The 43,168-nt window shown below is 72.0% G+C and carries 39 protein-coding genes and 4 tRNA genes (1 of these 43 only partly in view); 33 read left to right on the top strand and 10 right to left on the bottom strand.

The window, feature by feature from the left end:
• The 3 genes from ACIBAI_RS03740 to ACIBAI_RS03750 all read right to left on the bottom strand — a co-directional run.
• On the bottom strand, window positions 1-516 hold the 5' portion of the coding sequence (locus ACIBAI_RS03740) for a LuxR C-terminal-related transcriptional regulator (RefSeq protein ID WP_399030815.1). The gene continues 156 nt to the left of window position 1, outside the view; 516 of the gene's 672 nt are visible here — the first part of the coding sequence; it begins with the start codon at window positions 514-516; the stop codon falls past the left edge of the window.
• Window positions 517-703: 187 nt separating this feature from the next.
• A complete protein-coding gene (locus ACIBAI_RS03745; protein WP_399030816.1) occupies window positions 704-2,059 on the bottom strand; it encodes a sensor histidine kinase in 1,356 nt (451 codons plus the stop codon).
• Between the two features lie 110 nt (window positions 2,060-2,169).
• The gene (locus ACIBAI_RS03750) at window positions 2,170-3,423 is read right to left on the bottom strand and encodes a sensor histidine kinase (protein WP_399030817.1); all 1,254 of its coding nucleotides are present in this window, start codon (window positions 3,421-3,423) and stop codon (window positions 2,170-2,172) included.
• A 288-nt stretch (window positions 3,424-3,711) separates the two neighbouring features.
• Between ACIBAI_RS03750 and ACIBAI_RS03755 the strand changes: the two genes are divergently transcribed.
• The 12 genes from ACIBAI_RS03755 (at window position 3,712) to ACIBAI_RS03810 (ending at window position 15,515) form a co-directional block, all read left to right on the top strand.
• Window positions 3,712-4,119 (top strand): NADH-quinone oxidoreductase subunit A, encoded by a 408-nt coding sequence (locus ACIBAI_RS03755; RefSeq protein ID WP_399030818.1) that lies wholly within the window; start codon window positions 3,712-3,714, stop codon window positions 4,117-4,119.
• On the top strand, window positions 4,110-4,724 hold the full coding sequence (locus ACIBAI_RS03760) for an NADH-quinone oxidoreductase subunit B (protein WP_399030819.1): 615 nt from the start codon (window positions 4,110-4,112) through the stop codon (window positions 4,722-4,724). Before ACIBAI_RS03755 ends, ACIBAI_RS03760 begins: the two co-directional genes overlap by 10 nt.
• Window positions 4,721-6,091 carry an NADH-quinone oxidoreductase subunit C gene (locus ACIBAI_RS03765; RefSeq protein ID WP_399030820.1) on the top strand — a complete coding sequence of 457 codons (1,371 nt, stop codon included), beginning with the start codon at window positions 4,721-4,723 and terminating at the stop codon, window positions 6,089-6,091. Before ACIBAI_RS03760 ends, ACIBAI_RS03765 begins: the two co-directional genes overlap by 4 nt.
• Window positions 6,088-7,056 (top strand): NADH-quinone oxidoreductase subunit H, encoded by a 969-nt coding sequence (locus ACIBAI_RS03770; RefSeq protein WP_399030821.1) that lies wholly within the window; start codon window positions 6,088-6,090, stop codon window positions 7,054-7,056. Before ACIBAI_RS03765 ends, ACIBAI_RS03770 begins: the two co-directional genes overlap by 4 nt.
• 2 nt (window positions 7,057-7,058) lie before the next feature.
• Window positions 7,059-7,799, top strand: coding sequence for a 4Fe-4S binding protein (locus tag ACIBAI_RS03775; protein ID WP_399030822.1), 741 nt, complete (start codon window positions 7,059-7,061; stop codon window positions 7,797-7,799).
• The gene (locus ACIBAI_RS03780) at window positions 7,796-8,464 is read left to right on the top strand and encodes an NADH-quinone oxidoreductase subunit J (protein WP_399030823.1); all 669 of its coding nucleotides are present in this window, start codon (window positions 7,796-7,798) and stop codon (window positions 8,462-8,464) included. Before ACIBAI_RS03775 ends, ACIBAI_RS03780 begins: the two co-directional genes overlap by 4 nt.
• Window positions 8,464-8,853, top strand: a complete 390-nt coding sequence (gene nuoK, locus ACIBAI_RS03785) for an NADH-quinone oxidoreductase subunit NuoK (RefSeq protein WP_399030824.1) — start codon at window positions 8,464-8,466, stop codon at window positions 8,851-8,853. Before ACIBAI_RS03780 ends, nuoK begins: the two co-directional genes overlap by 1 nt.
• Window positions 8,850-10,844 carry an NADH-quinone oxidoreductase subunit L gene (locus tag ACIBAI_RS03790; RefSeq protein ID WP_399030825.1) on the top strand — a complete coding sequence of 665 codons (1,995 nt, stop codon included), beginning with the start codon at window positions 8,850-8,852 and terminating at the stop codon, window positions 10,842-10,844. The genes nuoK and ACIBAI_RS03790 overlap by 4 nt, the downstream gene beginning before the upstream one ends.
• 6 nt (window positions 10,845-10,850) lie before the next feature.
• Window positions 10,851-12,479, top strand: coding sequence for an NADH-quinone oxidoreductase subunit M (locus ACIBAI_RS03795; RefSeq protein WP_399030826.1), 1,629 nt, complete (start codon window positions 10,851-10,853; stop codon window positions 12,477-12,479).
• Window positions 12,476-13,987 carry an NADH-quinone oxidoreductase subunit N gene (locus ACIBAI_RS03800; RefSeq protein WP_399030827.1) on the top strand — a complete coding sequence of 504 codons (1,512 nt, stop codon included), beginning with the start codon at window positions 12,476-12,478 and terminating at the stop codon, window positions 13,985-13,987. The genes ACIBAI_RS03795 and ACIBAI_RS03800 overlap by 4 nt, the downstream gene beginning before the upstream one ends.
• Before the next feature lie 275 nt (window positions 13,988-14,262).
• Window positions 14,263-15,126 carry a zinc metalloprotease HtpX gene (gene htpX / locus ACIBAI_RS03805; protein WP_399030828.1) on the top strand — a complete coding sequence of 288 codons (864 nt, stop codon included), beginning with the start codon at window positions 14,263-14,265 and terminating at the stop codon, window positions 15,124-15,126.
• Window positions 15,123-15,515 (top strand): YccF domain-containing protein, encoded by a 393-nt coding sequence (locus ACIBAI_RS03810; RefSeq protein ID WP_399030829.1) that lies wholly within the window; start codon window positions 15,123-15,125, stop codon window positions 15,513-15,515. Before htpX ends, ACIBAI_RS03810 begins: the two co-directional genes overlap by 4 nt.
• A 304-nt stretch (window positions 15,516-15,819) precedes the next feature.
• On the opposite strand, the gene ACIBAI_RS03815 is transcribed toward ACIBAI_RS03810, so the two are convergent.
• The gene (locus ACIBAI_RS03815) at window positions 15,820-17,064 is read right to left on the bottom strand and encodes an APC family permease (protein ID WP_399030830.1); all 1,245 of its coding nucleotides are present in this window, start codon (window positions 17,062-17,064) and stop codon (window positions 15,820-15,822) included.
• A gap of 187 nt (window positions 17,065-17,251) precedes the next feature.
• Here ACIBAI_RS03815 and ACIBAI_RS03820 point away from each other — a divergent pair, with 187 nt between their 5' ends.
• On the top strand, window positions 17,252-17,518 hold the full coding sequence (locus ACIBAI_RS03820; RefSeq protein ID WP_344599574.1) for a GlsB/YeaQ/YmgE family stress response membrane protein: 267 nt from the start codon (window positions 17,252-17,254) through the stop codon (window positions 17,516-17,518).
• A gap of 117 nt (window positions 17,519-17,635) precedes the next feature.
• Here the strand turns inward: ACIBAI_RS03820 and ACIBAI_RS03825 are convergent, their stop codons facing one another.
• Entirely contained in the window at window positions 17,636-18,124 is a 489-nt protein-coding gene (locus tag ACIBAI_RS03825; protein WP_344599573.1) for a YajQ family cyclic di-GMP-binding protein, read from the bottom strand.
• A 235-nt stretch (window positions 18,125-18,359) separates the two neighbouring features.
• Between ACIBAI_RS03825 and ACIBAI_RS03830 the strand changes: the two genes are divergently transcribed.
• The 3 genes from ACIBAI_RS03830 to ACIBAI_RS03840 all read left to right on the top strand — a co-directional run bounded on the left by ACIBAI_RS03830 (window position 18,360) and on the right by ACIBAI_RS03840 (window position 20,517).
• A tRNA-Tyr gene (locus ACIBAI_RS03830) sits at window positions 18,360-18,441 on the top strand.
• Between the two features lie 686 nt (window positions 18,442-19,127).
• Complete coding sequence (locus ACIBAI_RS03835; RefSeq protein ID WP_399030831.1) at window positions 19,128-19,862, top strand: histone deacetylase; 735 nt, start codon at window positions 19,128-19,130, stop codon at window positions 19,860-19,862.
• Window positions 19,863-20,304: 442 nt separating this feature from the next.
• Entirely contained in the window at window positions 20,305-20,517 is a 213-nt protein-coding gene (locus ACIBAI_RS03840; RefSeq protein ID WP_399030832.1) for a hypothetical protein, read from the top strand.
• Between the two features lie 140 nt (window positions 20,518-20,657).
• Here ACIBAI_RS03840 and ACIBAI_RS03845 read toward each other — a convergent pair whose 3' ends face one another.
• Together ACIBAI_RS03845 and ACIBAI_RS03850 are read right to left on the bottom strand one after the other, a co-directional pair.
• Window positions 20,658-21,314: an NAD(P)H-binding protein gene (locus ACIBAI_RS03845; RefSeq protein ID WP_399030833.1), complete on the bottom strand. Its 657-nt coding sequence runs from the start codon at window positions 21,312-21,314 to the stop codon at window positions 20,658-20,660.
• Between the two features lie 118 nt (window positions 21,315-21,432).
• Window positions 21,433-22,680, bottom strand: coding sequence for an amidohydrolase family protein (locus ACIBAI_RS03850; protein ID WP_399030834.1), 1,248 nt, complete (start codon window positions 22,678-22,680; stop codon window positions 21,433-21,435).
• 245 nt (window positions 22,681-22,925) lie between these two features.
• Between ACIBAI_RS03850 and ACIBAI_RS03855 the strand changes: the two genes are divergently transcribed.
• From ACIBAI_RS03855 to ACIBAI_RS03880, 6 genes are all read left to right on the top strand, one after another.
• Window positions 22,926-22,998, top strand: a tRNA-Thr gene (locus tag ACIBAI_RS03855).
• Between the two features lie 46 nt (window positions 22,999-23,044).
• Window positions 23,045-23,117 (top strand) — tRNA-Met (locus ACIBAI_RS03860).
• A gap of 88 nt (window positions 23,118-23,205) precedes the next feature.
• Window positions 23,206-23,370, top strand: a complete 165-nt coding sequence (rpmG, locus tag ACIBAI_RS03865; RefSeq protein WP_003948671.1) for a 50S ribosomal protein L33 — start codon at window positions 23,206-23,208, stop codon at window positions 23,368-23,370.
• 269 nt (window positions 23,371-23,639) lie between these two features.
• Complete coding sequence (locus tag ACIBAI_RS03870) at window positions 23,640-24,092, top strand: MaoC family dehydratase N-terminal domain-containing protein (protein ID WP_399030835.1); 453 nt, start codon at window positions 23,640-23,642, stop codon at window positions 24,090-24,092.
• A 7-nt stretch (window positions 24,093-24,099) separates the two neighbouring features.
• Window positions 24,100-24,528, top strand: coding sequence for a MaoC family dehydratase (locus tag ACIBAI_RS03875; RefSeq protein ID WP_399030836.1), 429 nt, complete (start codon window positions 24,100-24,102; stop codon window positions 24,526-24,528).
• A 59-nt stretch (window positions 24,529-24,587) separates the two neighbouring features.
• Window positions 24,588-25,643, top strand: a complete 1,056-nt coding sequence (locus ACIBAI_RS03880) for a UDP-N-acetylmuramate dehydrogenase (protein WP_399030837.1) — start codon at window positions 24,588-24,590, stop codon at window positions 25,641-25,643.
• A 57-nt stretch (window positions 25,644-25,700) separates the two neighbouring features.
• On the opposite strand, the gene ACIBAI_RS03885 is transcribed toward ACIBAI_RS03880, so the two are convergent.
• A complete protein-coding gene (locus tag ACIBAI_RS03885) occupies window positions 25,701-26,333 on the bottom strand; it encodes an NAD(P)-dependent oxidoreductase (protein ID WP_399030838.1) in 633 nt (210 codons plus the stop codon).
• A gap of 105 nt (window positions 26,334-26,438) precedes the next feature.
• Here ACIBAI_RS03885 and ACIBAI_RS03890 point away from each other — a divergent pair, with 105 nt between their 5' ends.
• Window positions 26,439-27,056, top strand: a complete 618-nt coding sequence (locus ACIBAI_RS03890) for a TetR/AcrR family transcriptional regulator (protein ID WP_399030839.1) — start codon at window positions 26,439-26,441, stop codon at window positions 27,054-27,056.
• 73 nt (window positions 27,057-27,129) lie between these two features.
• On the opposite strand, the gene ACIBAI_RS03895 is transcribed toward ACIBAI_RS03890, so the two are convergent.
• Both ACIBAI_RS03895 and ACIBAI_RS03900 read right to left on the bottom strand, forming a co-directional pair.
• Window positions 27,130-28,170 (bottom strand): adenosine deaminase, encoded by a 1,041-nt coding sequence (locus ACIBAI_RS03895; RefSeq protein WP_399030840.1) that lies wholly within the window; start codon window positions 28,168-28,170, stop codon window positions 27,130-27,132.
• A gap of 123 nt (window positions 28,171-28,293) precedes the next feature.
• Entirely contained in the window at window positions 28,294-29,520 is a 1,227-nt protein-coding gene (locus ACIBAI_RS03900; RefSeq protein ID WP_344599562.1) for a pyridoxal phosphate-dependent aminotransferase, read from the bottom strand.
• A gap of 273 nt (window positions 29,521-29,793) precedes the next feature.
• On the opposite strand from ACIBAI_RS03900, the gene ACIBAI_RS03905 reads away from it, so the two are divergent.
• The 10 genes from ACIBAI_RS03905 (at window position 29,794) to ACIBAI_RS03950 (ending at window position 43,025) form a co-directional block, all read left to right on the top strand.
• Window positions 29,794-29,866: transfer RNA gene (locus ACIBAI_RS03905), tRNA-Trp, on the top strand.
• A gap of 105 nt (window positions 29,867-29,971) precedes the next feature.
• Window positions 29,972-30,259, top strand: a complete 288-nt coding sequence (gene secE, locus ACIBAI_RS03910) for a preprotein translocase subunit SecE (RefSeq protein WP_399030841.1) — start codon at window positions 29,972-29,974, stop codon at window positions 30,257-30,259.
• Between the two features lie 81 nt (window positions 30,260-30,340).
• Window positions 30,341-31,150: a transcription termination/antitermination protein NusG gene (nusG, locus tag ACIBAI_RS03915; RefSeq protein ID WP_399030842.1), complete on the top strand. Its 810-nt coding sequence runs from the start codon at window positions 30,341-30,343 to the stop codon at window positions 31,148-31,150.
• A gap of 169 nt (window positions 31,151-31,319) precedes the next feature.
• Window positions 31,320-31,754, top strand: a complete 435-nt coding sequence (gene rplK, locus ACIBAI_RS03920) for a 50S ribosomal protein L11 (protein WP_344599559.1) — start codon at window positions 31,320-31,322, stop codon at window positions 31,752-31,754.
• A gap of 82 nt (window positions 31,755-31,836) precedes the next feature.
• The gene (rplA, locus tag ACIBAI_RS03925) at window positions 31,837-32,562 is read left to right on the top strand and encodes a 50S ribosomal protein L1 (protein ID WP_344599558.1); all 726 of its coding nucleotides are present in this window, start codon (window positions 31,837-31,839) and stop codon (window positions 32,560-32,562) included.
• 139 nt (window positions 32,563-32,701) lie between these two features.
• On the top strand, window positions 32,702-33,613 hold the full coding sequence (locus ACIBAI_RS03930) for a hypothetical protein (protein WP_399031359.1): 912 nt from the start codon (window positions 32,702-32,704) through the stop codon (window positions 33,611-33,613).
• A gap of 324 nt (window positions 33,614-33,937) precedes the next feature.
• Window positions 33,938-34,468, top strand: a complete 531-nt coding sequence (rplJ, locus tag ACIBAI_RS03935; protein ID WP_210922683.1) for a 50S ribosomal protein L10 — start codon at window positions 33,938-33,940, stop codon at window positions 34,466-34,468.
• A gap of 118 nt (window positions 34,469-34,586) precedes the next feature.
• Window positions 34,587-34,976: a 50S ribosomal protein L7/L12 gene (gene rplL / locus ACIBAI_RS03940; RefSeq protein WP_399030843.1), complete on the top strand. Its 390-nt coding sequence runs from the start codon at window positions 34,587-34,589 to the stop codon at window positions 34,974-34,976.
• Window positions 34,977-35,545: 569 nt separating this feature from the next.
• On the top strand, window positions 35,546-39,031 hold the full coding sequence (gene rpoB / locus ACIBAI_RS03945) for a DNA-directed RNA polymerase subunit beta (RefSeq protein WP_344599555.1): 3,486 nt from the start codon (window positions 35,546-35,548) through the stop codon (window positions 39,029-39,031).
• A 94-nt stretch (window positions 39,032-39,125) separates the two neighbouring features.
• A complete protein-coding gene (locus ACIBAI_RS03950; RefSeq protein WP_399030844.1) occupies window positions 39,126-43,025 on the top strand; it encodes a DNA-directed RNA polymerase subunit beta' in 3,900 nt (1,299 codons plus the stop codon).
• The last annotated feature ends 143 nt before the right edge of the window (window positions 43,026-43,168 follow it).

The raw sequence follows: 43,168 nt of genomic DNA on the forward strand, positions 1-43,168 counted from the left end.
GGCCATCAGGCCCAGGACCTCCCGCTCCCGGGGGGTGAGCCCCGCGAGGACGTCCTGCTTGCGGCTGCGGCCGAGCAGCTGCGCGACGACCTCCGGGTCGAGGGCCGTACCGCCCGCGGCCACGCGCACCACCGCGTCCACGAACTCCCGCACCTCGGCCACCCGGTCCTTGAGCAGGTAGCCGACGCCGCGGCTGGAACCGGCCAGCAGCTCGGTGGCGTAGCGCTCCTCCACGTACTGCGACAGCACCAGCACGCCGAGCTCCGGATGCGCCCTGCGCAGCTGTACGGCGGCCCGCACGCCCTCGTCGGTGTGCGTCGGCGGCATCCGCACGTCCGCCACCACCACGTCCGGCAGCTCGCCCTGGTCGCCCAGCTCCGTGATCGTCTTGATCAGCGCCTCGCCGTCCCCGACACCGGCCACCACCTCGTGCCCGCGGTCGGTCAGCAACCGGGTCAGGCCCTCCCTGAGCAGCACCGAGTCCTCGGCGATGACCACCCGCACCCTGTCCTCCACGTTTTCCGCCCCCCTGGCCCATGCCGGCTCCGCGCCGCCGCTGCGAACACGTCCAGCATTCCAGCATCGGGGGGATCCGCGCGCACGGGCCGCGCGATTCGAGGGGCGCGCCCCGGACACGGCCGGGGCCCGGCCGCTCCGCGGACGGACCGCGGGACCGGCCGGGCCCCGGCGTCAGCCGGGCGGCTCAGCGCACCCGGTCCGTCCGCCACGGCAGCTCCGCGGTCACCCGGGTGGGCCCGCCGGGCGGCGAGTCCACGACCAGGATCCCGTCCACCGCGTCGAGCCGCTCCGCCAGCCCCGCGAGCCCCGAGCCGGCCGAGGCGTCGGCCCCGCCCACGCCGTCGTCCACGACCTGGAGCAGCAGCCGGTCCTCCACCCGCCACACCTCCACGGCCGCGGAGGCGGCCCGGGAGTGCTTGCCGACGTTCTGCAGCAGCTCCGACACCGTGAAGTAGGCGATGCCCTCGATCGCCGGCGCCGGCCGCTCCGCCAGGTCGACCTCCACCCGCACCGGCACCGGGCACCGCGACGCCACCGCCGACAGCGCCGCGTCCAGGCCGCGGTCGGTCAGCACGGCCGGGTGGATGCCGCGGGCCAGGTCGCGCAGCTCCTGCAGCGCCGTCTTCACCTCGCCGTGCGCCTCGTCCACCATGCGCGCCGCCGCCCGCGGGTCCTCCTTCAGCTTCTCCTTCGCCAGCCCGAGGTCCATGGCGAGGCCGACCAGGCGGGCCTGCGCCCCGTCGTGCAGGTCGCGCTCGATGCGCCGCAGGTCGGCGGCGGCCGCGTCGACGACGACACCCCGGTCCGACTCCAGCTCCACCACCCGCGCCGACAGCCGCGACGGCCCGAGCAGCCCGTGCACCAGCATCCGGTCCACCGTCGTCAGCGCCCGCACGATCCACGGCGCGGCCAGCGCGAACAGCAGGCCCACCAGCGCGGTCACGGTGATCTCGAAGGGGTTGTCCAGGTGGATCCGGTGGGTCCCGTCGCCGTACACCTGGAGCCCGTCCTGGCCGACGTACATCGGGAAGACCCAGAACCACAGCGGGTAGGTCAGCATCGCCCAGCCCCACGTCCAGACGGTCACGGCGACGCCGAAGGAGAGGACCGCCCACGGGAACCGCACCAGCGCGTACAGCAGCGCCCGCCACGACGCGCCGTCGCGCAGGACCGCCCCCGTCCAGGCCGCCACGCCCCGCTTCGCCGGCCGCAGCGGCTCCGGGTCGGCCACGTCCAGGCCCAGCAGCCCGCGCGCCCGCGCCCGCTCCATCGCCCCGAACCCCCGGCACCCGGCGAGCGCCGCCGCCAGCACCGGGATCCCGAGGAACGTCACCAGCAGGCCCGCGCCCAGCGACACCATCGTGACCGCGTAGCTGAACAGCAGGGTGCCGACCGGCAGACCCAGCAGCACGTAGCCGAGCTCGCGCCGGCTGCGCGCCTCGAACGGCGCCCGCAGCCCCGCCGGCAGCCGGGGGCGCCGCCCGCCGGCCCGGCCGGGAACGCTGTCGAGCCCGTAGGCCTGTCCGTACTCCGTGGTCATCGGCGTCGTCCTTCCCCTCGTCCTGCGGCTGTCCTGTCCTGCCTCCACCCTGCGCGGCCGCGGCCCGGCGGACCATGGAGTCCGTCGGCGTCCCGGACGGGGGGTTTTCCCTACCGCGGGCCGGCGGCGGCCGTGCGGTCCCGCCACGGCAGCTCCGCCGTGACGGTCGTCGGACCGCCCTGCGGCGAATCGACGACGAACAGGCCGTCGACCGCGCCCAGCCGGTCGGCGAGACCCCGCATGCCCGTACCGCCGTCCACGCGCGCGCCCCCGCGGCCGTCGTCCCGCACCTGGATGAGCAGCCGGTCGTCCTGGCGCCACACGTCGACCGACGCCGACCGGGCCGCGCTGTGCTTGCTGACGTTCTGCAGCAGCTCCGAGACGGTGAAGTAGGCGATGCCCTCGATCGCCGGCGCGGGCCGCTCCGCCAGGTCGACCGTCACCTTCACCGGCACGGTGCAGCGCGAGGCGACCGAGGACAGCGCCGCGTCCAGGCCGCGGTCGGTCAGCACGGCGGGATGGATGCCGCGGGCCAGGTCGCGCAGCTCCTGCAGCGCGAGCTTCACCTCGCCGTGCGCCTCCTCGACCATCGCCGCGACGTGCTCGTCGGCCTGCCCCTCCAGCAGCTTCTCCTTCGCCAGGCCCAGCCCCATGGCGAGGTTGACCAGGCGGGCCTGCGCCCCGTCGTGCAGGTCGCGCTCGATGCGCCGCAGGTCGGCGGCGGCCGTGTCGACGACGACACCCCGGTCCGACTCCAGCTCCGCGATGCGCCGCTCCAGCTCGTCCGAGGGCGACAGCAGGGCCCGCACCATCGCCCGGTCGGCGTTGGCCAGGCCCCGCGCGATGAACGGCAGCACCGGCCACAGCACGAACAGCGAGGTCAGCGCGATCGTGAAGGTGAGGACGCCCCAGGGCAGCCGGATGAACTCGTACAGGACCGTACGCCAGCCCACCGGGTCCTTCAGCGCCATCCACAGCCGCGGGAGGAACCCGCCGGCGCCGCGCAGGGAGAGCCGGCTCGGCTCGTCCACCCGCACCCCGAGCAGCGCCCGGGCCCGCGCCCGCTCCAGCCGGCCCAGCAGCCGCGCGCCCGTCAGCCCGGCCGCCAGCAACGGGAACCCGATCACCGTGATCGTCAGCCCGAGGCCGGTGGACAGCACCGTCATGACGTAGGTGAACCCGAGCAACGCCGCCGGGAGGTTCGCCAGCAGGTGGGCGATCTCCTTCCAGGTGTGCCGGTCGTAGGCGAGACGGGCCGGCGGCAGGCGGTCGCTGTCCGCTTCACCCGGATGTCCGGTCTCACCCGGATGTCCGGTCTCACCCGGGTGTTCGGCGCGCGGCGGTGGCATGAGGCGTTCGGTCATACGGGTCAGCGTGCCGTGGGCCGCGACGCCGCGCCATGAGGCGGACCGCCGCGATCCCGCTGGGGAAAACCCCACCGCCGTGTCCCAGGACGTGACGGGCTGCTTACCCTCTCTTTAGCAGGCCCTAGACTCCCGTGCGTACGGATCGTCGAACAGCGGGGTCCACCGGGTCCCGGGCCGCGGGCTCCGGGCCACGGGTCCCGGGTCGGGCGCCCGGGGTCACGGGCCACCGACGGGACGTCACGGGCCGCAGGTCAAAGGGTCAGGGTCAGGGAGCGAGGGACGGACGTGCCGGAACCGACCGTCGTCAACACGACCGTCGTCGCGGCGGACTACTTCGAGTCCTACTCGGTCGTCGGACTGCTCGCCGTCATCGGCGTGCTCTTCGTCGCCGTCGCCTTCGGCGCGGGCCGCCTGCTGCGCCCCGTGGTCCCCACCCCCGAGAAACTCCTGACGTACGAGTGCGGCGTGGACCCCGTCGGCGAGGGCTGGGCGCACACCCAGGTCCGCTACTACGTCTACGCGTTCCTGTACGTGATCTTCGCTGTCGACTCGATCTTCCTGTTCCCCTGGGCGACGGTCTTCGCCGCCCCCGGCTACGGCGCCACGACCCTCGTGGAGATGTTCGTCTTCCTCGGCTTCCTGGCCGTCGGCCTGCTCTACGCGTACAAGAAGGGCGTCCTGGCATGGACGTGACCCCCACCCCCGCCTCCACCCCCACCCCTGTGCCGCTCCCCGAGCCCAAGCGGCTGGGCGCGCTCGCCCGCCTGGCCCCCGAGCCGATGAAGGTGATCCTGAACTGGGGCCGCCGCTACTCGCTCTGGGTGTTCAACTTCGGCCTCGCCTGCTGCGCGATCGAGTTCATCGCCGCGTCGATGGCCCGGCACGACTTCATCCGCCTCGGCGTCATCCCGTTCGCGCCGGGCCCGCGCCAGGCCGACCTGATGGTGGTGTCCGGCACGGTGACGGACAAGATGGCCCCGGCGGTGAAGCGCCTGTACGAGCAGATGCCCGAGCCGAAGTACGTCATCTCCTTCGGCGCGTGCAGCAACTGCGGCGGCCCGTACTGGGACTCGTACTCCGTCACCAAGGGCGTCGACCAGATCATCCCGGTCGACGTCTACGTCCCCGGCTGCCCGCCCCGGCCCGAGGCGCTGCTCCAGGGCATCCTGAAGCTCCAGGAGAAGATCGCCCGGGAGTCGCTGGGGGAGCGGTACGGGCCGGCCCCCCGGCCCTCGGCGGCGGCCCTGCAGAGCGGCCTGGTGCAGCCGCCGTCCCCGGCCGCGGGGGAGGACCGATGACCGCGGCCGGCTGGCTGCCCGCCGACGTCGAGGAACTCTTCGGCGCGCAGGCCACGGCCGAGGAGTCGTACGAGGTCCTGACGGTGGACGTCCCGCCCGCGGCCTGGATCCCCGCGCTGGAGACCGCGCGCGACCGGCTGGGCTGCACGTACTTCGACTGGCTGAGCGCGGTCGACGAACCGGGCACCGGCTTCCGCGTCGCCGCGCACGTCGCCGCCCTCGCGCCGGTGCGGCGGCTGCTGCTGCGCACCACGGTCCCGCACGAGGCGCCGGTCCTGCCCTCGGCGGTGGACGTCTACGCGGGCGCCGCCTGGCACGAGCGCGAGACCCACGAGATGTTCGGCGTCGTCTTCGAGGGCCACCCGGCCCTGGACCACCTGCTCCTGCCGGAGAACTTCGAGGGCCACCCGCTGCGCAAGGACTTCGTCCTGGCGGCCCGGGTCGCCAAGGCCTGGCCGGGCGCGAAGGAGCCCGGGGAGTCGGAGCACGGCGGCCCCAAGCGCCGCCAGATGCTGCCCCCGGGGGTCCCCGACCCCAACGAGTGGGGTCCGCTGAAGGGCCAGCTCCCGCCCGCCCCGGCCCGGGGAGCCCGCGCGGCGGGGGACCGGCCGGCACGCCGTACCAGGTCGGCGGCGGAGGGACCGGCCGGCCGGACGGCGGCCGCGGCTCCGGACACCCCGCCCGCACCGCGTCGTGCGCGGAGCGCGAGCGGGGGTTCGGCGAGCCAGCGGGCCGGAGCGGTGGACGCCGCGGCGGAGGGGGCGGCCGCCGGGCAGGGAGCGACGGGTTCCGGCGCGCCGGCGGCACCGCGTCGTGCGCGGAGCGCGAGCGAGGGTTCGGCGTCGCAGCGTGCGGGCGCGGGTGCGCCTGCCGGGCCGCGCCGGGCCCGCAGCGCCGCGGAGGGATCCGCGAGCCGGCGGTCCGCCCCCGGGGAGGGGACGCCGTCGGACGGCACGGGCGCGGGCGCGGCGGCCCGGCGCACCACGTCACCGGGAGCCGCGGGCCGGCCCGCGAAGCCGCCCGTCGTCCCCCACAGCCCGGACGCCCCGTGGCACCACGCCCGCCCCGCCTTCGACGAGCCCGGGGAGGAGGCGAAGCCCGGAGCGGAGCCGGGGCCCACGGCCGGGGCGGCCGCCGAGGCGGAGTCGCGTGAGGGGACTGAACCGGTGACCGGTGCCGAGCCGGCGGTCGAGGCCGAACCGGCGCCCGAGGCCGGGACGACGCCCGGAGCCGGAGGCGCCGAGGCCGGTGCACCCACCGGGAAGTCCGAGAACCCCCGACCCCCCGAAGCCTCCGGGACCCCCGAAGCCCCCGGAGATCCCGAAGCTTCCCCGTCCCCCGAGAACCCCGCAGGAGGTCCGCGGTGAACGACGCGCTCGACGTCACCCTGCGCCTCCTGATCGTCTTCGTCGTCTTCCTGGTCCTCCCCCTGCTCGTCGGCCAGACCGAGCACAAGGTGATGGCCCACATGCAGGGCCGCCTCGGCCCCATGTACGCCGGCGGCTTCCACGGCTGGGCCCAGCTCGTCGCCGACGGCGTGAAGTTCGCGCAGAAGGAGGACGTGGTCCCCGCGGGCGCGGACCGCCGTATCTTCCAGCTCGCCCCCGCCGTGGCCCTCCTGCCGTACCTCCTGGTCCTCCTCGCCATCCCCGTCGCCCCCGGCGAGGGCGCGGTCGGCCAGGTGATCGACGCGGGCGTCTTCTTCGTCCTGGCCGTCATGGGCGTCGGCGTCCTCGGCTCCCTCATGGCCGGCTGGGCCTCCGCCAACAAGTTCTCCCTCCTCGGCGGCCTGCGCACCGCGGCCCAGCTCCTCGCCTACGAGCTCCCGATGCTGCTCGCCGCCGCCTCCGTGGCCATGGCGGCCGGCACGGTCTCCCTCCCCGGCATCCTCGACGCCTTCGAGTGGTGGTGGCTGCCCTGGCAGATCGTCGGCGCGATCGTGTTCTTCGTGGCGGGGCTGGCCGAACTCCAGCGTCCGCCCTTCGACATGCCCGTCGCCGACTCGGAGATCATCTTCGGCGCCTACACCGAGTACACCGGCCTCCGCTTCGCCCTGTTCCTCCTCGCCGAGTACGCCGGAATCGTCGTCCTGTGCGGCCTGACCACCGTCCTCTTCCTGGGCGGCTGGCACGGTCCCTGGGGCGCCGACGGCCTCGGCTGGGTGTGGACCCTGCTGAAGACGGCCGTCCTCGCCTTCATCGTGATCTGGCTGCGCGTGACCTATCCCCGCCTGCGCGAGGACCAGCTCCAGAAACTCTCCTGGACCCTCCTCGTCCCCCTCTCCCTCGCCCAGATCGCCCTCACCGGCGTCGTCAAGGTGGTGATCGCGTAACCATGGCCGCCCCGCTCCCGCCCTCCCGGCCCCGCATCCCCGGCAGCGGTCTGGCGAAGGGCCTGGCCGTCACCCTGCGCACGATGACGAGGAAGACCGTCACCGAGCAGTACCCGGACGTCCAGCCCGACCTGCCGCCCCGCACCCGCGGCGTGATCGGCCTCTTCGAGGAGAACTGCACGGTCTGCATGCTGTGCGCCCGCGAGTGCCCGGACTGGTGCATCTACATCGACTCGCACAAGGAGACGATCCCGGCGGCGGCCCCCGGTGGCCGTGAACGCAGCCGCAACGTCCTGGACCGCTTCGCCATCGACTTCTCCCTGTGCATGTACTGCGGTATCTGCATCGAGGTCTGTCCTTTCGACGCCCTGTTCTGGTCCCCGGAGTTCGAGTACTCCGAGACCGACATCCGCGACCTCACCCACGAGCGCGACAAGCTCCGCGAGTGGATGTGGACCGTTCCGGCCCCGCCCGCCCTCGATCCCGGCGCGGAGGAACCGAAGGAACTGGCCACCGCCCGCAAGACCGCCGAGAAGCTGGCCGCCCAGCGGCAGGCCGCCGCACCCGGCGGGCCCTCCGCGCCCGCCGCCGGCCCCACCGCACGGCCGGCGCCCGCCGGCTCGGCCGGCACGGAATCCCACGCCGACCAGCAGGCCCGCGCGGCGGAATCCCCCACCCGCCCGATGGGCGACTCCCCGCAGCAGACGGACCAGCCGGAGCCGGGGCGGGAGGGCCGGGAATGACCCTCGCAGCGACCGCCGCCGGCCTGGCCCCGCACACCACCACGGCCGCCGGGGCCCACGGCTTCCTCTCCCCGACCGGCGTCGAGATCGCCTTCCTCCTCGTCGGCCTGGTCACCCTCGGCGCCGCGCTCGTCACCGTCACCACCCGGCAACTGGTGCACGCCGCCCTGTGGCTGGTGGTGACCCTCGGCGGCCTCGCCGTCGAGTACCTCCTGCTCACCGCCGAGTTCATCGCCTGGGTGCAGGTCCTGATCTACGTCGGTTCCGTCGTCGTCCTCCTCCTGTTCGGCCTGATGCTCACCAAGGCCCCCATCGGCCGCTCCCCGGACGCCGACTCCGGCAACCGGTGGACCGCCCTCACCGTGGCCGTCGCCGCCGCGGCGACCCTGGTCTGGGTCGTCGTCGACGCCTTCCGCACCACCTGGATCGACCTGGACGGCCCGGCCGCCGGATCCACCCGCGTGACCGGGGAGAGCCTCTTCCAGAACTGGGTCCTCCCCTTCGAGGCCCTGTCCGTCCTCCTCCTCGCCGCCCTGGTCGGCGCGATCGTCCTGTCCCGCAAGGCGAGGACCGGCGCGGCGCCCCCCGGCCCCGCCCCCGGCGCCCGGGACACGAGCGCCCCCGGCGCCCGGGACACCCGGCGCGACGCGGAAGGGACCCGCTGATGCACCTCGCCTATCCCGCCGTGCTCTCCGCCCTCCTGTTCTGCACCGGCCTGTACGGCGTCCTGGCCCGCCGCAACGCGATCCTCGTGCTGATGTCGGTCGAGCTGATGCTCAACGCCGTCAACCTCAACCTGGTCGCCTTCGACGTCTGGCTGAGCCGGACCGCCGAGGAGACCCTGCACTCCGGCCAGGCCCTGACCCTGTTCACCATCGCCATCGCCGCGGCCGAGATCGGCATCGGCCTGGCGATCGTCCTCGCCGTCCACCGCAGCCGCGGCACCTCGGACATCGACAAGCTCCGCGACACCGCCGAGGGCCACGCGAGCGACGGCCCCGACCGCGACGCCCGCACGGCCGAGAAGACCGAGAAGACCGAGGCCACCGCGTGACCACGACCACCCTCGCCGTCCTCGTCCCCCTCCTTCCGTTCCTGGGCGCCGCCGCCGGCCTGCTCCTGGGCCGCACGGCCCCCGGCTTCGTCCGCCCGCTCGCCGTCCTGCCGACGCTCGCCGCTCTGGTGCTCGCCGTGCTCGTCGCCGTGCGCCAGGGCGGCGGCCGGGCCGTCGACGCCGCCACCGAACTCGCGCCCACCGGCTCGGTCCCCGTCGAGCTCGCCCTGCACGTCGACGGCTTCGCCGCCCTCGTCGCCGTCCTGGTCGGCCTCGTCGCCACCTGCGTGCAGATCTACTCGACGGGCTACCTCCGCGACGACCCGCGCTATCCCTCCTACGCCGCCCTCGTCTCCCTCTTCACCTCCGCGATGCTCCTCGTCGTCTACTCCGGCGACCTGATGGTGCTGCTGGTCGGCTGGGAGATCATGGGCATCTGCTCGTACTTCCTGGTCGGTCACTACTGGGAGACCCCCGAGGCGCGCGCCGCCTCCCTCAAGGCCTTCCTGGTCACCAAGCTCGGTGACGTCCCCTTCCTCATCGGCCTGCTCGCCCTCGCCACCGAGGCCGGGTCGTTCCGCATCACCCGCGTCCTCGGCGCGGTCGCGAGCGGCGGACTCGACCACCCCACGCTGATCGCCCTGCTGCTCCTGGCCGGCGTGGCGGGCAAGTCCGCGCAGTTCCCGCTGCACACCTGGCTGCCCGACGCGATGGCGGGCCCCACACCCGTCTCCGCGCTGATCCACGCCGCGACGATGGTCGCCGCCGGCGTCTACTTCATCGCCCGGCTCCTTCCGGTCTTCGAGGCCTCGCGGGCCGCGCTGGTCGTCCTCGCCGTGATGGCCGCGGTCACGATGGCCGGCTCGGCGCTCGCCGCGCTCGCCCAGGACGACATCAAGCGCGTCCTCGCCTACTCGACGATCGGCCAGCTCGGCTACATGAGCGGAGCCCTCGCCGTCGGCGACCGCGGCGCCGCCGTCTTCCACCTCCTGTCCCACGGCGCCTTCAAGGCGCTGCTGTTCCTCGCGGCCGGTGTGATCATCCACGCCGCCGGCACCAACTCGCTGGCCGCCATGTCCCGCATGCGGAACCTGCGCGACCGCGTCCCCGACGCCTACTGGACGATGACCGTGGCGCTCCTCGCGCTCGCCGCGATCCCGCCGTTCAGCGGCTTCTTCTCCAAGGAGTCCGTCCTGGTCGCCGCCGAGCACGTCGCCACCGGCCACACCGAGCACGCCCCCGGCGCCGCGGGCTGGACCGTCCTCGTCGCCGGCCTGCTCACGGCCCTGCTCACCGCCGCGTACGCGATGCGCCTGTGGCTGCTGGCCTTCCGCGGGCGGGGCGCCGACGCCCCCGACCACGGCCGGCAGCCGGCGGCCATGAACACCGTGCTGTGGGTGCTCGCCGTCCCGTCCCTCGCCTTCGGCGCACTCGCCTACCGCCTGCTGCCCGACTGGTTCGACGGCCGCGACCTGACCCCGACCCTCACCACCTCCGTCCTCGGCACGGGCGTGGCCCTGGCCGGCGGCATCGTCGCCTACGCGGCCTGGCGGCACACCACCGCGCTCGCGGCCCGCGTCCCCCTGGGCGCCGTCGCGGCCCACCCCGAGGGCGGCGCCGCCCGCGTCGAGGCCGAGGCCGTCGCCGGCCACGAGCCCGCGTACGGCACCGTGGCCGCCGCGCCCGACCCGTCGGACCCGGCACGGCTCCTGCTCGGCCCGCTGCACCGGCCCGCGGCCGCCGGCTTCCACCTGGACACCGTGTACGCGGCCCTCTTCGTCCGCCCGGTCAGGGCCGGCGCGAGCCTCGTGAGGTTCCTCGACCGGGAGGTCGTCGAGACCTACGTACGCGGCGCGGGAGCGCTGCCCCGCTGGCTCGGGGCCGCCGTACGGCGCGCCCAGACCGGCAACGTGCAGACCTATGTGAGCGCGCTGCTCGCCGGCACCGTCGTCCTGGCGGTCGCCGCCGTCCTCGTCGCCACGGGAGCGTGAGCAGGCGTGATCGATATCAGCGAGTCCGTGATGCAGTTCCTTCTGGCATTCGTCGTCGTCGGCCCGCTCCTCGGCGCGGCCGCCGCCCTCCTGCCGGCACCGCCCGGACTGAAGGGGAAGTCCCCCGAGCAGGCCGTGCTGCGGCACGGCGTGACCGTCACCGGCGCCGTCCTCGTCGCCGCGCTCGCCCTCGCGCTCGGCTTCGACCACGACCACCCGTCGAAGATGCAGGCCACCACGGACATCAGCTGGATCCCCGCACTCGACGTGCGGATCCACCTCGGCATCGACGGCATCTCCCTCCCCCTTCTGGTCCTGACCGCGCTGCTGACCTTCCTGAGCGCGCTCCACGCGTACTTCAAGATGCCCGCGGGCCCCGGCCCGAAGGCCTTCGTCCCGCTGCTGCTCCTCCTGGAGTCCGGCACGCTCGCCACGTTCGCCGTCCTCGACCTGCTGCTGTTCTTCCTGGCGTTCGAGATGGTGCTCATCCCGATGTACTTCCTCATCGCCCGCTGGGGCGGCGCGGGCCGGAGCCGGGCCGCGTGGCGGTTCATCCTCTACACGCTGCTCGGCTCCGTGGTCATGCTGCTCGGCCTGCTCCTGATCGGGCTGGAGGCGGGCACGTTCGACATGGTGGCACTCGCCACCGACAACGGCCGGTCACTGAGCGTATCCGTGCAGGTCGTCGCCGTCCTGGCGATCGGGATCGGGCTCGCGGTCAAGACGCCCATGTGGCCGCTGCACAGCTGGCTGCCCGACGCCCACACCGCCGCGCCCACGGTCGGCTCGGTTCTGCTGGCCGGCGTCCTGCTGAAGATGGGCACGTACGGATTCGTCCGGATCCTCCTCCCCGTCGCACCGGACGGGTTCCGCACCTTCGCGCCCTACCTCGCCGCCCTCGCCGTCGTCGGGATCGTCTACGGGTCCCTGGCCTGCCTGGCCCTCGCCCGGCGGGGCGCGAAGGGCGACCTCAAGCGGCTCATCGCCTACTCCTCCGTCGGCCACATGGGCTTCGTCCTGCTCGGCATCGCGACGATGACCCCGACCGGCGTGAACGGCGCCCTGTTCGCCAACATCGCCCACGGCCTCATCACCGGCCTGCTGTTCTTCCTGGTCGGCGGGGTGAAGGACCGCACCGGCACCACCGACCTCGACACCCTGGCCCTCCCCTCGCCCGGCCACCGCCCCCCGGCGGGCGGATCCGCCGCGCCGGGCCGCCCCCAGGAGGGCGCCGCCCTGTACGGCAGGGCCCCGCGCCTCGGCGGCCTGCTCGCCTTCGGCGCGGTCGCCTCCCTGGGCCTGCCGGGGCTGGGCGGGTTCTGGGGCGAGATGCTGGCCCTGTTCGGCGCGTTCGAACCGGCCGACGGCCTCAGCCGGCCCGCCTTCCTCGCCTTCATGGCGGTCGCCGCCTTCGGCACCCTGCTGACGGCCGCGTACCTGCTGATCGTGGTCCGCCGCGTCTGCATGGGCGCCGTCCCGCCCGACGCGCCGAAACTCCCCGACGTCCGCGGCTACGAGTTCGCGGCCTGGACGCCGCTCGTCGCCCTCACCGTCGTCGCCGGCCTGTGGCCCAAGGTCCTCCTCGGTCTGACCGACCCGGCCGTGCAGCAGCTCCTCGCAGGAGGCACCCGATGAGCTCCCCGGCCCAGTCCGTGGTCCAGTCCGTCGACTGGCTCGCGATCGCGCCGCCCACCCTCGCCGCGGTCGTCGCACTCGTCGTCCTCGTCGCCGACCTCTTCGTCGGCGACCACCGCAAGGCGCTGCTGGGCTGGGTGTCGGTCGCCGGGCTCGCCGCCGCCACGCTCCTGCTGCTGCCCCTCCTGGACGGCGGCCACGCCACCTTCTGCCTGACCGGCGACCCCGGCGTCTGCAGCTACACGGCGGACCACTTCGCCCTGGTCGTCCAGCTCCTGGTGCTCGGCGGCGCCCTCCTGGCCGCCCTCCTGTCGGTCACCGCCCTGAAGGACGCCCGCGCGGACCTCCCCGAGGGGGAGTTCTGGTTCCTGCTGCTGTCCTCCGCCGCCGGCGCCGCCCTGCTGCCCGCCTCCCGCGACCTGGCGACCCTCGTCGTCGCCCTGGAGGTCGCCTCCCTGCCCGCCTTCGCCCTGGTCGGCCTCCGCCACGGCGACCGGCGCTCCTCCGAGGCCGCCCTGAAGTTCTTCCTGTCCTCGGTCACCGCCACCGCGGTCAGCCTCATGGGCATCAGCTTCGTGTACGCCTCCACCGGCACCCTCCACCTCACCCGGGTCGCCGACCGGATCCAGGACGTCGACGGGCAGCTCCTCACACTCGCCCAGACCGGCGCCGTCCTCACCCTGGTCGGCTTCGCCTTCAAGACGGCCGCCGTGCCGTTCCACTTCTGGGTGCCGGACACCTATGTGGGAGCGCCCCTGCCGATCGCCGCCTACCTGTCGGTCATCGGCAAGGCGGTCGGCTTCTCCGGCCTGATCCTCGTCACGGTGGTCGCCCTCCCGTCGTACGCCGACGTCTGGGGTCCGGCGCTCGCCGTGCTGGCCGCCCTCACCATGACCGTCGGCAACGCCGGCGCGCTGCGGCAGCAGGGCACGCGCGCGCACAGCGCGGTCCGGCTGCTGGCCTGGTCGTCCGTCGGCCAGGCCGGCTACCTCCTGGTGCCGATCGCCGCCGCCGCGTACACCGACGACGTCCGGCGGCCGGTCGGCTCCACCGTGGCCTACGCCCTCATGTACGGCGCCGTGAACCTCGGCGCCTTCGCGGTGGCCGCGCTCGTCGGCCGTACGAAGTCCCTCAACCGCGTCACCGACTACCGCGGCCTGTACGCCACCAACCCGCTGACCGCCCTGCTCCTGGCGTTCTTCCTGCTCTGCCTCGCCGGGCTGCCGCCGGGCGTCATCGGCCTCTTCGCGAAGGTCACCGTCTTCTCCGCGGCCGTCGACGCGGGCCTCGGCTGGCTCGCCGTGGTCATGGCCGTCAACGTCGTCATCGCGCTGTTCTACTACCTCCAGTGGACGGCCCTGCTGTTCCGCGCCCCGCAGGGCGCGCCCGAGAAGCACCACGTCCCGGCGCCCCTGACCGCCGCGCTCACCGTGACCGCGGTCCTCGGCGTCGTCCTGTCCGGGGCGCCCCAGCTGGTGCTGCGGTTCGCCGATACCGGGCTCTTCTGAACGACCGGCGCCGGGCTCCCGCGCACCGCGGTCGCTCCCGGCACGCGTGCGGGGGACACCCGGCCGCCCCCGCTCGCGTGCCGCATCCGCCGCCGCCGTCCGGACGGCCCCCGCGCGCCGCCGTACGCACGAGGGAACTGGTGGCCTCCGCCTCGCGTTGACCAGTACGGGAGGGACCACTGGACGTGACACCGCGGCACCAGTGGCATCGGAGACCAGGAAGCACCATCGAGCAAGCAAAGGGTTCCCCTGCTGCACCACTTGGAGGGCGTACCGTGCACCGCCGGCACAACGGGCTCAGGACCGCAGTACTCCTCGGGGGACTGTCCGCACTCATCATCGTCATCGGCAGCTTCTTCGGCCGAGCGGGGCTCGTCGTCGCCGTCCTGGTCGCCCTCGGCACGAACGCCTACGCGTACTGGAACAGCGACAAGCTGGCGCTACGCGCGATGCGCGCCCGCCCGGTGAGCGAGTTCGAGGCCCCCGGGCTGTACCGGATGGTCCGCGAGCTCTCCACCCAGGCCCGCCAGCCCATGCCGCGCCTGTACATCTCCCCGACGGAGGCGCCGAACGCGTTCGCCACCGGCCGCAACCCGCGCAACGCCGCCGTGTGCTGCACCGACGGCATCCTGCGCATGCTGGACGAGCGCGAGCTGCGCGGCGTCATCGGCCACGAGCTCAGCCATGTCTACAACCGCGACATCCTGATCTCGTCGGTCGCCGGGGCCCTCGCCTCCGTGATCATGTTCCTGGTCAACTTCGCCTGGCTGATCCCCATCGGCCGCTCCGACGACGACGACGGCCCCGGCCTCCTCGGCATGTTGCTGATCATGATCCTGGGCCCGCTCGCCGCCACCCTCATCCAGCTCGCCGTCAGCCGCTCCCGGGAGTACGAGGCGGACGCCTCCGGCGCCCGGCTCACGGGCGACCCGCTGGCCCTGGCCAGCGCCCTGCGCAAGCTCGAACTCGGCACCAGGCAGCTCCCGCTGCCGCCCGAGCCCCGCATCGAGACCGCCAGCCACATGATGATCGCGAACCCGTTCCGCCCGGGCCGGGGGCTGTCGAAGATGTTCTCCACGCACCCGCCGATGGCGGACCGCATCGGCCGGCTCGAGAAAATGGCAGGTCACCACAGGTGAAGACCATCCTGAACGTCATATGGCTCGTCCTGAGCGGCTTCTGGCTGTTCCTCGCCTACCTGTTCGCGGGCGTGCTGCTGTGCCTCACCGTCATCGGCATCCCCTTCGGCCTCGCCGCCTTCCGCATCGGCGTCTACGCCCTGTGGCCCTTCGGGCGCACCACGGTCGAGCGCCGTGACGCGGGCGCGCCCTCGTGCGTCGGCAACGTCCTGTGGCTGGTCCTGGCGGGCTGGTGGCTGGCCATCGGCCACATCGCGACCGGCATCGCCCTCTGCGTCACGGTCATCGGCATCCCGCTGGGCATCGCCAACTTCAAGCTGATCCCGGTCTCGCTGCTGCCGCTGGGCCGCGAGATCGTGCGCACCGACCAGCCGTTCGCATCCCGCTGACAGCGCAGGAGCCGAGTCCGCGCACCGACCGGCCCGAAGACCCGGACGGCCCCGCCGCCCACCCGTCGCCCACCGTTCCCCGGCCACCCGTTTTCCACAGCCGTCGGGTTGTCCACAGGCCGGCCCGGCGGTCAGCGGCGGCCCGCATGATGAACCCATGACCCAGACCGAGCAGTCGCCGGCACGAGCGGCGGCCCACTCCGGCACCACCCGCCCGCGAGGCCGGACCTCCCTCCCGGAGCCCGCCGACGCGGCCGTCCCGGCCCGCGCCGGGACGGCGCCCGGCTTCTGGCCGCCCCGGCGCCTACCGCCGCCCCGCCCACCGCCGCACCCCGTACGCGGCCACGCCCACCACCAGCACCCCCGCACCCACGGCGACGGAAGCCACCGGGAGCGAGAACGCCAGCACCGCACAGCCGAGCAGTCCCACCGCCGGCACCACCCGCGCCGCCGGAGCCGGCCCGAGCGTCCAGGCCGAGGCGTTGGCCACCGCGTAGTACGCCAGCACACCGAAGGAGGAGAACCCGATCGCGCCCCGCACGTCCACCGTGGCGGCCAGGACCGCGACCACCGCGCCCACGGCCAGCTCCGCACGGTGCGGCACCTGGAAGCGGGGATGCACCGCGGCCAGCGCGCCGGGCAGATGACCGTCACGCGCCATCGCCAGTGCCGTCCGCGACACGCCCAGGATCAGGGCCAGGAGGGAGCCGAGCGCGGCCACGGCGGCACCCGCCCGCACCACCGGCGCCAGCCCCGGCACCCCCGCCGCACGCACGGCGTCGGCCAGCGGAGCGGCGGCATCCCCGAGACCGTCCGACCCCAGCACGGAAAGGACGGCCACGGCCACACCCGCGTACACGGCGAGCGCGGCACCCAGGGCCAGCGGGATCGCGCGGGGGATGGTGCGCGCGGGATCCCGCACCTCCTCGCCCAGGGTCGCGATCCGCGCGTACCCGGCGAACGCGAAGAACAGCAGGCCCGCCGCCTGCAGCACTCCGCCGACGCCCTCCGGGACCCCGACGTCCAGACGCCCGGCAGCGGACCGGCCGGACCCCAGACACACCACCACCACGGAAGCGAGGACAGCCAGGACCACCGCCACGATCGCCCGCGTCAGCCAGGCGGACTTCTGGACGCCGCCGTAGTTCACCGCGGTCAGCGCCACCACGGCCGCGACCGCCACCACGTGCGCCCGGTCCGGCCAGACGTATGCGCCCACGGCCAGCGCCATCGCCGCGCAGGAGGCCGTCTTCCCGACCACGAACGACCAGCCCGCGAGATACCCCCAGAACTCCCCGAGTCGCTCACGCCCGTACACGTACGTGCCGCCCGAGGCCGGATACAGGGCGGCCAGCCGCGCCGACGAGGTGGCGTTGCAGTAGGCGACCACCGCGGCGACCGCCAGCCCGAGCAGCAGCCCGGACCCGGCCGCGTGCGCCGCCGGTGCGAGGGCGACGAAGATCCCGGCCCCCACCATCGAGCCCAGGCCGATCACCACGGCGTCACCCACTCCGAGGGTGCGCCGCAGTCCGGAGTCGGAAAGCGCCATGGGCCGCACCCTACTGACCGGCGCAACCACCGGATGTGTCCCGGACGTCCTCACCACCACGACAGCATGAACACGTGACCGGTCCACCGCACACCGCACACCGCACACCGCACGAGCACAGCCTGCCCGGAGCGGGACCACAGCGCCGGGACAGCGCGAGCACAGCATGAAAGGGCAGGGTGACGGCATGACCATCATCAGCTGGATCGTCCTCGGACTGCTGGCCGGAGCCATCGCCAAGTTCCTGCTACCGGGCCGCGACCCGGGCGGGCTCATCGGTACGACCCTGATCGGCATCGCGGGCGCGTTCGTCGGGGGCTGGATATCGGCCCGCTGGATGGACCGCCCGATCACCGAGGATTTCTACGACGGCGCCACGTGGGCCGCGGCGATCGGCGGCTCCCTCGTCCTGCTGATCGTCTACCGGATCCTGTTCGGCAACTCACGCGACTGAGCGCCCCCGGACCGGGGCCGGCAAGCGGAAGGGGCGGGCACCACCAGGCGCCCGGCCCCTCCGCACGACGTCGCACCGGACGCCGGACCAGCACGTCACCGGTCGCCGATCAGCGCCTCACCGGTAGTTCACGAACTGCATCGCGAAGTCGAAGTCCTTGCCCTTCAGCAGGGCGATCACCGCCTGCAGGTCGTCACGGCTCTTGGAGCTGACCCGCAGTTCCTCACCCTGCACCTGGGCCTTCACGCCCTTCGGGCCCTCGTCACGGATGATCTTGGCCACCTTCTTCGCGTTCTCCTGGGAGATGCCCTCCTTGATCGACGCGAAGATCTTGTACTCCTTGCCGGAGAGCTGGGGCTCGCCCGCGTCCAGAGCCTTCAGCGAGATGCCGCGCTTGATCAGCTTGGACTGGAAGACGTCGAGGACAGCCTTCACCCGGTCCTCGGAGTTCGCCTCCATGAGGATCTTCTCGCCGGACCATGAGATCGAGGCACCCACGCCCTTGAAGTCGTAGCGCTGCGAGATCTCCTTGGCGGCCTGGTTGAGGGCGTTGTCGACCTCCTGCCGCTCGACCTTCGAGACGATGTCGAAACTGGAGTCGGCCATGTCCTGTGGCTCCTTGTATCGGGGTGCGTATCGGGGTGCGTACCGGGTACGCACCGGCGTTCGTCGGCGGCCGCCGATCCCGGCAACGGTTCCGGGCCGCATCCGGACAAGCCTAGCCACCCCCTGCCCTCCGGGCGCCGATCAAGCGGGTGGCGGAGCACCCCTCCCCATCGGGTATTGTTTACGTCGTTGCCACGGAGCACCGCCGAAAGGCGGTTCGAAGGGCAGCAACCCTGGCGGTGTGCCCGAGCGGCCAAAGGGAGCAGACTGTAAATCTGCCGGCTCAGCCTTCCTAGGTTCGAATCCTAGCGCCGCCACACTGGGGAAGACCCCCTCCGAACTGCGGAGACGCAGAGCGGAGGGGGTCTCTTCGTGTTCGCGTGCGCTGATTCGAGCGAAGAGCGAAGGTGCGGTCAGGGGCCTCCGGTCAGGGGGTCCGGAAGTGATCCCGCTCACGGCAGTGGTCCGGCAGCGCCGACGATCTCAGCGACGGCGATGACCACACCGCGGCGACATCGGCCGGCACGGCGACATCGGCCGGCACGGCGGCATCGGTCGGCAACAGGACCGGCACAGGACCGCCCGCCCGGCTGTCGCCGGTGGGGGCGACGACCTCGGCCGGGACACCGGTGACCTCGGCCGAGGAGACAGGCGCCGGCTGGAAAGCGCGGGACGGGCAGCACAGGCGCGGCGGGCAGGGCGATGATCCGCCGGGAGGGCGCCGGAGGGGGACGGGGCGCCCGCGCGCGGGCGGCGCGAGACGTCCCGGACACGTCCCGAGGGCGCCCACGGCTCCCCGGCGGATCGGCCGCGCAGGACGGACGGATGCGGCGCGGCGCCGGGAGCGCCGGGAGGAAACCGCCGTACACATGCCTGGGGGTGCCGGGACCCGGCATCGGGGAACCCGATCCAGCCGCACCGGTGGCGTTCCCCGGGGGAACGGGTTACGACAGGGACGACCGCCCGCTGCGGGCGATGGCCACCCTTCCTCCGGGGGACCGGCATGGCATCGGACACGAACTCTCCGGGGCGCGCCGCACGTGTGCGGGAGCCGGCCGGCGTCAAGGCGCTGACCGGCGTCGATCCGGTCCGGCCGGTGGACCGGAACCCGCGGCGGGTGTGGTACGCGGCCTACGGTTCCAACACGCACCCGGACCGCCTGGCCTGCTACGTCGAGGGCGGCCGGCTGCCCGGAACCACCAGGGAGCACCCGGGCTGCCGAGACCCGCGGATGCCCTCACGATGCCTCCCGGTCGAGCTGAACGGTGCCGTGTACTTCGCCACGGAGTCGCCGGTGTGGGGCGGCGGCCGGGCGTTCTACGACCCGTACGCGGACGGGCGGGTGCCGGCGCGGGCGTATCCGGTCTCCGCCGCGCAGTTCTCCGACATCGCCGCCCAGGAGATGTACCAGGCCCCTGGCGGGTCCCTCGACCTGGCCGAGGTGATCACGGACGGCCGGGCGGTGCTGGGCGAGGGGCGTTACGAGACGCTGATCTGTGCCGGGCGGATCGAGGAACTGCCCGTCCTCACCTTCACCGCGCCGTGGCGCATGACCGACGTGCCGTGGAACCCGCCGTCGGCCGCATACGTGCGCTACCTGGCCTCCGGCCTGCTGTCCGCGGATGTCTGGGACCTGGAGGCGGTCGCTTCGTACCTTGCCGCGTGTCCCGGGGCGGCCGGCCACTGGTCGGTGCGGGCACTGACCGAGTTGATGGGCGATGGCGCGCCCGGCGGCTGAGGCGAGGAGCGCGGCCGCCCCGGCCCCGGCCGGAGCCGGCCCCCCGACGGCCGCCCACCCGCGGAACTTCCTGGACAAGGCACTCGGGTCCGGCGTGTCGTGCCTCGGGCGCGCGTTCTTCCGCGGACTGTCCCCGTTTCCCGCCCGTGGGTCCTGTCCATGAGCCGCGCCCGTGGGTCCCGTCCATGAGCCGCGCCCGTGGGCCCTGCTCGTGGTCCGCTCGCGGGGCCTGCCCGCGAGCGGCCTCGCCGCCGTGTCCGGACCCGGCGATCCGCGATCCGCGATCCGGGTTCCGCGTTCCGGTGATCCGCGTCCGCCGCCGCCCGCGGGGACGCCCGTGCCGTGGCTCTTCCGCCGGACGGCGTCACCCGGCGGCTCAGCGGGCCCGGGCGGCCCTTCCGCGGCGCGGCGGCACCCGGCGGGCGCACGGCACACTGGCGTCATGACCAGCCGCCGCAGACAGTGTCCCGAGTGCCGCCGTGAAATCGCCGTCGTGGCCGGGCGGTTCGCGCGCCACGACCCGCCCGGCGCCCGGGGGAGCGGTGAGCTGGTCTCCTGCCCGGGCTCCCGTCGGCCGGCTCGACTCGGCGCGGCCCAGCCGTCGTTGGACGGGTACGTGGTCCCCGACTTCCCCGGCCAGCTCCCCCTGTTCTAGGACGCCGCCAAGGCCCCGAAACCCTCAGACCTCCATGTCCTCCGCGCCGCCGTCCGGCACGGCCGGCCGGGCCGCCGGAGGACCCTGTGCGTCCGCCGCGGCGGCGTCTGCCGTGCCGCTGCGGCTCCCGGTGGTCGAGCTCAGTTCCCGGCCACCGACTTCACCGCCACCGACACCGGGGTCGACCCGCTGATCAGCTCCAGCGTCAGCCCGGCCGTCGCCGGGGTGTCGACCAACTCCGCCAGCACGGCGGCCACGTCGTCCCGCGGGACCGGGCCGCGGCCCGTGTGCGCCTCCAGGCGTACGAGGCCGGTGCCCGCGTCGTTCGTCAGCTGGCCGGGACGCAGGATCGTCCAGTCCAGCGCGTCCAGCGCACGCACGTACGCGTCGGCCTCGCCCTTGGCGCGCAGGTAGACGTCGAAGATCTCGTCCCCCCGGTGCGCCGGGTCCGCGCCCATCGACGACACGATCACGAAGCGCCGCACGCCCGCCCGGACCGCCGCGTCCGCGAACAGGGTCGCCGCGGCCTTGTCCACCGTGTCCTTGCGGGCCGCGCCGCTGCCGGGGCCGGCGCCCGCCGCGAAGACCGCCGCGTCCGCGCCCCGCAACCGCTCGGCGACTTCCTCGACCGAGGCCGACTCCAGGTCGAGCACGACCGGTTCGGCACCAACTTCCCGCAGGTCGTCGGCCTGTTCGGGCTTCCGGATGAGTCCCTCGACCGCTTCTCCGCGCGCGGCGAGCAGCCGCTCCAGCCGCAGCGCGATCTGACCATGACCACCAGCGATGACAATGCGCATGTCTTCGACCGTACGCCCGCGGGACCGCATTCGCCGCACGGCTTCGGCCGCGTCCCGCCCGGCCCGGGAAGCGGCAGGCGGCACCACGGCCGCCGGGCGGCCGGCGAGCCGGGCGGCCTCATCCCGCCTCCCCCCGCCCCTGCCGCGGCAACCCGGCCTCCCCCGCCACCGGCGAGTCGCAGAACTCCCGTACCGCGCTCGTCCGCACCACCACGCGCCCCCGGTGCACCACCACCCGGCTGTACGCCGACGACAGCGCCCCCGCCAGCCGTTCCGCGCGCACCGCCAGCAACTCGGCCGGGAAACCCGCCTCCACCCGCACCTCGGGCAGTCCCAGCACCGCCCGCGCCGACGCGCCCACCGTGTCGTAGGCGTCCTCCGGCCGCAGCCCGTGCCGCGAGGCCAGCAGGTACGCCGTGTCCAGCGGGTCCCCGCGCCCCACCGGGTTCGCCGCGTCCCGCAGCGCCCCGCTCCCGGCGGCGACCCGCACCCCGGCCGCCCGCAGCAGTCGTACCGGTGCCGTGCCGCGGCGGTCGACGCCCGTGCAGCCGCCCTGCGGCAGGCACACCACCGTCATCCCGGCCGCCGCCAGCCGGTCCGCGGCCCGGGACGCCACCTCCGCGGGCAGCCGGCCGAGGCCGCCGCACGGGCCCAGCGCCACCCCGGGACGCAGCCCGCCCGCCATCGCCGCGAACCGGGCCAGCCGCCTCGGATCGGCGGCGTCCGTGTGCAGGTCGACCGGGCGGCCGTGCTCGCCGGCGACCTCCAGGACGGCCTCCGCGTAACCGGCCGGGTCGGGATCCAGGTCCGGGCAGCCGCCCACCACGCAGGCGCCCATCCGCAGCGCCTCCCGCAGCATCGCCAGCCCGTCGGCGCCGGCCACCCCGGTCAGCACCCGCGGCACCGCCACCACCGACAGCTCGGTCAGCCCGCGCAGCGCCCGCCGCGCCCGCAGCACGGCGGCCAGCGCGCCCAGCCCCTTGACGTCCCCCACGCGCACGTGCGCCCGCAGCGCGGTCGCCCCGTACCCGAGCTGCAGCAGCGCCGCCTCCGTGGCCCGGCGCTGGACGTCCTCGGCGGCGCACGGGACCGGGCCGCCGGCGTCGGCCGACAGCGCGGTGTCGGCGTGCGCGTGCGGTTCGGCCGGGGCCGGCAGGAGCAGGTAGCCGGTGAGGTCCACGCGCGTGCCCGTGAAGGCGCCGGCCGCGGTCAGGCTGCCGGCCGTGCCGACCGCCTCGATGCGCCCGCCGCCCAGCCGTACGTCCACGGTCCTGCCGTCGGCGAGCCGTGCCCCGCACAGCAGCAGCGGGGCCGGGTCCGGCACGGACGACGAGGGGGGTGGCGGCTGCGGCCGGCTGTCGGGCATCGCGTTCCTCGGGTGCGGGGCTGCGCAGGGGAGCGCAAGATCACGCAGAGTGGGTCGAGCCTAGGACGGCGACCGGTCCCCGGCGGGCAGGAGGGCAATAGTCGTACCGGTGTGGTCCGCCGTGCGGGCGACCGCACGGACGGGGCGGCGGGGCGTCCGGGAAGGCCGCCGGAGCGGGGGGCGGGCGGGTGCCGCGGAACGGATTTGGGCGAACGGCGGCGGAGCGTGTAATGTCTTCATCGCTCGCCCCAATAGCTCAGTCGGCAGAGCGTCTCCATGGTAAGGAGAAGGTCAACGGTTCGATTCCGTTTTGGGGCTCTGGTGTGAGAGGTTCCCGCCGCGAGGCGGGGCCCGATCGCATCGAAGCGGTGTAGCTCAGTCGGTAGAGCAAGCGGCTCATAATCGCTGTGTCACCGGTTCAAGTCCGGTCACCGCTACTCACAGTAGCCGATTGTGGGGTCGGTCCTTCGATCGGCTACTCTTCTTGCGTTAAATCAGTCCACCCGTTCGTCAAGGAGCACTCACGTGGCTGCCACCGACGTCCGCCCGAAGATCACGCTGGCCTGCGTGGAGTGCAAGGAGCGGAACTACATCACCAAGAAGAACCGGCGTAACAACCCGGACCGTCTTGAGATGAAGAAGCACTGCCCGCGTTGCAACGCGCACACCGCGCACCGCGAAACGCGATAAAACAGGCTCGTACGCGAGGCCGTCCCCGTAAGCCGGGGGCGGCCTCGCGTCGTTTCCGGCCCACCGGCCGGCCGAGGACCCCAGGGGCTTCGTTATGGGGCCCCTACAGCGTGCGCCACCGGTCTCTATCGGGATCCGGCTGGAGAGCACCGGCGGTCGCCGTGGAGGATCACCGGGGAGAGCCGTTCCCGTTCCTTGCCGAGACCGCTCGGCACAGAGGTCGTCCGTGCGCCGCTCGACGACCGCCGACACTTGGAGGTGCCGCGCCCATGGCGCTCGACCAGTCCTTCGTGGGGCGGACCTATCCGCCCACCGCGCCCTACGAGGTGGGCCGGGAGAAGATCCGCGAGTTCGCGGAGGCGGTGGGGGACACCAACCCGGCGTACACGGACGTGGAGGCCGCCAAGGCGCTCGGCCACCCCGATGTGATCGCACCCCCGACCTTCGTGTTCTCCATCACCTTCCGGGCCGCCGGGCAGGTCGTCGAGGACCCGCAGCTCGGCCTGGACTACAGCCGGGTCGTGCACGGCGACCAGAGGTTCGTCTACACGCGCCCGGTGCGCGCCGGCGACCGGCTCACGGTCACCTCGACCATCGAGGCGATCAAATCCATGGCCGGCAACGACATCCTGGACATCCGCGGCGAGGTCCACGACGAGGCCGGCGAGCACGTCGTGACCGCCTGGACCAAGCTCGTGGCCCGCGCGGCCGAGGAGGCGTGAACACACCATGACGGCGAAGATCGCGTACGCCGACGTCGAGGTCGGCACCGAACTGCCCGCGCGGACGTTCCCCGTGACCCGCGCCACCCTCGTGAAGTACGCGGGCGCCTCCGGCGACTTCAACCCGATCCACTGGAACGAGAAGTTCGCCAGGGAGGTCGGCCTGCCGGACGTCATCGCGCACGGCATGTTCACCATGGCCGAGGCGATCCGCGTGGTCACCGACTGGACCGGCGACCCCGGCGCGGTCGTCGAGTACGGCGTCCGCTTCACCAAGCCCGTCGTCGTCCCCAACGACGACCGGGGCGCCGTCATCGAGGTCGGCGGCAAGGTCGCGGCCAAGCTCGACGACCACACCGTCCGCGTGGACCTGACGGCGACCAGCGGCGGACAGAAGGTGCTGGGCATGGCACGGGCGGTCGTGCGGCTGGCCTGAGCGGGCGGCCGGATGCGCGCGTGCGGGGGCGCCGCGCGCGTGCAACTAGTCTTGGGCGCGTGCAGGAACTCCACGACGCCCCCCTCGCCCCGCTCACCACCTTCCGGCTGGGCGGCCCCGCGACCCGGCTGCTCACCGCGACCACCGACGACGAGGTGATCGCCGCCGTCCGCGAGGCCGACGACAGCGGCACGCCCCTGTTGCTCATCGGCGGCGGGTCCAACCTGGTCATCGGCGACAAGGGCTTCGACGGCACCGCACTCGTCATCGCGACGAAGGGCTTCTCCCTCGACGGCACCGAGCTGGAACTGGCCGCCGGCGAGGTGTGGACCGACGCCGTCGCCCGCACCGTCGAGGCCGGACTCGCCGGCGTCGAGTGCCTCGCCGGCATCCCCGGATCGGCGGGCGCCACCCCCATCCAGAACGTCGGCGCGTACGGCCAGGAGGTCTCCGCCACGATCACCGAGGTGATCGCCTACGACCGCAGGGCCCGCGCGACGGTCGCCCTCGCCAACGCCGACTGCGCCTTCGCCTACCGCCACAGCCGCTTCAAGGCCGACCCCGAGCGGTACGTCGTGCTGCGCGTCCGCTTCGCGCTGGAGGACGCCGGCGGGCTCTCGGCCCCCCTCAGGTACGCCGAGACGGCCCGCGCCCTCGGCGTCCGGCCCGGCGACCGCGTGCCGCTGGCCGACGCCCGCGACACGGTCCTGAAGCTGCGCGCCGGCAAGGGCATGGTCCTGGACCCGGAGGACCACGACACCTGGTCGGCGGGGTCCTTCTTCACCAACCCGATCCTCACCGACGCCGAGTTCGCCGACTTCCGCGCGCGCGTGCGGGAGCGGCTCGGCGACGGCGTGGAACCGCCCGCCTACCCGGCGGGGGAGGGGCGCACCAAGACCTCCGCGGCCTGGCTGATCGACAAGGCCGGCTTCCCCAAGGGCTACGGCACCGGCCCCGCCCGCATCTCCACCAAGCACACGCTCGCCCTGACCAACCGGGGCGGAGCGACCACGGAGGACCTGCTCGCCCTGGCCCGCGAGGTCGTCGCCGGCGTCCGCGAGGCCTTCGGCGTCACCCTGGTCAACGAACCGGTGACGGTCGGCGTGAGCCTGTAGGGCCCGCTCCCGCGGGAAGCACCGCCCCGGGAGCCCGGCACGCGCGTCACAGGGCCGTCAGTACGCCACCCCCACGCCCTGCCCCACCGTCGCCGCGTCGCCGGTCATCGCCAGCATCGCGTGGGCCACGTCGGCGCGCCCGATGAAGCGCCCCTTCGGCGGGAACCCGCCGACGACCCTCCGGTACGCCCCGCTGACCGGCTTGTCCTGCAGCCGCGGCGGCCGTACGACGGTCCAGTCGGTGGCGCTGCGGGCGATGTCGGCCTCCATCTGCCGCAGATCCGCGTAGATGTCCCTCAGGACCGCGGAGACGACGGAGCGCACGGCGCGGTCGAGCGGTCCGTCCTCCGCCGGCGCCGGACCCACCGGCGCCGCGCTCACCACCAGCAGCCGCCGCACCCCCGTCGCCTCCATCGCGCCCAGCACCGTCCGGGTCAGCCGGGCCGCCACCCCGGCGTCCTTCCGGCCGCGGGCGCCGAGCCCGGACAGCACCGCGTCCCGGCCGGCCACCGCCGGGCGCACCACCGCCGGATCGCTCAGCCCGGCCCGGAACACCTCCAGGCCCGCGCCGGTGACGGTGAGCCGCGCGGGGTCCCGTACGACCGCCGTGACCTCGTGCCCGGCGTCCAGCGCCTGCCGGACGATCTCCTGGCCGATGCCTCCCGTGGCACCGAACACCGTGAGCCGCATGACGCACTCCCCCTGCCCCGCCTCGGTGGGTGAGCACTTGCCCACCCCGGTGCCCCCTAGAGTGAGTAAGTACTTACTCACCCGTCAAGCCCGGTTGGAGCAGCCATGCAGTCACCGGCCCGCAAGCCGGCCCGGGAACGCGTCCTGGACGCGGCCCACCACCTGATGAGCACCGTCGGACTCGCCCGCACCACCACCAAGGAGATCGCCCGGGCGGCCGGCTGCTCCGAGGCCGCGCTCTACAAGCACTTCGCGAGCAAGGAGGAGCTGTTCATCCACGTCCTGACCGAACGCCTGCCGCAGCTGGCTCCGCTGCTGCACGGCCTGGCCGCCGAACCGGGACGGCGCACGCTCGCGGAGAACCTCACCGAGATCGCCCGCCAGGCCGCCCTCTTCTACGAGCAGAGCTTCCCGATCGCGGCCTCGCTGTACGCCGAGACCCAGCTCAGACGGCGGCACGACGACGCGATGCGGGAGGTGGGCAAGGGGCCGCACCTGCCCATCGAGGGGCTCACCGCGTACCTGCGGGCGGAACAGGCCGCGGGACGGGTCAGGGCCGACGCGGACCCCTTCGCGGCGGCCTCGCTGCTGATCGGGGCGTGCGCGCAACGGGCCTTCGCGTACGACGCCGCGCCCGGTGGACGCCCCCCGGTGGACGACTTCGCCCGCCGCCTCGTCCGCACGCTGCTGAGCGGGATCTCCGCCGCTGACGGCCGGACGTGACGGCCGCCGGGCGCACGGCACCCGTACGCGGCCGGGGCCGCGCGCGGCACGCCGCCCCAGGCGGTGGCCCGCCTCAGGCGACCGGGGCGCCGAGCCAGGCGTCGACGCCCTCCAGCAGCTTCGCCTTGACGTCCTCCGGGGCCACCGACGCCCGCACCGACTGCCGGGCCAGTTCCGCCAGTTCCGCGTCCGTGAACCCGTGGTGCCGGCGCGCGATCTCGTACTGCGCCGCCAGCCGCGAGCCGAACAGCAGCGGGTCGTCCGCGCCCAGCGCCATCGGCACGCCCGCCTCGAACAGCGTCCGCAGCGGCACGTCCTGCGGCTTCTCGTACACGCCGAGCGCCACGTTCGACGCCGGGCACACCTCGCAGGTCACCTGCCGGTCGGCGAGCCGCTTCAGCAGCCGGGGATCGTCCGCCGCCCGCACCCCGTGCCCGATCCGGTGGGCCCCCAGGTCGTCCAGGCAGTCCCGCACCGACGCCGGCCCCGCCAGCTCGCCCCCGTGCGGCGCCGACAGCAGCCCGCCCTCCCGCGCGATCGCGAACGCCCGGTCGAAGTCCCGCGCCATCCCGCGCCGTTCGTCGTTCGACAGCCCGAAGCCGACCACGCCCCGGTCCGCGTACCGCACCGCCAGCCGGGCCAGCGTGCGCGCGTCCAGCGGGTGCTTCATCCGGTTCGCCGCCACCAGCACCCGCATCCCGAGCCCGGTCTCCCGCGTCGCGGTCTCCACCGCGTCCAGAATGATCTCCAGCGCCGGGATCAGCCCGCCCAGGCGGGGGGCGTACGAGGTCGGATCGACCTGGATCTCCAGCCAGCCCGAGCCGTCCCTGACGTCCTCCTCCGCGGCCTCGCGCACCAGCCGCCGGATGTCCTCCGGCTCCCGCAGGCACGAGCGTGCCGCGTCGTACAGCCGCTGGAAGCGGAACCAGCCCCGCTCGTCCGTCGCCCGCAGCCGCGGCGGTTCCCCGCTCGTCAGCGCCTCGGCCAGCGCCTCGGGCAGGCGCACGCCGTACTTGTCGGCCAGCTCCAGCAGGGTGGCGGGCCGCATCGACCCGGTGAAGTGCAGGTGCAGATGGGCCTTCGGCAGCTCAGAGAGATCACGTACACGCTCCATTCCCAGATCCTGCCGCACGTCCCCGGCGTCCCGGTAGCGCCTTCCCCGTTCGTGGTCTTGCCCGCACACACGTCAGAGGGCCCGTCCCGGGAACGTTCCCGGGACGGGCCCTCCCGGCGGACGTCAGTCCCTGGCCTCCGCCAGCAGCTTCTGGATCCGGCTCACGCCCTCGACGAGGTCCTCGTCGCCCAGCGCGTACGACAGCCGCAGGTACCCCGGCGTGCCGAACGCCTCGCCGGGCACCACCGCGACCTCGGCCTCCTCCAGGATCAGCGCGGCCAGCTCCACGGTGTCCCGCGGACGCCTGCCGCGGATCTCCTTGCCGAGCAGCGCCTTCACCGACGGGTAGGCGTAGAACGCGCCCTCGGGCTCCGGGCAGACCACGCCGTCGATCTCGTTCAGCATCCGCACGATGGTCCTGCGGCGCCGGTCGAAGGCCTCCCGCATCCTCTCGACCGCGCTCAGGTCGCCGGACACCGCGGCCAGCGCCGCCGCCTGCGCCACGTTGGACACGTTCGACGTCGCGTGCGACTGGAGGTTGGTCGCGGCCTTCACCACGTCCTTCGGGCCGATGACCCAGCCGACCCGCCAGCCCGTCATGGCGTACGTCTTCGCCACGCCGTTGACGACGATGCACTTGTCGCGCAGCTCCGGCAGGAGCGCGGGCAGGGACGTGAACGCCGCGTCCCCGTACACCAGGTGCTCGTAGATCTCGTCCGTCAGGACCCACAGCCCGTGCTCCACGGCCCACCGGCCGATCGCCTCGGCCTGCTCGGCGCTGTAGACGGCGCCGGTCGGGTTCGACGGCGACACGAACAGGACGACCTTCGTCCGCTCCGTCCGGGCCGCCTCCAGCTGCTCGACGCTCACCCGGTAACCGGTCGTCTCGTCCGCGACGACCTCCACCGGGACACCGCCGGCCAGCCGGATCGACTCCGGGTACGTCGTCCAGTACGGCGCCGGGACGATGACCTCGTCGCCCGGGTCGAGGATCGCGGCGAACGCCTCGTAGATGGCCTGCTTGCCGCCGTTGGTGACGAGGATCTGCGCGGGGTCGACCTCGTAGCCCGAGTCGCGCAGCGTCTTCGCGGCGATCGCGGCCTTCAGCTCGGGCAGACCGCCGGCCGGGGTGTAGCGGTGGTACTTCGGGTTGCGGCAGGCCTCGACCGCGGCCTCGACGATGTAATCCGGGGTCGGGAAGTCGGGTTCACCGGCGCCGAAGCCGATCACCGGACGCCCGGCGGCCTTGAGGGCCTTGGCCTTGGCGTCCACGGCGAGGGTGGCGGACTCGGAGATCGCGCCGACTCGGGCGGAGACCCGGCGCTCGGTGGGAGGGGTTGCAGCGCTCATGAAACCCATCGTTCCAGACCGGAAACGCGCCCGGCACGCGGGTTTCACGTACTGAACAGCCCCGGGCAAACCCGCGGACACCAGTGCGGATCCACCCCGCGGACCGGGCGCTCTTCGGCCAGAGTTCCGCTCCCGAGGCCGGCCACGGGCCTTTTCTGTTCGACGACCGGCCGCGGACCACGTACACTCTCACCTCGTTGGCCTTCAGCAGCCCGCACTCACAGGGTGCACACCCGGCACCCGGGTGAATGCGGTACGTTGGGGGACACACAAAGGGTCGTAGCTCAATTGGTAGAGCACTGGTCTCCAAAACCAGCGGTTGGGGGTTCAAGTCCCTCCGGCCCTGCTACACACACCGCCAGGATGTGTGCGCATGTACGTACAGCAATGCACTGCCGTGCGGCTCAGACCGGGCGCGGCACGGCCACGACCCGGAATCAGGTGAGGACGAGTGACGGACGCCGTGGGCTCCATCGACATGCCTGATGCCCAGGACGAGGCGCCGGACTCCACGAAGAAGACCCGCAAGGGCGGCAAGCGGGCCAAGAAGGGCCCGCTGAAGCGCCTCGCGCTCTTCTACCGCCAGATCATCGCGGAGCTCCGCAAGGTCGTCTGGCCGACCCGCAACCAGCTGACGACGTACACCACCGTGGTGATCATCTTCGTCGTCATCATGATCGGCCTGGTCACCGTGATTGACTATGGGCTCAGCAACGCCGCCAAGTACGTCTTCGGCTGAGCCGCTAGCGAAGAGCGCCGAGGTACCCGGCGCTCCTTTTCGCATGTTCCACCCCTATGTATCCAGGAAGAAGCAGCCACCGTGTCTGACCCGAACGTGAACGACGCCATCGAGCCGGTCGAGTCCGTCGAGGACGAGCTCGACACCGTCGAGGGCGCGGACAACGAGGACACCGAGACCTCCGCCGAGGTCGAGGCTGCCGACGCCGCCGAGGCCGAGGAGACGGACGGCGAGACCGAGGCCCGGGAAGAGGAGGCCGGAGCCGAGCCCGAGCTCGACCCGGTCGAGAAGCTCCGCCAGGAACTGCGCGGCCTGCCCGGCGAGTGGTACGTCATCCACACCTACGCCGGCTACGAGAAGCGCGTGAAGGCCAACCTGGAGCAGCGCGCCGTCTCGCTGAACGTCGAGGACTTCATCTACCAGGCCGAGGTGCCCGAGGAAGAGATCGTCCAGATCAAGAACGGCGAGCGGAAGACGGTCAAGCAGAACAAGCTCCCCGGCTACGTCCTGGTCCGCATGGACCTGACCAACGAGTCCTGGGGCGTCGTCCGCAACACCCCCGGCGTCACCGGCTTCGTGGGCAACGCCTACGACCCGTACCCGCTGACCCTGGACGAGATCGTCAAGATGCTCGCCCCGGAGGCCGAGGAGAAGGCCGCCCGCGAGGCCGCCGAGGCCGAGGGCAAGCCGGCTCCGCAGCGCAAGGTCGAGGTCCAGGTGCTGGACTTCGAGGTCGGCGACTCGGTCACCGTCACCGACGGCCCGTTCGCCACGCTGCAGGCCACCATCAACGAGATCAACGCCGACTCCAAGAAGGTCAAGGGCCTGGTGGAGATCTTCGGCCGGGAGACGCCGGTCGAGCTCTCCTTCGACCAGATCCAGAAGAACTAGCCGCTTCCGGACCGCCAGCTCCCGAACAGGTCAGACGGGCTCCGAGCCGGTCTGACCTGCTCGGTTTTTGGCCGCACATGGATACCCGTTATCGTTGTGCGGTATGCCTCCATCCGGACGATCCGGATCGGACGGTGGAAAACTCTCACTAAGGACCCGGAGAGAGCACATGCCTCCCAAGAAGAAGAAGGTCACGGGGCTCATCAAGCTCCAGATCCAGGCCGGTGCCGCCAACCCGGCCCCGCCGGTCGGCCCCGCGCTGGGTCAGCACGGCGTGAACATCATGGAGTTCTGCAAGGCCTACAACGCCGCGACCGAGTCGCAGCGCGGTTGGGTCATCCCGGTGGAGATCACGGTCTACGAGGACCGTTCCTTCACCTTCGTCACCAAGACCCCGCCGGCCGCCAAGATGATCCTCAAGGCCGCGGGCATTGAGAAGGGCTCCGGCGAGCCGCACAAGACCAAGGTCGCCAAGATCACCCGCGACCAGGTCCGCGAGATCGCCCAGACCAAGATGCCCGACCTCAACGCCAACGACCTGGACGCCGCCGAGAAGATCATCGCCGGCACCGCCCGTTCCATGGGCGTCACGGTCGAGGGCTGACCTCAACCCCCGTACCAAGCGGAAGTGTGGCAGGGCCTGCTCGGCCCGGACCACGACTCCTAGGAATCCACAGGAGCTTTAAGTGAGCAAGCGCAGCAAGTCCCTTCGCGCTGCGGACGCCAAGATCGACCGGGAGAAGCTCTACGCTCCCCTCGAGGCCGTCCGTCTCGCCAAGGAGACCTCCACGACCAAGTTCGACGGCACCGTCGAGGTCGCCCTGCGTCTGGGCGTCGACCCGCGCAAGGCCGACCAGATGGTCCGTGGCACCGTGAACCTCCCGCACGGCACCGGCAAGACCGCCCGGGTCCTGGTCTTCGCGACCGGCGACCGTGCCGAGGCCGCGCGTGCCGCGGGCGCCGACATCGTCGGCGCCGACGAGCTGATCGACGAGGTGTCGAAGGGCCGCCTGGACTTCGACGCCGTCGTCGCCACCCCGGACCTCATGGGCAAGGTCGGCCGCCTCGGCCGCGTGCTCGGTCCGCGTGGTCTGATGCCGAACCCGAAGACCGGCACCGTCACCCCCGACGTCGCCAAGGCCGTCACCGACATCAAGGGCGGCAAGATCGAGTTCCGCGTCGACAAGCACGCGAACCTGCACTTCATCATCGGCAAGACGTCCTTCGACGACACCAAGCTGGTGGAGAACTACGGCGCGGCGCTGGAGGAGATCCTCCGTCTGAAGCCGTCCGCCGCCAAGGGCCGCTACATCAAGAAGGCCGCCATCACCACCACGATGGGCCCTGGCGTCCCGGTCGACCCGAACCGCACCCGCAACCTCCTCGTCGAGGAGGACCCGGCCGCGGTCTGAGCCCGGTGGCTCACCTGATCGGTCACGGGCCCGGCACCTTTCGAGGTGCCGGGCCCGTTCCCTTTGCGGGACAGCCGTCGGCGGCCTGCGTTAGCGTGCAGGCACGGGACACGCACAGGGGGGCTCCGGGGTGGAACGTGTGAAGCGCGGGTTCGTACGCCGGGTGGGCCTCGTGGTCGTGCTGGCGGCCGCCCTGACGGGCACGGGCGCCTGCACCGTGGCCGACCCCTCCGACGGCTCCGCCGGGGACACCGGGGCCGGCCGGGCCGCGACCCGGGCCGACCTGGCGGCCCTGCGCGCCGCCGAGCGGTCCACGGACCGGGCCGACTCCGCCCGAGTCGAGTCCACCACGACGATGGGCACGCTGATGTCCATGACCGCCGACGGCACCCTGAGCTGGGGCGACGGCCTCACCGGCACCCTCACCCTCACCTGCACCGGCGGCACGCTGGCCGACACCATGCGCCGCCTCGGCGCCACGTCGATGGAGGCCCGCTACCTCCCCGACGCCTACTACGCCCGCATGGGCGACACCTTCGCCGAGCAGGCGGACGGCAAGCACTGGATCCGGTACGCGTACGACGATCTGGAGGACCTCGCCGGCGGCTCCGGCGCCTACCTCGGGGAGCGGATGCGCAGCACCACCCCGAACCAGTCGGTGCAGCTCCTGCTGGCCTCCGGGGACGTCCGCGAGGTCGGCGAGGAGGTGGTGCGCGGCGAGCGCACCACGCACTACTCGGGCACGGTCGACGTCGCCGACCTCGCCACCCGGGACTCCGGCCTCGGCGAGAGCCGGCTCGCCGACCTGAGGAAGCAGCTCACCGGGGCCGGCGTCACCACCGAGACCGTCGACCTCTGGGTCAACGACCGGAACCTGCTGGTGAAGAAGGTCGAGAAGAGCCGGACGGCGACCGGGCAGCTGACCCAGACCGCGTACTACAGCGACTACGGCGTCCGGGTCTCCGTCGAGAAGCCCCCGGCCGACGACACCGGGGACTTCGAGGAACTGCTGCGCGAGCACGGGACCACCCTGGACGGCGGCGCCTCCTGACCCCGCTCGGGCCCGTGCGGGCGGCCCCCTCCCGGGTCCCGTACGGGCGGATTTGCTCGACGGCGTTTCGTTCCCGTACTCTCCTACAGAAGCCAAAGACCGCTGGTCGTTGCCGTGCCCCGAACGGGGTCGGTGGCCGAAGGATCCGCTGAACTGCGGACGACCCGCGCAGGTGACAGTGGAAGAACTCCCGGAGCACGCGTGTCCACACGCGTGTGCGGCCGGTCGAGTCCGCCCCGTGCGCCTGCGCCGGGGCGTTTCGTTTTCCCCAGTCCTCCTTCGGGTCCGCGCGGTCCGAATCACCCGGAAGGAGGCCGAGGCTCTATGGCGAGGCCCGACAAGGCTGCCGCGGTTGCCGAGTTGACGGATCAGTTCCGCAACTCGAACGCCGCCGTGCTGACCGAGTACCGCGGTCTCACCGTGGCCCAGCTCAAGCAGCTGCGCCGTTCGCTCGGTGAGAACGCCCAGTACGCCGTGGTGAAGAACACGCTGACCAAGATTGCGGCCAACGAGGCCGGGATCACGACGCTGGACGACCTGTTCAACGGTCCGACGGCGGTCGCCTTCGTCACCGGTGACCCGGTGGAGTCGGCGAAGGGTCTTCGTGACTTCGCCAAGGACAACCCCAATCTCGTCATCAAGGGCGGTGTCCTTGACGGCAAGGCGCTGTCCGCCGACGAGATCAAGAAGCTTGCGGACCTCGAGTCCCGCGAGGTTCTGCTGTCCAAGCTGGCCGGTGCCTTCAAGGCGAAGCAGTCCCAGGCTGCCTCCGTCTTCCAGGCGCTGCCGTCGAAGCTCGTCCGCACCGTGGACGCGCTGCGCGCCAAGCAGGACGAGCAGGGCGGTGCCGAGTAATTCGGCTCGCTTCCTGACCCACGCCGCCTGAGCGCGGCACGGGTCGCAGCGGGCCCGACGTACGCCCGCCTCACCCAGTACATCCGGCACCTGCCGATTTAGTGGAAGGACCGCCATCATGGCGAAGCTCACCCAGGACGAGCTGCTTGCCCAGTTCGAGGAGATGACCCTCATCGAGCTCTCCGAGTTCGTGAAGGCCTTCGAGGAGAAGTTCGACGTCACCGCCGCCGCGGCCGCCCCGGTCGTCGTCGCCGGTGGTGCCGCCGGTGGCGCCGCCGCCGAGGCCGAGCCGGAGAAGGACGAGTTCGACGTCATCCTCGCCGGTGCCGGCGACAAGAAGATCCAGGTCATCAAGGTCGTGCGCGAGCTGACCTCCCTGGGCCTGAAGGAGGCCAAGGACCTGGTCGACGGTGCGCCGAAGCCGGTTCTGGAGAAGGTCAACAAGGAGCAGGCCGACAAGGCCAAGGAGGCCCTCGAGGGCGCCGGCGCCTCCGTCGAGGTCAAGTAAGACCTCTCCGGGGCTCGGACACTCTCCGACCTCTCCGCGGCGCTGAGAACAGCCCCGTAGGGCTGTAACGCGAACGCACCGAGGAGCGATCATCCATCCGGGTGGTCGCTCCTCGGCGTTCCCGGGGTCCGGCCACGGTTGCCTTGCATCCCCGTTCGCGGGAGGTATGGTGATCTTCGTCGTCCCTCCGGGTGCCCCGCTCGGGGGCGGGGAGGGCCTTGACGAACCGCACGCAGCGCGCAATTCTCAGGACGCGTCGTTACAAGGATCCAGAAATCCGAGGCATGGATCGACGACGAAGAGGGCAGTATCAACGTGCGTTGAGGGCAAGCATGCCGAGGGCGTTGAGAACAACAAGGGTCGCGAAAACCCCGCACTGGACATCAGTGGGCCAAGTGGCTACACTGACCCTTTGCGCTGCCTGTTAGCTGTCCCCTGCCCGTCACCAGGGGTCTGCCCTCGCCTCAGCACCGACGACCAGATCATCCCCGACCTGGGATTTCTGTCTCCGTGCACGGTGGGGGACCGGTACGCGCGTAGTGAGTCCGAGCCCTCGGAAGGACCCCCTCTTGGCCGCCTCGCGCAACGCCTCGACCGCGAATACGAACAACGCTGCCAGCACCGCCCCGCTGCGCATCTCCTTTGCAAAGATCAAGGAGCCCCTCGAGGTTCCGAACCTTCTCGCGCTCCAGACCGAGAGCTTCGACTGGCTGCTCGGCAACGACGCATGGAAGGCTCGCGTCGAGGAGGCCCTGGAGAACGGTCAGGACGTCCCCACCAAGTCCGGCCTCGAGGAGATCTTCGAGGAGATCTCCCCGATCGAGGACTTCAGCGGGTCGATGTCGCTGACCTTCCGCGACCACCGCTTCGAGCCGCCGAAGAACTCGATCGACGAGTGCAAGGAGCGCGACTTCACGTACGCGGCCCCGCTCTTCGTCACGGCCGAGTTCACCAACAACGAGACCGGCGAGATCAAGTCCCAGACGGTCTTCATGGGCGACTTCCCGCTCATGACCAACAAGGGCACCTTCGTCATCAACGGCACCGAGCGTGTCGTGGTGTCGCAGCTGGTCCGTTCGCCGGGCGTCTACTTCGACTCCACCATCGACAAGACCTCCGACAAGGACATCTTCTCCGCCAAGATCATCCCGTCCCGGGGCGCCTGGCTGGAGATGGAGATCGACAAGCGCGACATGGTCGGTGTCCGCATCGACCGCAAGCGCAAGCAGTCCGTGACCGTCCTGCTCAAGGCGCTCGGCTGGACCACCGAGCAGATCCTCGAGGAGTTCGGCGAGTACGAGTCCATGCGCGCCACCCTGGAGAAGGACCACACCCAGGGCCAGGACGACGCGCTGCTCGACATCTACCGCAAGCTGCGCCCGGGCGAGCCCCCCACGCGCGAGGCCGCGCAGACGCTGCTCGAGAACCTCTACTTCAACCCCAAGCGCTACGACCTCGCCAAGGTCGGCCGCTACAAGGTCAACAAGAAGCTGGGTACGGACACCCCGCTGGACGCCGGGATCCTGACCGTCGAGGACATCATCGCGACGATCAAGTACCTGGTGAAGCTGCACGCCGGCGAGACCGAGACGGTCGGCGACAACGGCCGCACGATCATGGTCGAGACCGACGACATCGACCACTTCGGCAACCGCCGTATCCGCAGCGTCGGCGAGCTGATCCAGAACCAGGTCCGTACGGGTCTCGCCCGTATGGAGCGCGTCGTGCGCGAGCGCATGACCACCCAGGACGTCGAGGCGATCACGCCGCAGACCCTGATCAACATCCGGCCGGTCGTCGCCTCCATCAAGGAGTTCTTCGGCACCAGCCAGCTGTCCCAGTTCATGGACCAGAACAACCCGCTGTCGGGGCTGACGCACAAGCGTCGTCTGAACGCCCTCGGCCCGGGTGGTCTCTCCCGTGAGCGGGCCGGCTTCGAGGTCCGTGACGTGCACCCCTCGCACTACGGCCGCATGTGCCCGATCGAGACGCCGGAAGGCCCGAACATCGGTCTGATCGGCTCGCTGGCCTCCTACGGCCGGGTCAACGCGTTCGGCTTCATCGAGACGCCGTACCGCAAGGTCGTCGACGGCCAGGTCACCGACGAGGTCGACTACCTGACCGCCGACGAGGAGGACCGCTTCGTCATCGCGCAGGCCAACGCGCCGCTGACGGACGACCTCCGCTTCGCCGAGAACCGCGTGCTGGTCCGCCGCAAGGGCGGCGAGGTCGACTACGTCGGCCCCGAGGACGTGGACTACATGGACGTCTCGCCGCGCCAGATGGTGTCGGTCGCGACCGCCATGATCCCCTTCCTGGAGCACGACGACGCCAACCGCGCCCTCATGGGCGCGAACATGATGCGCCAGGCCGTCCCGCTGATCCAGGCGGAGGCCCCGCTCGTCGGCACCGGCATGGAGTACCGCTCCGCCGTCGACGCCGGCGACGTCGTCAAGGCCGAGAAGGCCGGTGTGGTCCAGGAGGTCTCCGCGGACTACATCACCACCGCCAACGACGACGGCACGTACATCACGTACCGCCTGGCCAAGTTCGCCCGCTCCAACCAGGGCACCTCGGTCAACCAGAAGGTCATCGTCAACGAGGGCGACCGCGTCGTCGAGGGCCAGGTCCTCGCCGACGGCCCGGCCACCCAGAACGGCGAGATGGCGCTCGGCAAGAACCTGCTGGTCGCCTTCATGCCCTGGGAAGGCCACAACTACGAGGACGCGATCATCCTCAGCCAGCGCCTGGTGCAGGACGACGTCCTCTCCTCGATCCACATCGAGGAGCACGAGGTCGACGCCCGGGACACCAAGCTCGGCCCCGAGGAGATCACCCGGGACATCCCGAACGTCTCCGAGGAGGTCCTCGCCGACCTCGACGAGCGCGGCATCATCCGCATCGGCGCCGAGGTCATCGCCGGTGACATCCTCGTCGGCAAGGTGACCCCGAAGGGTGAGACCGAGCTGACCCCCGAGGAGCGCCTGCTGCGCGCCATCTTCGGTGAGAAGGCCCGTGAGGTCCGTGACACCTCGCTGAAGGTGCCGCACGGCGAGACCGGCAAGGTCATCGGCGTGCGCGTCTTCGACCGCGAGGAGGGCGACGAGCTGCCGCCGGGCGTGAACCAGCTGGTCCGCGTCTACGTGGCGCAGAAGCGCAAGATCACCGACGGTGACAAGCTCGCCGGCCGCCACGGCAACAAGGGCGTCATCTCGAAGATCCTGCCGATCGAGGACATGCCGTTCCTGGAGGACGGCACCCCGGTCGACATCATCCTCAACCCGCTGGGCGTGCCGTCCCGGATGAACCCGGGACAGGTGCTGGAGATCCACCTCGGCTGGCTCGCCAGCCAGGGCTGGGACGTCTCCGGCCTGGCGGAGGAGTGGGCGCAGCGTCTGCAGGCCATCGGCGCGGACCAGGTCGAGCCGCGTACCAACGTGGCGACGCCGGTCTTCGACGGCGCCCGCGAGGACGAGCTGGCGGGTCTGCTGCAGCACACCCTGCCGAACCGCGACGGCGACCGCCTGGTCCTCCCGTCCGGCAAGGCGCGGCTGTTCGACGGCCGTTCGGGTGAGCCGTTCCCGGACCCGATCTCGGTCGGCTACATGTACATCCTGAAGCTGCACCACCTGGTCGACGACAAGCTGCACGCCCGCTCGACCGGCCCGTACTCGATGATCACCCAGCAGCCGCTGGGTGGTAAGGCCCAGTTCGGTGGCCAGCGGTTCGGTGAGATGGAGGTGTGGGCACTCGAGGCCTACGGCGCCGCGTACGCCCTCCAGGAGCTGCTGACCATCAAGTCCGACGACGTCACCGGCCGCGTGAAGGTGTACGAGGCCATCGTCAAGGGCGAGAACATCCCCGAGCCCGGCATCCCCGAGTCCTTCAAGGTGCTCATCAAGGAGATGCAGTCCCTGTGCCTGAACGTGGAGGTGCTGTCCAGCGACGGCATGTCCATCGAGATGCGCGACACCGACGAGGACGTCTTCCGCGCCGCGGAGGAGCTCGGCATCGACCTGTCCCGGCGCGAGCCGAGCAGCGTCGAAGAGGTCTGACGGGAGTCCGGCGGGCCTGCCACCAAGGCCCGCCACCCCCGGTGACCCCCGTACAGACCGAAAGACTTACGACCCTGAGAGGGATTGACGCATAGTGCTCGACGTCAACTTCTTCGACGAGCTCCGGATCGGCCTGGCCACCGCTGACGACATCCGTCAGTGGAGCCACGGCGAGGTCAAGAAGCCCGAGACCATCAACTACCGCACCCTCAAGCCCGAGAAGGACGGTCTCTTCTGCGAGAAGATCTTCGGTCCGACCCGGGACTGGGAGTGCTACTGCGGCAAGTACAAGCGTGTCCGCTTCAAGGGCATCATCTGTGAGCGCTGCGGCGTCGAGGTGACCCGCGCCAAGGTGCGCCGTGAGCGGATGGGCCACATCGAGCTGGCCGCCCCCGTCACGCACATCTGGTACTTCAAGGGCGTCCCGTCGCGTCTGGGCTACCTGCTCGACCTGGCGCCGAAGGACCTGGAGAAGGTCATCTACTTCGCGGCGTACATGATCACGTACGTCGACGAGGAGCGCCGTCAGCGCGACCTGCCCTCGCTGGAGGCCCACGTCTCCGTCGAGCGCCAGCAGATCGAGCAGCGCCGCGACGCCGACCTGGAGGCCCGCGCCAAGAAGCTGGAGAGCGACCTGGCCGAGCTGGAGGCCGAGGGCGCCAAGGCCGACGTGCGCCGCAAGGTGCGCGAGGGCGCCGAGCGCGAGATGAAGCAGCTGCGCGACCGCGCCCAGCGCGAGATCGACCGTCTCGACGAGGTGTGGAACCGCTTCAAGAACCTCAAGGTCCAGGACCTGGAGGGCGACGAGCTGCTCTACCGCGAGCTGCGCGACCGCTTCGGCACGTACTTCGACGGCTCGATGGGCGCCGCGGCGCTGCAGAAGCGCCTGGAGTCCTTCGACCTCGAGGAGGAGGCCGAGAAGCTCCGCGAGATCATCCGCACCGGCAAGGGCCAGAAGAAGACCCGCGCCCTGAAGCGCCTGAAGGTCGTCTCCGCGTTCCTGCAGACGTCCAACAGCCCCAAGGGCATGGTTCTGGACTGCGTGCCGGTCATCCCGCCGGACCTGCGTCCGATGGTGCAGCTGGACGGTGGCCGCTTCGCGACCTCCGACCTGAACGACCTGTACCGCCGGGTCATCAACCGCAACAACCGTCTGAAGAGGCTGCTCGACCTCGGCGCGCCCGAGATCATCGTCAACAACGAGAAGCGCATGCTTCAGGAGGCCGTTGACGCCCTCTTCGACAACGGCCGTCGCGGCCGCCCGGTGACCGGCCCCGGCAACCGCCCGCTGAAGTCCCTCAGCGACATGCTGAAGGGCAAGCAGGGCCGCTTCCGCCAGAACCTGCTCGGCAAGCGCGTCGACTACTCGGCGCGTTCCGTGATCGTCGTCGGTCCGCAGCTGAAGCTGCACCAGTGCGGTCTGCCGAAGGCGATGGCGCTGGAGCTGTTCAAGCCGTTCGTGATGAAGCGCCTGGTCGACCTGAACCACGCGCAGAACATCAAGAGCGCCAAGCGGATGGTCGAGCGCGGCCGCACGGTCGTGTACGACGTGCTGGAAGAGGTCATCGCGGAGCACCCGGTCCTGCTGAACCGTGCGCCCACGCTGCACCGCCTCGGCATCCAGGCCTTCGAGCCGCAGCTGGTCGAGGGCAAGGCCATCCAGATCCACCCGCTCGTGTGCACCGCGTTCAACGCGGACTTCGACGGTGACCAGATGGCCGTGCACCTGCCGCTGTCCGCGGAGGCGCAGGCCGAGGCCCGCATCCTGATGCTGTCCTCGAACAACATCCTCAAGCCCGCCGACGGCCGGCCGGTGACGATGCCGACCCAGGACATGGTCCTCGGTCTGTACTTCCTCACCACCGACCACGAGGGCCGCGACGTCAAGGGCGAGGGCCGTTCCTTCGCGTCCGTCGCCGAGGCGATCATGGCGTTCGACGCCGGCGAGCTGTCGCTCCAGGCGCCGGTCGACATCCGCTTCCCGGTGGGCACCATCCCGCCGCGCGGCTGGACCCCGCCGGCCCGCGAGGAGGGCGAGCCCGAGTGGCAGCAGGGTGACAGCTTCCGGCTGCGCACCACGCTGGGCCGCGCGCTCTTCAACGAGCTGCTGCCCGAGGACTACCCGTTCGTCGACTACGAGGTCGGCAAGAAGCAGCTCTCCGAGATCGTCAACGACCTCGCCGAGCGCTACCCGAAGGTCATCGTGGCGGCCACGCTCGACAACCTGAAGGCGGCCGGCTTCTACTGGGCCACCCGCTCCGGCGTCACCGTCGCCATCTCCGACGTCGTCGTCCCCGAGGCGAAGAAGGAGATCGTCCGCGGGTACGAGGCGCAGGACGAGAAGGTCCAGAAGCAGTACGAGCGCGGTCTGATCACCAAGGACGAGCGGACCCAGGAGCTCATCGCGATCTGGACCAAGGCCACCAACGACGTGGCCGAGGCCATGACGGGCAACTTCCCGAAGACCAACCCGATCTTCATGATGGTCAACTCGGGTGCCCGAGGAAACATGATGCAGATGCGTCAGATCGCCGGTATGCGCGGTCTGGTGTCGAACGCGAAGAACGAGACCATCCCGCGGCCGATCAAGGCGTCGTTCCGCGAGGGTCTGTCCGTGCTGGAGTACTTCATCTCCACGCACGGTGCCCGTAAGGGTCTCGCCGACACCGCCCTGCGTACCGCCGACTCGGGTTACCTCACCCGTCGTCTGGTCGACGTCTCCCAGGACGTCATCATCCGCGAGGAGGACTGCGGCACCGACCGCGGCCTGAAGCTCCGGATCGCGGAGCGCGGCGCGGACGGCGTGCTGCGCAAGGCGGAGAACGTCGAGACGTCCGTGTACGCGCGCTGCCTCGCCGAGGACATCGTGGTCGACGGCAAGGTGCTGGCCCCGGCCGGCACCGACCTGGGCGACGTGCTCATCGAGGAGCTCATCCTCCAGGGCGTCGAGGAGGTCAAGACCCGCTCGGTCCTGACCTGCGAGTCCGCGGTCGGCACCTGCGCGATGTGCTACGGCCGTTCGCTGGCCACCGGCAAGCTGGTCGACATCGGTGAGGCGGTCGGCATCATCGCCGCCCAGTCCATCGGTGAGCCCGGCACCCAGCTGACGATGCGTACCTTCCACACCGGTGGTGTGGCCGGTGACGACATCACCCAGGGTCTGCCGCGTGTCGTCGAGCTCTTCGAGGCCCGTACCCCGAAGGGTGTCGCTCCGATCTCCGAGGCCTCCGGCCGCGTGCGGATCGAGGAGACGGAGAAGACCAAGAAGATCGTCATCACCCCGGACGACGGCAGCGACGAGACGGCCTACCCGATCTCGAAGCGCGCCCGGCTCCTGGTCAGCGAGGGCGAGCACGTCGAGGTGGGCCAGAAGCTCACCGTGGGTGCCACCAACCCGCACGACGTGCTGCGCATCCTGGGCCAGCGCGCCGTCCAGGTCCACCTGGTCGGCGAGGTGCAGAAGGTCTACAACTCGCAGGGTGTGTCGATCCACGACAAGCACATCGAGATCATCATCCGGCAGATGCTGCGCCGCGTGACGATCATCGAGTCCGGCGACGCCGAGCTGCTGCCCGGCGAGCTGGTCGAGCGCTCGAAGTTCGAGCAGGAGAACCGTCGTGTGGTCCAGGAGGGCGGTCACCCGGCCTCCGGTCGTCCGCAGCTCATGGGTATCACCAAGGCCTCGCTGGCGACCGAGTCCTGGCTGTCGGCGGCGTCCTTCCAGGAGACGACCAGGGTCCTCACGGACGCGGCGATCAACGCCAAGTCCGACTCCCTGATCGGCCTCAAGGAGAACGTCATCATCGGTAAGCTCATCCCGGCCGGTACGGGCCTGTCCCGCTACCGCAACATCCGGGTCGAGCCGACCGAGGAGGCCAAGGCCGCGATGTACTCGGCCGTCGGCTACGACGACATCGACTACTCGCCGTTCGGCGCGGGCTCCGGGCAGGCCGTGCCGCTGGAGGACTACGACTACGGTCCGTACAACCAGTAAGCGAGCAGCAGCATGAAGGGCGGCCATCCCGTGACGGGGTGGCCGCCCTTCGGCGTACGTGCGGGGGCGGGGGTGCCCTTCAGCGGCCGGGGGCGGCGGGTCGCGGGGTCTGCGGGCGCTGGGCGGGCAGGTGCGGGCCCGCG

Source organism: Streptomyces sp. NPDC051041 (assembly GCF_044456065.1).
Lineage (GTDB): Bacteria > Actinomycetota > Actinomycetes > Streptomycetales > Streptomycetaceae > Streptomyces > Streptomyces glaucus.

Excerpts from the sequence above, each read along its gene's own strand:
- ACIBAI_RS03745 (WP_399030816.1), bottom strand. The coding sequence starts at position 2,059 with ATGACCACGGAGTACGGACAGGCCTACGGGCTCGACAGCGTTCCCGGC.
- ACIBAI_RS03750 (WP_399030817.1), bottom strand. The coding sequence starts at position 3,423 with ATGACCGAACGCCTCATGCCACCGCCGCGCGCCGAACACCCGGGTGAG.
- ACIBAI_RS03760 (WP_399030819.1), top strand. The coding sequence starts at position 4,110 with ATGGACGTGACCCCCACCCCCGCCTCCACCCCCACCCCTGTGCCGCTC.
- ACIBAI_RS03765 (WP_399030820.1), top strand. The coding sequence starts at position 4,721 with ATGACCGCGGCCGGCTGGCTGCCCGCCGACGTCGAGGAACTCTTCGGC.
- ACIBAI_RS03775 (WP_399030822.1), top strand. The coding sequence starts at position 7,059 with ATGGCCGCCCCGCTCCCGCCCTCCCGGCCCCGCATCCCCGGCAGCGGT.
- ACIBAI_RS03780 (WP_399030823.1), top strand. The coding sequence starts at position 7,796 with ATGACCCTCGCAGCGACCGCCGCCGGCCTGGCCCCGCACACCACCACG.
- nuoK (WP_399030824.1), top strand. The coding sequence starts at position 8,464 with ATGCACCTCGCCTATCCCGCCGTGCTCTCCGCCCTCCTGTTCTGCACC.
- ACIBAI_RS03800 (WP_399030827.1), top strand. The coding sequence starts at position 12,476 with ATGAGCTCCCCGGCCCAGTCCGTGGTCCAGTCCGTCGACTGGCTCGCG.
- ACIBAI_RS03815 (WP_399030830.1), bottom strand. The coding sequence starts at position 17,064 with ATGGCGCTTTCCGACTCCGGACTGCGGCGCACCCTCGGAGTGGGTGAC.
- ACIBAI_RS03820 (WP_344599574.1), top strand. The coding sequence starts at position 17,252 with ATGACCATCATCAGCTGGATCGTCCTCGGACTGCTGGCCGGAGCCATC.
- ACIBAI_RS03825 (WP_344599573.1), bottom strand. The coding sequence starts at position 18,124 with ATGGCCGACTCCAGTTTCGACATCGTCTCGAAGGTCGAGCGGCAGGAG.
- ACIBAI_RS03835 (WP_399030831.1), top strand. The coding sequence starts at position 19,128 with ATGGCATCGGACACGAACTCTCCGGGGCGCGCCGCACGTGTGCGGGAG.
- ACIBAI_RS03840 (WP_399030832.1), top strand. The coding sequence starts at position 20,305 with ATGACCAGCCGCCGCAGACAGTGTCCCGAGTGCCGCCGTGAAATCGCC.
- ACIBAI_RS03845 (WP_399030833.1), bottom strand. The coding sequence starts at position 21,314 with ATGCGCATTGTCATCGCTGGTGGTCATGGTCAGATCGCGCTGCGGCTG.
- ACIBAI_RS03850 (WP_399030834.1), bottom strand. The coding sequence starts at position 22,680 with ATGCCCGACAGCCGGCCGCAGCCGCCACCCCCCTCGTCGTCCGTGCCG.
- ACIBAI_RS03870 (WP_399030835.1), top strand. The coding sequence starts at position 23,640 with ATGGCGCTCGACCAGTCCTTCGTGGGGCGGACCTATCCGCCCACCGCG.
- ACIBAI_RS03875 (WP_399030836.1), top strand. The coding sequence starts at position 24,100 with ATGACGGCGAAGATCGCGTACGCCGACGTCGAGGTCGGCACCGAACTG.
- ACIBAI_RS03885 (WP_399030838.1), bottom strand. The coding sequence starts at position 26,333 with ATGCGGCTCACGGTGTTCGGTGCCACGGGAGGCATCGGCCAGGAGATC.
- ACIBAI_RS03890 (WP_399030839.1), top strand. The coding sequence starts at position 26,439 with ATGCAGTCACCGGCCCGCAAGCCGGCCCGGGAACGCGTCCTGGACGCG.
- ACIBAI_RS03895 (WP_399030840.1), bottom strand. The coding sequence starts at position 28,170 with ATGGAGCGTGTACGTGATCTCTCTGAGCTGCCGAAGGCCCATCTGCAC.
- ACIBAI_RS03900 (WP_344599562.1), bottom strand. The coding sequence starts at position 29,520 with ATGAGCGCTGCAACCCCTCCCACCGAGCGCCGGGTCTCCGCCCGAGTC.
- rplK (WP_344599559.1), top strand. The coding sequence starts at position 31,320 with ATGCCTCCCAAGAAGAAGAAGGTCACGGGGCTCATCAAGCTCCAGATC.
- rplJ (WP_210922683.1), top strand. The coding sequence starts at position 33,938 with ATGGCGAGGCCCGACAAGGCTGCCGCGGTTGCCGAGTTGACGGATCAG.
- rplL (WP_399030843.1), top strand. The coding sequence starts at position 34,587 with ATGGCGAAGCTCACCCAGGACGAGCTGCTTGCCCAGTTCGAGGAGATG.